Source organism: Pantoea sp. SM3640 (genome assembly GCF_015654165.1).
Taxonomy (GTDB): domain Bacteria; phylum Pseudomonadota; class Gammaproteobacteria; order Enterobacterales; family Enterobacteriaceae; genus Pantoea; species Pantoea vagans.
Genome location: NZ_CP064872.1, coordinates 2,704,345 through 2,761,778, shown reverse-complemented (window position 1 = coordinate 2,761,778; position 57,434 = coordinate 2,704,345). Strand labels below are relative to the sequence as shown.

Sequence of the window (57,434 nt, the reverse complement as noted above, 5' to 3'; positions counted from 1 at the left end):
GGAAAGCGGTACTGATTGACCGCAAAGCGTGCCACCTGAACTTCATTCAGACCGGTTTTAACCGGAATGGAGGTAAAGCGACGCGAGCGTTTGCGCTCTTTCTGGAAGTTTTCGAGGTCTTCGTCCGTCAGCTCAAGAACAGGGCGTAAGTTTTCCAGCGTCTGCTGCAGGTGATCAACTTTCTCCGGCACCAGTTCTGCCTGATAGATGGTGCGGTTCAGTGCCAGCGGCGTACCGGTGCGATCGTAGATAATGCCGCGGCTGGGGGCGACAGGCACCAGTTTAATGCGGTTCTGGTTGGAGCGGGTGCTGTAATCATCAAAGCGAAGGATCTGCAGATGGTAAAGATTAACTACCAGTACTGAAGAGAGCAGTAAGATACCGACGAAGGCGATGAACGCCCGACGGACAAAGAGTTTCTGTTCGGCGCTGTAATCGCGAAAGGCGTTGCTTTGTAATTTCATCCGCTACTTGTCATGTCTGATGTGGGCTGATCGGTCATTCACGATGATAAGGATGATTAGTCGTTATACTCCAGGCCCGGTACAGACTTTCGGCCACCAGCACGCGCACCAGCGGATGAGGTAACGTCAATGCTGACAGTGACCAGCTCTGCTCTGCCGCCGCTTTACAGGCGGGAGCCAGGCCTTCAGGCCCGCCAATCAGCAGGCTGACATCGCGACCATCCAGCTTCCAGCGTTCAAGCTGCTGCGCCAGCTGCGGGGTTTCCCACGGTTGGCCAGGAATATCCAGCGTGACAATGCGATTGCCTTTGCCGACCGCCGCCAACATCGCTTCCCCCTCTTTTTCAAGGATGCGTTTGATATCAGCATTTTTGCCGCGTTTACCTGCGGTTACTTCGGTCAGCTCAAACGGCATATCTTTCGGGAAGCGGCGCAGATATTCCATGAAACCGGTCTGCACCCAGTCGGGCATTTTTGTGCCGACGGCAACAAGTTGCAGTTTCACCGATTAGCCCCAGAGTTTTTCCAGCTCATACAGCTGGCGACTCTCTTCCTGCATCACATGTACGATGACATCACCCAGATCAACCACAACCCAGTCTGCCGCGCCTTTGCCTTCAATGCCTAATGGCATCAGGCCCGCTAAACGGGATTCCTGCTCAACGTGTTCTGCGATCGAAGTCACATGACGCGTGGAGGTGCCGGTGCAGATGATCATGAAATCGGTGATGCTGGATTTGCCCTGAACGTCGATGGTGACAATGTCCTGGCCTTTGAGATCATCAATCTTATCAATAACGAACTCTTGGAGTGCTTTACCTTGCAAAAGGTTCCCCTTGGAATCTGGTGGTATCGGGCTGGCTGTAAGCCCGGAGAGTGCAGCCAAAATTTAAGCGGCGCAGTATAGCATGCCCGGATCAGTCGCGATATAAGCCTTCGCGGTCGATATAGTCGATAACTGCCGCAGGCAACAGGTCGTCGCAGGGCTGGTTCTGATGGCGACGACGACGGATTTCAGTCGCCGAAATGTCATAGAGCGGGGTTTCCGCCAGCCAGATATGGCCTGCGGGCTGCTGATGCAGTTGCCGGATATCCTGAGCAAGGTTTTGTTCGAGCCACTGCTGCATCTCCGGCGCGTCAAACCGGGTCGGATAGCCGGGGCGCTGGCACACCAGCAGATGGCAGAGTGACAGCAGATCCTGCCAGCGATGCCATTTCGCTAAGCTCAGCAGGGAATCCTGACCAATAATAAAGCCCAGCGGCTGTTCTGCACCGCGTTCGGCGCGCCAGGCTTCCAGGGTAGTTACGGTCCAGGAGGGGGTGTCGCGCTCCAGCTCACGGGTATCAATCTCAAACAGCGGTAAGCCGCGGATCGCACAACGCAGCATTGCCACCCGCTGGGCAGCACTGGCTTCCGGTTGCGGGCGATGCGGTGGCACATTGTTTGGCAGCAGCGTCACATGCTGCAGGCCGGTCTGTTGAGCCAGCGCTTCGACCGGACGCAGATGACCAAAATGAATCGGGTCGAAGGTGCCACCAAACAGCGCGTGTAACTCAGACATGGGCAAAACTCGTCGGAAAAGCACGACTGCTGAGCAGCAGCGTCAGGGTCTGTAACTGTGGCCACACCGGCTGCCCATAGTCCTGTTTCAGGGTGATCTCAATCTGGCTCAGCAGATGAATGGCGCGTTGCAGACGCGTGGCGTCCAGGCGTTGCAGTGCGTCGGTGAACAGCGCGCGGCGGTTCTGCCAGATCCGCTGCTGATCCATCAGCGTACGCAGCGGCTGCTGCGACTGGTGGCGCTGCAGATGCAGCAGTGTCAGCAAATCGCGCTGCAGCGTACGCAGCAGAATCACGACCTCGCTCTCTTCTTTCTCCAGCTGATGCAGGATATGCAGCGCGCGACGGCTCTTACCCGCCAGCAGAGCATCCACCCAGTGGAAGGGGGTAAAGTGTGCGGCATCACTGACTGCCTCTTCAACACGGGGTAGGGTCAGCTTGCCGTCAGGCCACTGCAGCGAGAGACGCTCCAGCGCCTGGGCCAGCGCCAGCAGATTACCTTCATAGCAGTAACACAACAGCTGCACAGCTGCGTCATCGACCGAGAGTTTCAGCGCCTTAGCGCGATTCACGACCCAGCGCGGCAGTTGCGCCTGTTCAGGCGTCTGGCAGGGCACTAAAACTGCAGAGGCGGACAACGCTTTAAACCAGGCGCTGTTTTCCTGCGCTTTGGTCAGCTTTGGCATCCGGCAGATCAGCAGAATATCGGCGTGCAGCAGCTGCGACAGCTTAACCAGCTGCTCGGCTATTGCGGCGTTGGGAGCATTCTCGGGGAATTGCAGCGTCATGGTCTGACGCTGCGCAAACAGACTCAGTGACTGACAGCTGACAAACAGGCTCTCCCAGTCGGTCTGGGCGTCCAGCGTAAAACTAAAATGTTCTTCAAATCCCTGTGCGGTTGCGGCGGTACGGATGGCATCCGCACTCTCCTGCAACAGCAGCGGTTCGTTTCCGGCTAACAAATAACAGGCGCGCAGCCCCTCACGGAGCTGCGCGCTGAGTTGCTCAGGGTAAATCCTGATCATTGCAGGCTGGTAGCAGAGGAAGACGGTGCTTCCTGTGAACCCTGACCCGGAACCGGAATCACTGACGCCGGTAAGGTCTCTTTGTTGTTGATCTGTGCAGCATGCACGGTCAGCAGTTTACGTACCAGCTGTTCGGCAGCACGCTGACGCATCTCCTGCGTAATCAGATCCTGCTCAGCATCTTTCGCCAGCGCAGCATTCGGGTTATCGAAGAATGAACGATAAACCGTGGTGCTGATTGGGTAGATTCCTTTGCCCGGCAACAGGACCTGCGCCGTAAGGGTCATGACCAGCTGATACTCAGCAGAGGTGCCGCTGATAAAGACCGATGCGGTGTTACGTCCCGATACCTCAGGACCCAGACGCAGCGTCGGAATATCGGTGCGGTTCTGTTTGTTGTCTTCAACGATGGTGACATCGTTGATACGCAGTTGCTGACGCACGGTACGCGCCAGCGGTCCATACGGATCGCCGGTTGAAACAATCAGGGTTTTCAGTTCGCTGGGCACCTGCGTGGTGCCGCGCGGATGAAAACCACAGCCAGCGGTGATCACCACCGCCAGCATGACAAACAGCCTGATAATCGGATGTCGCACAGTTCCTCCTGAACTTAACCTACGACCAGGTTAAGCAGTTTGCCCGGTACATAAATGACTTTACGGATAGTCACGCCGTCCAGATACTTCGCCACCAGATGCTCCTGCGCAGCGCGTGCCTGAACCTGTTCCTGTGTTGCATCGGCGGGTACGGTAATTTTGCCACGCACTTTACCGTTCACCTGCACCACGACCAGCAGTGAATCTTCAACCATAGCGGCTTCATCAGCCACCGGCCAGCTCGCTTCGTCGATGGTACCTTCGCCACCCAGCGTCTGCCACAGAACATAGCAGGCGTGCGGGGTAAACGGATAGAGCAGACGGACGATAGCCAGCAGCGCTTCCTGCATCAGAGCGCGATCCTGCTCGCTTTCCTGCGGCGCACGCGCCAGTTTGTTCATCAGCTCCATAATCGCTGCAATGGCGGTGTTGAAGGTCTGACGACGGCCAATATCATCCGCCACTTTGGCGATGGTTTTGTGCAGGTCGCGACGCAGCGATTTCTGCTCGTCATTCAGGCTTTGCACATCCAGCGCCACGGTCGCACCCTGTGAGGTGTGCTCGTAGACCAGCTTCCAGACACGCTTCAGGAAGCGGTTAGCCCCTTCAACGCCCGACTCCTGCCACTCCAGCGTCATATCTGCCGGTGAAGCAAACATCATGAACAGACGCACGGTATCCGCGCCGTAACGCTCAACCATCAGCTGTGGGTCGATGCCGTTGTTTTTCGACTTCGACATTTTACTCATGCCGGCGTAGATCACTTCGCGGCCTTGCGTATCCACCGCTTTCACTATGCGGCCTTTCTCATCACGCTCAACCTCAACGTCAACCGGTGAAACCCAGTTACGCTCGCCGTTGTTACCGAGGTAGTAGAAGGCGTCAGCCAGCACCATGCCCTGGCACAGCAGACGTTTGGCTGGTTCATCAGAATTCACCAGGCCCGCGTCACGCAGCAGCTTGTGGAAGAAGCGGAAATACATCAGGTGCATGATGGCGTGTTCAATACCACCCACATACTGATCGACCGGCAGCCAGTAGTTTGCCGCGGCCGGATCCAGCATGCCTTCTTTGTAGCTGGCGCAGGTATAGCGCGCGTAGTACCAGGAGGACTCCATGAAGGTGTCAAAGGTGTCGGTTTCACGCAGAGCAGGCTGGCCGTTCACCGTGGTTTTCGCCCACTCCGGATCGGCTTTGATCGGGCTGGTAATGCCATCCATCACCACATCTTCTGGCAGAATCACCGGCAGCTGGTCTTCAGGTGTCGGCATTACGGTGCCATCTTCCAGCGTGACCATTGGGATTGGTGCGCCCCAGTAGCGCTGACGGGAAACACCCCAGTCGCGCAGACGGTAGTTCACTTTACGCACGCCCACGCCTTTTGCCGCCAGAGAATCCGCAATGGCGGTAAACCCTGCGGCGTGATCCAGACCGTTGAACTCACCTGAGTTAAACAGCGCGCCTTTGTCGGTCATTGCCGCGGCGCTGACGTCAGGAATAGAGCCATCCAGATTGAGTACCACTGGCTTGATCGCCAGATCGTATTTAGTGGCAAACTCCCAGTCGCGCTGGTCATGCGCCGGGACCGCCATGACAGCGCCGGTGCCATATTCCATCAGCACGAAGTTAGCGACCCAGACCGGGAGAAGCTCACCAGTGAGCGGATGAATAACAGACAGGCCGGTCGCCATGCCTTTCTTCTCCATGGTCGCCATATCGGCTTCGGCCACTTTGGTATTGCGGCATTCAGCGATAAAGTCAGCCAGTGCCGGATTGTTCACCGACGCCTGGGTTGCCAGCGGATGACCCGCCGCAACGGCAACATAGGTTGCGCCGATAAAGGTATCCGGGCGGGTGGTGTAGACGGTGACTTTCTCTTCGCTGTCAGCAACGTCGAACGTGATTTCGACGCCTTCAGAACGGCCAATCCAGTTACGCTGCATGGTTTTGACCTGCTCAGGCCACTCTTCCAGTGTATCCAGGTCGTTCAGCAGCTCTTCCGCATAATCGGTGATTTTGATAAACCACTGCGGGATCTCTTTGCGCTCAACTTTGGTGTCGCAGCGCCAGCAGCAGCCATCGATCACCTGCTCGTTCGCCAGCACCGTCTGATCGTTCGGGCACCAGTTCACGGCGGAAGTTTTTTTATAGACCAGGCCTTTTTCATACAGTTTAGTGAAGAACCACTGTTCCCAGCGATAGTACTCCGGCTGGCAGGTCGCCAGTTCACGACTCCAGTCATAGCCAAAGCCCAGCAGTTTAAGCTGGTTTTTCATGTAGGCGATATTGTCGTATGTCCAGGGAGCCGGGGCGGTATTGTTTTTAACCGCAGCGCCTTCCGCAGGCAGGCCGAAAGCATCCCAGCCAATCGGCTGTAGTACGTTTTTGCCGAGCATACGCTGATAACGCGCGATTACGTCGCCGATGGTGTAGTTACGAACGTGGCCCATATGCAGGCGGCCAGAAGGATAGGGCAACATGGAGAGGCAATAGTATTTCTCTTTACCTTCCTGCTCAGTCACTTTAAACGTTTCGTTTTCATCCCAGTGTTGCTGCACACGGGATTCAATCTCTTCCGGGCGGTATTGCTCTTGCATGGCTGCCTGTGGTCCTTTATGAATAACATTTTTCGGGCTCTGTGATCCGCATAGCATACCCATAAGGCCGCGTATCAACAACACTTCCCACTTTTGCTGGCACGATTTCTGCTGAAAGCGTCAGCCTCTTCACCCTTTTGTAATTCACTGTACAGACGACACGGCAAAAGCCGCATTGCGACTAAACTTAATTCAGCGAGGGTCTGCATAAAGGAGAATAAAATGAATAAAGTAGCTCAGGAATATCGCGAGTCGTTAGCCGTACTGACCGAACGTCTCCGTCAGGGCGATCGTAACCTTGATGAGCTGATTGCCGGTCGACGCAGCCAGTTACGGGTGCGCGATGACATGACGGAAGAAGAGATTGATCAGGCGCTGAGCTCGGTGCGCCGTGATTTGGGCGAGTTTGCACGCAGTTATACCGATGTGGAAGAGCCGCTGGCGGATTCACTGTTTATGCGCATTATTCGTGAGAGCGTCTGGAAAGAGCTGGCGGATATCACCGATAAAAGTCAGCTGGAGTGGCGCGAAGTCTTCCAGGATCTGCATCATCACGGTGTGTATCAGAGCGGTGAAGTGGTGGGGCTGGGCAATCTGGTGTGTGAGAAGTGTCAGTTTACCCGGGCGATCTATACGCCGGAAACCCTGTCGCGCTGTCCGGAATGCGGCAACGACCAGTTTCAGCGTCAGCCTTTTGAACCCTGATAACAACAACGATGCGGGCCACTCAGGTGACCCGCATCGGTTATTTAGTGCAGAATTTTAGCGAGGAAATCTTTCGCACGGTCAGACTGTGGGTTATTAAAGAAGTCATCTTTATTGGTGTCTTCGATAATTTTTCCTTCATCCATGAAGATCACGCGATTGGCCACTTTACGGGCGAAGCCCATCTCATGTGTTACCACCATCATCGTCATTCCTTCCTGCGCCAGCTCAACCATCACATCCAGCACTTCGTTGATCATTTCCGGATCCAGCGCGGAGGTCGGTTCATCAAACAGCATCGCGATAGGATCCATGCAGAGCGCACGTGCAATCGCCACGCGCTGCTGCTGACCGCCGGAGAGCTGGCCAGGAAACTTCTCGGCATGCGCTGACAGTCCCACACGCTTCAGCAGTTTTAGCCCTTTATCTCGGGCCGCTGCTTTGTCACGCTTCAGCACTTTTACCTGCGCCAGCACCAGATTGTTGATAATGCTCAGATGCGGGAACAGCTCGAAGTGCTGAAACACCATACCGACCTGACTGCGAAGCTGTGCAAGGTTGGTTTTTTTGTTGTTCACCTCGGTGCCGTTGACCGCAATCACGCCCTGCTGAACCGGCTCAAGTCCGTTCACCGTTTTGATCAGCGTCGATTTACCGGAGCCGGACGGCCCGCAGACCACCACTACCTCACCGGTCTTAACCTCGGTTGAGCAGTCGGTCAGCACCTGAAAGTGACCATACCACTTAGAAACATTTTTCAGGCTAATCATTTAAACCGTCCTTTTTCTTTTCAGATAGCTGACCAACAGCGATGCGCTCAGGCTGATAACGAAGTAGACCAGACCTGCAAACAGAACCATTTCAACCTGGGTGCCATCGCGCTCACCAATGGTGGACGCGGTACGGAAGAAGTCCGCCAGGCTTAAGACATAGACCAGTGAGGTATCCTGGAACAGCACGATACCCTGCGTTAGTAACAGCGGAACCATGGCGCGGAACGCCTGCGGCAGGATGATCAGTCGCATTGCCTGCCACTGTGTCATACCCAGCGCCAGCGCGGCGTTGCCCTGTCCACGTGAAATACTGATGATGCCGGCACGAATGATTTCTGAGTAGTAGGCCGCTTCAAACAGCGAAAAGGCGACCATGGCGGAAATCAGCCGGATATCGGTTTTCGGCGACAGGCCCAGCACCTGCTGCAGGAAACTCGGCACCACCAGATAGAACCACAGCAGCACCATCACCAGCGGCACCGAGCGGAACAGGTTGACGTAGATTTTGGCGAACCAGCTGACGGGCTTAAAGCTCGACAGACGCATCACCGCCAGCAGGGTGCCCCACAGAATGCCGAAGACCACGGCGGTAATGGTGATCTTGAAGGTAATCACTAAGCCGTTAAGCAGATAGGGCAGGCTGGGTGTAATCGAACTCCAGTCAAAATCGTACATTACTTGCCTCCCGCATTGCCTGGCAGCCGAACTTTGCGCTCGACCAGACTCATCAACAACATAATCACCAGGTTAATCGCGACGTAGGCCAGCGTAATGGCGGTAAAGGATTCATAGGCGTGAGCAGAATAGTCGAGCAGTTTGCCCGCCTGTGCCGCCATATCGACCAGACCAATGGTGGAGGCGATAGCGGAGTTCTTCACCAGGTTCAGCATTTCCGAGGTCATCGGCGGCACAATCACGCGATACGCATTCGGCAGCAGGACATAGCGATAGGTCTGCGGCAGCGTTAATCCCATCGCCAGACCGGCATTTTTCTGTCCTGCCGGCAGTGACTGAATGGCTGCGCGCACCTGCTCGCAGACGCGGGCGGCGGTAAACAGGCCAAGACAGATCATTGAAGAGAGGAAGAACTGAATGTTGGGGTCCAGCTCAGACTTAAACCACATGCCAAGCTTTTCGCCCACCAGTTCGGGCGCGACCAGATACCAGAAGAAGAACTGGACGATCAGCGGGATATTACGAAACAGTTCCACATAGCAGGTGCCAATGGTCGACAGCAGGCGATTCGGCACGGTGCGCAGAATGCCGAAAAACGAACCCACGCAGAAGGCGATAATCCAGGCGCAGCAGGAGACGGCGATCGTCACCTGAAAACCGGACCACAGCCAGCCGAGGTAGGTCGTGTTACCGAACGGGGCCTGTTCGAGGAATATGCCCCAGTTCCAATCGATACCCATAACGAGCTCCGGAAAAAAAGGGTAGCTAAGCTACCCTGAAGATTGATGAACGGCGTTTTATTGCCTGACTCAGGGGAACGACCCGGGTCAGTCAGTCTGTCCATGCCGCGGTTTCAGCAATCGAGAGGGCAGCCAGGCCGCCCTTGTTATACCCGCCGTCTTTCAGGCTGCATTTTTGCTGGCGATGTTCACGCATCCAAATGCCTTACCTGAGTAAGGTCACCGGGATGCATTCTCCTGCCGACTCAATGCAACCTGAGATCCATTGGGTATTTTTTTGTTAATTCAGTGCTTTGTCATTTGGCGTTTTGAACAGGGCTTTCATGTCATCAGAGAGTTCAAAATTCATGTTCAGATTCTTTGGTGGAATCGGCTGTTTGAACCAGGTATCGAACCATTTTTCTGCCTGACCTGAGGTCTGGGCTTTAGCAATGGTTTCATCGACCAGCGCTTTAAACTGCGGATCATCTTTACGCAGCATGCAGCCATAGGCCTCTTTTGACTGTGGCGTACCTAAGATTTCCCAGTTATCCGGCTTTTTGGCTTTGGCGCGTTCGCCGGCCAGCAGAGCATCATCCATCATGAAAGCCACGGCACGGCCGGTTTCCAGCGTACGGAAAGAGTCGCCGTGATCTTTGGCGCTGATGATGCGCATATCCAGTTTCTGTTCGTCGTTGAGTTTATGCAGCAGCACTTCAGAGGTGGTTCCTGAAGTCACGACCACGGTTTTGCCTTTCAGATCGGCGAAATCTTTGATCGGGCCATCTTTTTTAACCAGCAGACGGGTGCCGATGACAAAAATGGTGTCAGAGAATGCGGCCTGTTTCTGGCGCTCAAGGTTGTTGGTAGTGGAGCCACACTCATAATCGTAAGTGCCGTTTTGCAGCAGCGGAATACGGTTTTGTGAGGTGATCGGGATCATTTTGACCTGCAGGTCCGGCTTGTTCAGCTTCGCTTTAATGGCTTCCACGATGGCGTTTGAGTAAGCCTGTGAATAGCCGACGACTTTTTGCTGGTTGTCATAGTAAGAAAAGGGAACTGATGATTCGCGATGCCCGACCACAATGACGCCGTTGTCATTGATCTTCTTCAGGGTGCCGCTGAGATCTTCCGCCTGGGCCGCTCCCGCCGCTGCGCTGATCAGCAGAAGAGATAATGCCACTTTGCGTAGTTGCATGTTCCAACTCCTTCGTATGAAAAAGGCCCAGGCTATTACCTGTGCTGATTATGATGTTGTGTCTGTTATTTGCTGCGTTTCTGCTCATTCTGCAGATTAAATGGGCGCAGAAGAGTCACTAACATAGCGGATTGTTAACGCAATGAAACAAAAAAGTTTCTTTTTTGCGAGGCGATCCGCACCAAAAAAAGGCAAATATCTTACTCTGCGCGTTAGCGGTGCAGCAGAGGCGACTGTTTTGGTGCAACCTGCCAGGCGTCGGCGCCTGCAATCCGCCTGTCGGCGAAAAACAGTGAAACATTCTGCAATCATCGTGCCAGAAAGCGGTGCAGCGCGAGAAAGCCAGCAGAGTATGTGGTCAGGGGAGTGAGATATACCGGGGAGGCAGTAAAGAAAAAAGGCGAAGCCTGCGCTTCGCCTTTAAGGATCGGATAGGTTACCGGCGTCGACGCAGCAGAGCTATCAACGCCGCCAGCAGCGTCAGTGACCAGACTGGCCAGATGCCCGCCCGCGCATACGGGGTTTCACCCTGCGTCGGCGTGACCTTGCTGGTCAGCACATCGCGGGTAAACTGCGGCAGCATCGCCTCCACATCACCACTGGCATTGACCACCGCCGTCACGCCGTTGTTGGTGCTGCGCAACAGCGGACGTCCCAGCTCCAGCGCCCGCATTCTCGCCATCTGGAAGTGCTGCCATGGGCCGATTGAGTGACCAAACCAGGCATCGTTCGAAACGGTCAGCAGGAAATTAGTGTCGGGATGGAAGTTAGCCCGCACCTGTTCACCGAGCACAATCTCATAACAGATTGCGCTCGTCAGGTTATAGCCCGCCACCCTGAGTTGCGGCTGGAGATAGTTGCCACGGCTGAAGGCTGACATCGGCAGATCGAAGAACGGGGCCAGCGGACGCAGCAGATCGGCCAGCGGCACAAATTCGCCAAACGGCACCAGATGATTCTTCTGGTAACGATTGCCGCTGAAGTAGTTGTACGGCGTTTTGCCGCCAAGCACGATCACGGTGTTGTAGTCGTGATAACGATTCTGCTCCAGCCGGGAGTCAACGATGCCGGTGACCAGCGAACTGCCGCGTTCACGCAGTTCATCATCCAGCGAACGCAGGAACGGCTGCTGATTGCTTTCCAGATCGGTAATTGCCGACTCTGGCCAGATAATAATCGGCGCCTTACCCATCAGCGGCTGACTCAGACCGTTATAGATGCGCAGGGTCGTGAGCAGTTGCTGAGGATCCCACTTCATCGACTGCGGGATATTTCCCTGCACCAGCGCCACTTCTACGGCACGCTCCGGCATTGGCTGAACCCACTGGATGTAGCGCAGCGGCCACGGCAGGGCCAGCAGCAGCAACGCCGCCACCAGACTTCTGACGTTGCGCTGCTGCAGGGCATAAGCCAGCAGGCCAGCAATGACCATCAGCAGGAAGGTCAGGGTCTCTACACCCGCCAGCGGGGCCAGGCCTTTTAACGGACCGTCGATCTGGCTGTAACCAAACTGCAGCCACGGGAAGCCGGTCAGCACCCAGCCGCGCAGAAACTCGTTCATCTGCCACAATGCCGGTGCAGCCAGTGCCAGCCGCCACAGCGTCGTGCGCGGCCAGAGGCGATTCAGTACACCGGCAAACAACGCCGGGTAGATCGACAGATACGCCGCCAGCAGCGCCACAATAAAGACATTAACCGGGCCAGGCATACCGCCAAAGGTGGCGACACTGACGTAAACCCAGTTGATACCGCTGCCGAACAGACCTAAACCCCAGACAAAGCCGATCGCGGTGGCCTGTGGGCTGGAGCGGTTCAGGGTCAGCAGTTGTAAGCCGCACAGCGACAGCAGTGCGGCGGGCCAGAAATCGTAAGGAGAAAAGGCGAGGGTGCCAACCGCACCCGTTATTAAAGCCAGCAGCAGGCGAACCCGCTGGCGCGGGTAGAGTGAGGCTAAAGCCATAGACTTATTCGTCTTCCAGTTGGGGTTGTGGCGAATTTTCCGGAATAGTCACGTGAACCTGGATGATGCGGCGGCTGTCAGCCATCGCCACCTTGAACTGGTAACCCTCAATCTCAATGCTTTCACCGCGTGCGGGCAGATGGCCGAAGCCCTGCATGACCAGACCACCAATGGTGTCGACTTCATCATCACTGAACTGTGTGCCAAATACCTCATTGAAATCTTCAATGGCGGTCAGTGCGCGCACCGTGAAGGTGTGACGGTTGAGCTGACGGATATCACGATCTTCTTCATCGTCATACTCATCTTCAATCTCACCCACGATCAGCTCAAGAATATCTTCAATGGTCACCAGACCGGAGACACCACCAAACTCATCAATAACAATCGCCATGTGGTAACGCTGTGAGCGGAACTCTTTCAGCATCCGGTCAACACGCTTACTTTCAGGCACCACCACCGCAGGACGCAGCACTTTCTCAATGCTGAACGGCTCTGACTCACTGCTCATAAACGGCAGCAGATCTTTCGCCATCAGAATCCCTTCCACATGATCTTTGTCTTCGCTGATCACCGGGAAGCGGGAATGCGCGGAGTCGATAATGACATCCAGACACTCTTCGAGGCTCTGATTACGTTTCAGGGTGATCATTTGCGAACGCGGGATCATGATGTCACGCACGCGCTGCTCCGCAATATCCAGTACCCCTTCGAGCATGTCGCGGGTGTCCTGGTCAATCAGCTCTTTGTTATTCGAGTCGCGGATCAGCTCCAGGAGCTCATCACGGTTTTTTGGTTCACCGTGAAAGAGTTGGTTGATCAACAGGGAGAAAAATCCCTTTTTACTACTGGGTGCATCGCTGTTTTGAGAATGGTCGTCGCTCATGGCGGTTTTTAAAGATCTCTCTGGTGAGGAATAGGTGCTGTCAGCAAACCGTGCTGACAGCCGGATTGCCTGAATTCAGGATTCAGGCGTCTTCTTTCTCCGAAATGTACGGATCAGGATACCCAAGAGCAAGCATTATCTCGGTCTCCAGTCCTTCCATCTCGCCAGCTTCGTCGTCTTCAATATGGTCGTAACCCAGCAGGTGGAGCGTACCGTGTACCACCATGTGTGCCCAGTGGGCTTCAACGCTTTTTCCCTGTTCTGCGGCTTCCTGCTCAACCACCTGACGGCAGATGATCAGATCGCCCAGCAGCGGCAGCTCAATGCCCGGCGGCGCTTCAAACGGGAAGGAGAGGACGTTGGTTGGCTTGTCTTTGCCACGATAAGTCAGATTAAGCTCATGACTTTCCGCTTCATCAACCAGACGTACTGTGACTTCGCTTTCGGGCTGGAAAGGGGTCACAGCCGCTGAAAGCCAGCGGTGAAACTGGCCTTCATCAGGCAGATCAGCGGTGTTATCACAGGCGACCTGCAGGTCGAGAATCACCTCGCTCATTTGCTCTCCTGCGTGGCGCTCTGTGCTGCCAGCGCTTCACGTTTACGCTCTTCTGCCTGCTGGTCACGGCGGGTCTGATCGGCGGCTTCCCAGGCTTCATAAGCGGTGACAATGCGGGCAACGACCGGATGGCGCACTACATCTTCGCTGTGGAAGAAGTTAAAGCTGATCTCTTCCACGTCTGCCAGCACCTCGATAGCATGACGCAGGCCCGACTTGACGTGACGGGGCAGGTCGATCTGGGTGACGTCGCCGGTTATGACCGCTTTGGAGTTGAAGCCGATGCGCGTCAGAAACATCTTCATCTGCTCGATGGTGGTGTTCTGACTCTCATCAAGAATGATGAACGCATCGTTCAGGGTACGACCGCGCATGTAAGCCAGCGGGGCAACTTCAATAACGTTACGCTCCATCAGCTTTTCAACGCGCTCGAAGCCGAGCATTTCAAACAATGCATCGTAGAGCGGACGCAGATAAGGGTCGACTTTCTGGCTCAGGTCGCCTGGCAGGAAGCCGAGCTTTTCACCCGCTTCGACGGCAGGGCGGGTCAGCATGATGCGGCGAATCTCCTGACGTTCCAGCGCATCCACGGCCGCAGCCACCGCCAGATAGGTTTTACCGGTACCGGCCGGGCCGACACCAAAGGTAATGTCGTGGTCGAGCACATTCGCGATGTACTGGGCCTGATTTGGCGTGCGCGGTTTGATCACACCACGCTTGGTCTTAATGTTGACCGCTTTACCGTACTCCGGCACGCTTTCAGCGGTTTGCTCCAGTACCCGGCTCTCTTTGATCGCCAGGTGAATCTGGTCAGGCTCGATATCCGGGATCTCACCACGCATTGGCGCGGTATCGACATACAGGGTCTTCAGAATATCTGCGGCGGCATTGACGCAAAGTGGACGTCCAACCAGCTTAAAGACGTTGTCGCGACGATTGATCTCAATGCCCAGACGACGCTCAAGCTGTTTCACATTATCGTCGAAAGGCCCGCACAGGCTCATCAGACGACGGTTATCAGCCGGTTCAAGGGCGATTTCACGAGTTTCGATATTCAAACGAATCCTTTGGGTCACTCAGGGCCAGTTATGGGATGTGTCTGACGCACCGTTGGGCTTAACCGGATGCACCATAACGAAATTATTTATGCCGTAACGCCTGGGCGCAAGCTTAAGGAGAGATATTTGGGCGACACTTTCAGAAACCAAGTGTCGCGGCGTGAAATTGGCGGCAACGCAATGCGCGCTGCCGCTCAATATAGCAGGTATCACGGCTGGAACAGACCCACGCCGATTTCGTTTTCTTTGCGGGTACGGGCAATCACGGATGCCGGGCTTTGCGCCATGCGCAGGCCCATCTCCTCTTCAGTACGCACCAGCTTGCCGCGCAGCGAGTTGGTGTAGACATCGACAATTTCAACATCTACAAAGCGGCCAATCATCTCAGGCGTGCCTTCAAAGTTGACCACACGGTTATTTTCGGTGCGGCCAGAGACTTCCATGACGTTCTTGCGGGAGATGCCTTCCACCAGAATACGCTGCACGGTGCCGAGCATGCGGCGACTGATCGCCTGCGCCTGCTGGTTAATGCGGTCCTGCAGGATCCACAGACGCTGCTTTTTCTCCTCTTCGCTGACATCATCCGGCAGGTCAGCGGCGGGTGTGCCGGGACGGGCAGAGTAGATAAAGCTGAAGCTGACGTCGAAATTGATGTCGGCGATGAGCTTCATGGTCTGTTCGAAATCCTGCTGGGTTTCACCGGGGAAGCCAATGATAAAGTCGGAGCTGATCTCAATGTCCGGGCGCGCCGCGCGCAGCTTGCGGATAATCGCCTTATACTCCAGCGCGGTATGCGCGCGCTTCATCAGTGTCAGAATACGGTCTGCGCCACTCTGAACCGGCAGATGCAGGAAACTCACCAGCTCCGGGGTGTCGCGATAGACATCAATGATGTCATCGGTGAACTCAATTGGGTGGCTGGTGGTGAAACGAATGCGGTCGATGCCGTCGATGGCGGCGACCAGGCGCAGCAGCTCAGCGAAGGTACAGATCTCACCATCAAAGGTGGCACCTCGATAAGCGTTGACGTTCTGACCCAGCAGGTTAACTTCACGCACGCCCTGCGCCGCCAGCTGGGCGATCTCCAGCAGTATGTCATCGCTGGGACGGCTCACTTCCTCACCACGGGTGTAAGGCACCACGCAGAAAGTACAATATTTGTTGCAGCCTTCCATAATGGAGACAAAGGCTGTCGGGCCTTCTGCACGCGGTTCCGGCAGGCGGTCAAATTTCTCAATTTCCGGGAAGCTGATGTCGACTACCGGACTTTTAGTGCCGCGCACGGTGTTGATCATCTCCGGCAGGCGGTGCAGTGTCTGCGGACCAAACACAATATCTACGCAGGGCGCACGCTGACGAATATGATCGCCTTCCTGCGACGCCACACAGCCACCGACGCCGATAATCACATCCGGGTTGCGCTCTTTGAGTTTTCTCCAGCGTCCCAGCAGATGAAACACTTTCTCCTGTGCTTTCTCACGAATGGAACAGGTGTTAAGCAGCAGAATATCCGCCTCTTCAGGGACCTCGGTCAGCGTATAGCCGTGCGTACTGTTCAGCAGATCAGACATCTTGGATGAATCATACTCATTCATCTGACATCCCCAGGTTTTGATATGCAGTTTTTTTGTCATCGCGCTAGCCATTGATTCAGTGCAGTGAAGTGAGGGGCGCGTATTGTAATGCTTTGATGCTGTGGTGACCAGCCTGAGGGCTTTTCTGCCAGCCATCGGGTTTTCCGGTACACTTTGCTCTATTCAGACCCGCGATGCGCAGGCTGGCGGGAATAAGAGAGGGAGTTAAGCAATGCAGGGTAATCAGTTTGATGTCGTGATTGTCGGCGGTGGCATGGTCGGTGCTGCGCTGGCCTGTGGACTGACACAGCAACATTTTCGCGTGGCGGTGATTGAGCGTGCTGAACCCGCGCCGTTTGATGCCGACAGCGATCCCGATCTGCGAATTTCAGCGATCGGATCCTCCTCGGTGGCGTTGCTGAAGCAGCTCAACGTCTGGCCGCGGGTCGAAGCGATGCGCAGCGCGCCTTATCGCAGACTGGAAACCTGGGAGTGGCAGACGGCGCTGGTGAGTTTTGATGCGGCCTCGCTGGGCCTGCCTGAACTGGGCTTTATGGTCGAGAATAGCGTGCTTCAGCGGGCGTTATGGGAGGAGATGCAGTCGCTGGGCGTGACCTGCTATTGCCCGGCCACGCTGGAAAATCTGCAGCCAGAAAATGGCGGCTGGCGCGTCGACCTTAACGACGGCGTGGCCTTGCATACCCGGCTGGTGATTGGTGCAGATGGCGCAAACTCGCAGGTGCGGCAGATGGCCGGTATAGGGATTCATGGCTGGAGCTATGCGCAGTCCTGCCTGCTGATCAGCGTGACCTGCGACCATCCGGCAGGGGACGCGACCTGGCAGCACTTTACGCCACAGGGACCACGTGCCTTCCTGCCGCTGTATGGCAACCGGGCCTCGCTGGTCTGGTATGACGCGCCCGCTAGAGTGCGACAGCTTCAGGCGATGCCGATAGCCCAGCTGGAGAAAGAGATTGCCAGCCACTTCCCGGCGCGGCTGGGACGGTTCAAAGCCCATGCGGCGGGCGGCTTTCCGCTGGTGCGACGTCACGCTTCACGCTATGTCCTGCCGGGGCTGGCGCTGGTCGGCGATGCCGCGCATACCATTAATCCGCTGGCCGGGCAGGGCGTGAATCTGGGGTATCGCGATATTGATGCGTTGATTGATGTGCTGGTAAGCGCGCGCGGTGCAGCGGAGGACTGGGCGTCAGAGCGGGTATTACAGCGCTATCACCGTCAGCGTCGCAAAGACAATATGCTGATGCAGGGCGGGATGGATCTCTTTTACTTTGCCTTCAGCAACCAGCTGGCACCGCTGAGGTTTGCGCGAAATCTCGGACTGATTGCCGCTGAACATTCTGGCGTACTGAAGCGGCAGGTATTGCGTTACGCGCTGGGGCTATAGCCGCTTGCGCGTTCAGGCTCGCCGCAGGGCGGGCCAGTAATCAGGATGGTGGAGAAGGGACAAAAACAACAAAGCCCGCAAAAGCGGGCCTGGTTGTGCAATTTGGCTGGGGTGCAGGGATTCGAACCCCGGAATGCTGGTATCAGAAACCAGTGCCTTACCGCTTGGCGACACCCCAATAATGGGTTTTTCAAATTGTCTTTGTATGGCTGGGGTGCAGGGATTCGAACCCCGGAATGCTGGTATCAGAAACCAGTGCCTTACCGCTTGGCGACACCCCAATTATATGGTGGCTACGACGGGAATCGAACCTGTGACCCCAGCATTATGAGTGCTGTGCTCTAACCAGCTGAGCTACGTAGCCAAATTGTACTGCATTTCAATGATGGCTGGGATACCTGGATTCGAACCAGGGAATGCCGGTATCAAAAACCGGTGCCTTACCGCTTGGCGATATCCCATTCGTCCGTTCTCAGCATACAAGAATCATCGAAATTGGCTGGGATACCTGGATTCGAACCAGGGAATGCCGGTATCAAAAACCGGTGCCTTACCGCTTGGCGATATCCCATCCACGCTGCCGAATAATGAAATGGTGCGGGAGGCGAGACTTGAACTCGCACACCTTGCGGCGCCAGAACCTAAATCTGGTGCGTCTACCAATTTCGCCACTCCCGCAAAAAAAGATGGTGGCTACGACGGGAATCGAACCTGTGACCCCAGCATTATGAGTGCTGTGCTCTAACCAGCTGAGCTACGTAGCCATCTTTTTTTCGCGTTACCTTCATCGGCGTTGCGGGGCGCATTATGCGGAGTTGACCAGACAGCGTCAACAAGTTTTTTACCGTTTTTTGCCAGATAATCGCTGTTTGACTGCCTTATAACCAGCCTGGCGGTTTATTCGGCAATTTTTCAGTGAATACAACGCTAATCGTAAAAAAAATGGGCCATAACCGGCCCATTCTGGTGGCTTTCTGTCGGCTTATTTATAGGCTGACTGATGCACACCCACGGCACGTCCGGAAGGATCGTCCATGTTTTTAAACGCTTCATCCCACTCAATCGCTTTAGCTGACGAACAGGCGACCGATGGACCACCAGGCACACACTCTGCCGCACTGGCTAACGGGAACAGCTCTTCGAAGATCTCACGATAGAGATAAGCTTCTTTCGAACCCGGCGTGTTGAACGGGAAGCGGAAATGGGCGGCTGCCAGCTGCTGGTCGCTGATTTGCTTCGCGGCCACTTCCTTGAGTGAGTCGATCCAGCTGTAACCCACACCATCAGAGAACTGCTCTTTCTGACGCCACGCTACGCTCTCTGGCAGGTAAGAGGAGAAGCATTCACGCAGAATGTGTTTCTCCATTTTACCGTTGCTGCCACACATTTTGTCGGCAGGGTTGATACGCATTGCCACATCCAGGAATTTTTTATCCAGGAACGGTACGCGGGCTTCAACGCCCCAGGCAGACATCGCTTTGTTAGCGCGGGCGCAGTCAAACATATGCAGCGCCTGCAGTTTACGCACGTTTTCTTCGTGGAACTCTTTGGCGTTTGGCGCTTTATGGAAGTAGAGATAGCCGCCAAACACTTCATCTGCACCTTCGCCAGACAGCACCATCTTAATACCCATCGCTTTGATTTTACGCGACATTAAGTACATCGGCGTAGAGGCGCGAATGGTGGTGACGTCATAGGTTTCAATGTGATAAATCACATCGCGGATGGCATCCAGACCTTCCTGCACGGTGAAATGAATTTCGTGATGCACGGTGCCCAGATGTTCCGCGACAGATTTTGCTGCTTTTAAATCAGGTGAACCTTCCAGTCCGACCGCGAAAGAGTGCAGCTGCGGCCACCATGCATCACTTTTATCCTGATCTTCAACCCGTTTTGCCGCAAAACGCTTGGTCACAGCTGAAATGATAGAGGAGTCCAGACCGCCTGACAGCAGCACGCCATAAGGGACATCTGACATCAGGTGGCTTTTCACGGACTCTTCCAGCGCATGTTTCAGGCCAGCCGCATCTGTGGCGTTGTGTTCAACGTTCTTGTATTCCATCCAGTCACGCTGCCAGTAACGACGGATTTCACCATCGGTGCTGGAGAGGTAGCTTCCCGGCGGGAACTCTTTGATCGAACGGCAGGCCGGTACCAGCGCTTTCATTTCTGACGCAACAAACAGGTTGCCGTGCTCATCGTTACCCATGTAAAGCGGGATGATGCCGATATGGTCGCGGCCAATCAGATACGATTTCTTAACGCTGTCATAGAGGATAAAGGCGAACATGCCTTCCAGCTCATCAAGGAAGTCGACACCTTTCTCCTGATAGAGCGCCAGAATCACTTCACAGTCAGAACCGGTCTGAAATTCGTAGCGATCGCTGAGTTCAGCGCGCAGTGCCTGATGGTTGTAAATTTCGCCGTTAACGGCCAGTACGTGGGTGTGATCGGCGTTGTACAGTGGCTGTGCGCCGTTGTTAACGTCAACAATTGAGAGGCGTTCATGCGCCAGAATAGCCTTGTCATCTGCATATACACCTGACCAGTCCGGTCCGCGATGACGCATTAAACGTGAACATTCCAGCGCTTTTTTGCGCAGCTCAACAGGATCGGTTTTCAGATCCAGCACACCAAAAATTGAACACATAACTGACTCCTGATCTCACCTTACGGCGATGTTATCTTTTGCGTTTGTCCGGCAGCCTGACGCTGCGTGATAGATAAGAAAATGCGCTATTTGGTGCATTCAATGCAAGAGGAATCGTGATTTATTGATAAAAATATTGCTCACATGGCTATAAAATTGAATAAACGACAATTTAAATGCTGTTTTGTTGTTGGATCGGCAATGAAAAGGCATTTGTGAGTAAAAAACAGGCAGTGAAAGTAGGCTGGAGCATGAAAAAAAGGGGGGACGCATCACAGATTAAACGGATGCGTCATAAGAAAAATGAATCAGAACAGGTCAATATCGGCAACAGAAGGGTAGATCCAGTCCGGACGGAACGGCATGGCATCGATATCGCTCAGCGTCGAGACACCTGACAGCACCAAAACCGTTTCCAGACCTGCCTGAAAACCGGCGAGAATATCGGTTCGCAGGTTATCACCCACAATGACCGTCTCTTCTGAGTGGGCCTGCATTTTATTCAGCGCTGCGCGCATGATGTAAGGGCTGGGTTTGCCCACAACAAACGGGCTACGTCCTGAGATCTTCTCAATCCCGGCGCAGAGCGCGCCACAGGCGGGTATAAAGCCGCGCGCGTGCGTATCGGGGTTAGTGGCGATAAAGCGCGCGCCGTTAGCGACGAAGAAGGCCGCTTTGTGCATCATGTCCCAGTTGAACGAACGCGTCTCCCCGACAATGACAAAATCGGGATTCACATCCGTAATGGTAAAACCCGCTTTATAGAGCTCATGAATCAGCGCGCCTTCACCAATGACATAGGCCTTTTTACCCTCCTGACGACGCAGGAAGTCGGCGGTAGCCATGGCAGAGGTATAGAAAACGGATTCAGGAACCTCGACACCAGCCGAAGCAAAGCGGTTAGCCAGATCCTGCTCTGTCTGCGAGGGATAGTTTGTCAGCACCACCAGCGGCATCTCTTTGGCCAGAATGCGCTGTAAAAATTCCTGCGCGCCAGGAACGGCCGTGTTGTCGTGCATCAGCACGCCATCGATATCACAAATTACGCTTTTAATGGTCATAGTCAGATCCGATGTGGCCCGCCACAACAGCGGGTTAGCTTAGAGCCTGTCCCATTAGGCTATTTTATTTGTCATTCTAAACCTGGGCAGTGCTCACAATCCTCACGTACTACGTGTACGCTCCGGTTGTTCCGCGCTGTCCGTGTCCAGACTGCCTGCACCAATTACGCCTACTGGGATAGGCTCTTAGTCTTCCAGAAGATGTTGCAGCAGAATGCCGTTAAGCATGGCACGTTTAGCCAGCGCAAACGCACCAATCGCAGAACGGTGATCCAGGGTAGAACGCACCACCGGCAGATTTTTACGAAAGGCTTCTAATGCCTGGGTGTTGATGCAGCCTTCAATCGCGGGCAGCAGCACTTTCTCTGCTTCCGTAATCTCGCCCGCCAGCACCACTTTTTGTGGATTAAACAGGTTAATCGCGATGGCAATCGCTTTGCCGAGATACCGGCCCACCTGTTCAACCACTTCGCAGGCCAGCGCATCACCCTGATTAGCCGCTTTGCAGATGTGGGACATCTGGCACGCCTCCAGCGTCAGTACACTGGGGTAGCCCTGATTCAGCAGATGCCGCACACGATTCTCAATGGCGCCGTTAGCGGCAATGGTTTCAAGGCAGCCAAAGTTACCGCAGTGACAGCGCTCGCCAAGCGGGTCAACCTGGATATGGCCGATTTCGCCGACGTTGCCGTTGCTGCCGAGGAAAATATGGCCGTTAGCAATAATGCCGGCACCGGTGCCGCGGTGTAAGCGCACCAGGATTGAGTCAGCACAGTCTCGGCTTGCACCGAAATAGTGCTCGGCCAGCGCCAGACTGCGAATGTCGTGCCCCACAAAGCTGGTGACGTTGAACCGTTTTTTCAGACTGGCGACCAGCGGCCAGTGGCTGACAGAGATGTGCGGCATATAACGGATCACGCCGTTAATCGGGTCAACCAGGCCTGGCAGGATGACGGAAATCGCGATCAGCTCGCGTATTTTACGCTGGTGCTGCTCGATGAAGCCGCTGATGGCGTTAAACAGCGCATGTTCCAGCGTCTCCTGGGTGCGTTCCGGCAGCGCATAATCCTCCTGCGCCAGCGATTTACCGCTGAGGTCGAACAGGGTCAGAGTCGCATCGTTGCGGCCGAGGCGAACCCCGATAGTATGAAAGTGGCGGGTTTCAGTGATAATCGAGATAGCGCGGCGACCACCGGTAGACGCCTGCTGGTCTACCTCTTTGATCAGGCCGCGCTCAATCAACTGGCGGGTAATTTTGGTGACGCTGGCGGGGGCGAGCTGGCTGAGTTCGGCAATCTGAATGCGCGATATCGGCCCCTGTTGATCAATCAGCCGGTAAACCGCTGCGCTATTAAGTTGCTTAACAAGATCGACATTTCCTATTTGTGACTGGCCGCCAGTGGTCATTCAGTGCTTACTCGCTCAGGACGTCGTCTCCGTTGACTAACGTCTTAATGATTTTAAAGTCGCGCGTAAACACAGTCAGGTTCGCGATTTTTCCTGCTTCGATCGAGCCCAACTGTTTTTCCACGCCCATCGCCCGTGCCGGGTAGAGTGATGCCATGCGTAACGCTTCGTCCAGTGCGATACCGACATGTTCGACGCTGTTTTGTACTGCTTCTATCATCGTCAGGGCCGAACCACTAAGTGTGCCGTTTTCGTCAACACAGAGGCCGTCACGATAATAGATTGTTTTGCCTGCAAAAATAAACTCGCTGATGTCAGCGCCAGCCGGTGCGGTGGCATCGGTTACCAGCACCAGTTTGTCGCCTTTAATGCGTTTTGCATTGCGCACGTTAGCGTAATGTACATGTAAACCATCCGCAATAATGCCGCAGTATACATCAGGCGAATCAAACAGCGCACCGATAAGCCCGGGTTCACGTCCGGCAAACGCCGGCATAGCATTGTAGAGGTGGGTTGCGAAACTCACGCCAGCAGAAAAACCTGCTTTTGCCTCTTCATAGGTCGCATTCGAGTGACCCGCTGAGACAATGATTCCGGCGTCGGTCAACTGACGAATCACGTCGCTGCCGGCGTTTTCTGGTGCCAGGGTGACTTTGGTGATGACGTCGGCGTTGTCGCAAAGATACTGCACCATCGCCGCATCCGGCAGGCGAATCAGTGCCGGATCGTGGGTGCCTTTTTTCGCCTTACTCAGCCACGGGCCTTCCAGATGCAGACCCAGCGCCTGATGCTCATGCTTCTGCAGGTAAGCGCGCATGGTTTCAATTGCCCGCTTCATCAGCGCGTCGCTGCTGGTGATCAGCGTCGGTAAAAAGCTGGTGCAGCCAGACTTTTCATTGGCGCGCTGCATCGTTTCCAGCGTCTCAATGCTGAGCGCATCAAGGCTGTCATTGAACTGAACGCCACCGCAGCCATTGAGCTGGAGATCGATAAAGCCTGGCGCAATAATCGCACCCGCCATATCCTGCTGCTCAATATCAGCCGGAAGCGATTCACGTGGGCAGACGCGCGCAATAAGCCCGTCAGCCACCACGACGGCGTGATTATCCAGAATCTCATGGCCGCTGTAGATTCGACCGTTTACTAATGCGTACATCTTTCTTCTCCCGTCCTGGCCTGCTGTCACTCAGCGTAACAGCAGGGCAAGAGACTATTCTGTTACACGCCTTTCATATTTTCCGCTTCCATTTCGCGGAAATATTTCACGGTTTTCACTTTCAGTTCCATGGTGGCTGGCTCATCACAGACCACAACCGATTTCGCATGCAGCTGCAGGCAGCTGATGGTCCACATATGATTCACGTTGCCCTCAACCGCTGCCTGCAGTGCGTGCGCTTTGACATGGCCGGTAACCAGAATCATCACTTCTTCTGCATCCAGCAGCGTGCCGACGCCGACCGTCAGCGCATACTTAGGCACCTGATCCACGTCACCGTTAAAGAAGCGCGAGTTCGCCACGCGGGTATCATGGGTCAGGGTTTTAATGCGGGTACGGGAAGCCAGTGAAGACGCCGGTTCGTTAAAGGCGATATGACCGTCGTTGCCGACACCGCCCATAAACAGGTGAATTTTACCCAGTGCGCGAATTTTCTCTTCGTACTGACGACATTCTGCGTCAATATCGGGCGCATTACCATTCAGCAGGTTGATATTTTCCGGTTCAATATCAACGTGATCGAAGAAGTTGCGATACATAAAGCTGTGATAGCTTTCAGGATGCTCTTTTGGCAGACCGACATATTCATCCATATTGAAGGTCACGACATGTTTAAAACTGACCTGGCCCGCTTTGTGCATATCAATCAGGTGTTTGTACGCCTCCAGTGGCGTGCCGCCGGTTGGCAGACCCAGAACAAAAGGTCTGTCCGCCGTCGGGTTAAACGCATTGATGCGGTTAACGATATGTCGGGCGGCCCATTTACCCACCTGGGTTGGCGTCGCTAAAGGAATCAGTCTCATTTTTCACCTCATTAGAAAATAGAAAGGGGATCGCTAAACCGTTGCGTTAGTCATCAGCCTGAGCAGATTGTCTATTCTCGCTACGGGCGGAGCGTAATTCAATATTTCGGATCATAAAATAAGTTTGTGGTGATAGCCAGATGTTGCCGTGTGACATGATGTTTTTTAGTGATAAAAATCACATTTACCAGGGTTTTAATTTGCGAGGCGAATTAATTTATCATTACACTTCGCAGCGTGATATGAAGTGTATTAACGATCTTTGCAGCTGACATAACAACATTAAGCGGCGCAAAGCGACAAGTCAGGCTCATAGGGGGAAGGGGATATGTTAGGTTATTTACAGAAGGTGGGGCGCGCACTGATGGTGCCGGTAGCAACCCTGCCAGCAGCAGCAATATTAATGGGGGTGGGTTACTGGATCGATCCGGACAGCTGGGGTGCAGGTAATGCGCTCGCTGCGTTGCTGATCAAATCCGGTGCCGCCATCATCGAAAACATGTCAGTGCTGTTTGCGATTGGTGTCGCATATGGCATGTCAAAAGATAAAGATGGTGCCGCTGCCCTGACTGGCTTTGTCGGCTTCCTGGTTGTTACCACGCTCTGCTCACCGGCCGCGGTGGCGATGATACAGAAGATGCCGGTTGACCAGGTGCCTGTGGCGTTTGGCAAAATCAACAACCAGTTTGTCGGTATTCTGGTCGGTATTCTGTCGGCAGAGGTCTATAACCGCTTCAGCCATGTCGAGCTGCCTAAAGCGCTTTCCTTCTTCAGCGGACGCCGGCTGGTGCCGATTCTCGTCTCGTTCCTGATGATCTTCGTCGCTTTCATTCTGATGTATATCTGGCCGGTTATTTTTAATGGCCTGGTGGGCTTTGGTGAGCATATCCAAAAGCTCGGCTCTGCCGGTGCCGGTATCTACGCCTTCTTCAACCGCCTGCTGATTCCTGTCGGTCTGCATCATGCACTGAACTCCGTGTTCTGGTTTGATGTTGCTGGCATTAATGACATTCCTAAATTCCTGGGCGGTGCGCAGTCACTGGCTGATGGATCGGCAACCGTGGGCATCACAGGCCGTTATCAGGCGGGCTTCTTCCCGATTATGATGTTTGGTCTGCCGGGTGCTGCGCTGGCTATCTACCACTGCGCGCGTCCAGAGAACCGTGTCAAAGTCGGTAGTATCATGCTGGCTGCGGCATTTGCTGCTTTCTTTACCGGTATCACCGAACCGCTGGAATTTTCCTTCATGTTCGTGGCACCAGTGCTCTATCTCATCCACGCCGTCCTGACCGGCATCTCGGTCTTCATCGCTGCCAGCATGCACTGGATTGCCGGATTTGGTTTCAGTGCCGGGCTGGTGGATATGGTGCTGTCGACCCGTAACCCGCTGGCAACACACTGGTACATGCTGATTCCGCAGGGCCTGGTCTTCTTCGTTATCTACTACGTGGTTTTCCGCTTCACCATCAAAAAATTCAACCTGATGACGCCGGGCCGCGAGCTGGCGGTTGCCGGTGATGAAAGTGATGGTTATGACGTTAACGTCGATAAAACTGACAATGGTGAAACGGCCACTGAATCGCTGGCGCGCCGTTATATTGGTGCCGTGGGTGGCTCATCCAACTTAACCAGCATCGATGCCTGTATTACCCGCCTGCGTCTTAACGTGAATGATTCGGCTCAGGTCAATGAGGGCGTTGCGAAGCGTCTGGGTGCATCCGGGGTGATCCGCCTTAATAAGCAGAGCGTGCAGATCATCGTAGGTACTCAGGCCGAAAGTATTGCCTCGGCGATGAAAAAAGTGCTGACCAAAGGCCCGGTCGCAGCCGCTGCTACCAGCAGTGCGCCAGTGGAACCTGACATTAAACCGCAGGCCGTGTTGAACAGTGAGAAGCGTGTTATTGCGACATTGCTGGCACCGGTAACGGGCGAAGTGGTCGCGCTGGATGATGTGCCGGATGAAGCCTTTGCCAGCAAAGCGGTAGGCGATGGTCTGGCGATCAAACCGAGCGACAAATGGGTCGTGGCTCCAATTGACGGTACGCTGGTGAAAATCTTCAACACCAATCACGCCTTCTGTCTGGAAACGGACAATGGTGTAGAGATTGTAGTGCACATGGGACTGGATACCGTGGCGCTGGAAGGTAAAGGCTTTACCCGTCTCGCTGAAGAAGGGGCCACGGTGGTCGCCGGTCAGCCTGTGCTGGAAATGGACCTTGAATTCCTGAACGCCAATGCCCGCTCAATGGTGAGTCCGGTGGTTGTCAGCAACAGCGATGATTTCGCCGGTCTGACATTACTGGCCCGCGGTCAGGTGGTGGCAGGTGAAACTCCGCTGTATGAAGTGAAAGGCTAATCCCCGCAACAGAACCCCACAGGCAGGAAGCGATTCCTGCCTTTTTTTGTTTTAAAGGCTTAACAAACGGTTGTTTCCCTCAGACGCTTTGTGGATCATACTCCGTTACTTCGTGGTACAAATCACCCGTTATTCGTATTGAGGATTTTTGAGATGAGTGAGGCTGAAGCCCGCCCAACTAACTTTATTCGTCAGATCATTGACGAAGATTTGGCGAGCGGTAAGCACAGCAGCGTGCATACCCGTTTTCCGCCAGAGCCCAATGGCTATCTGCATATTGGTCATGCGAAATCGATCTGTCTGAATTTTGGCATCGCCCAGGATTATCAGGGGCAATGCAACCTGCGTTTCGACGATACCAATCCGGTTAAAGAGGATGTGGAATTTGTTGAATCCATCAAGCGTGACGTCCAGTGGCTGGGTTTTGAGTGGAGCGGTGAGGTCTGTTACTCATCAAACTATTTTGATCAGCTTTATGACTATGCCATCGAGCTGATTTCTAAAGGTCTCGCCTACGTAGATGAGCTGAGTCCGGATCAGATTCGCGAATATCGCGGCACCCTGAAAGAGCCGGGCAAAAACAGCCCTTATCGCGACCGCAGCGTGGAAGAGAACCTGGCGCTGTTTGAGAAGATGCGTAACGGTGAGTTTGCCGAGGGCACGGCCTGTCTGCGCGCTAAAATCGACATGGCCTCTAATTTCATCGTGATGCGCGATCCGGTGCTTTACCGCATCAAGTTCGCGGAACACCACCAGACCGGCAACAAGTGGTGCATCTACCCGATGTATGACTTTACCCACTGCATCTCTGATGCGCTGGAAGGCATTACGCACTCGCTGTGTACGCTGGAGTTCCAGGACAACCGTCGACTTTATGACTGGGTGCTGGATAACATCACCATACCGGTTCATCCGCGTCAGTATGAGTTTTCGCGCCTGAATCTGGAGTATGCGGTGATGTCGAAACGCAAACTCACTCAGCTGGTGACTGAGAAGCACGTAGAAGGCTGGGACGATCCGCGCATGCTGACCGTTTCAGGTCTGCGTCGTCGCGGATATACCGCCGCCTCTATCCGCGAATTCTGCCGTCGTATTGGCGTGACCAAGCAGGATAACATCGTGGAGATGGCCTCGCTGGAATCCTGTATTCGCGACGACCTGAACGAGAACGCGCCACGTGCCATGGCCGTGCTGGACCCGCTGAAAGTGGTGATTGAAAATCTGCCAGCAGGCCATAACGAAATCATCACTATGCCAAATCATCCGGGTAAACCGGAGATGGGCACGCGTGAAGTGCCGTTCAGCCGTGAGATCTGGATCGACCGTGCCGATTTCCGCGAAGAGGCGAACAAGCAATATAAGCGTCTGGTGCTGGGCAAAGAAGTCCGCCTGCGTAATGCCTATGTGATTCGTGCTGAGCGCGTCGCTAAAGATGAAGCGGGCAACATCACCTGCATCTACTGCACCAGCGACACAGATACGCTGAGCAAAGATCCTGCCGATGGCCGTAAGGTCAAAGGGGTGATTCACTGGGTGTCTGCGGATCACGCGCAGCCAGCAGAGTTCCGTCTGTATGATCGTCTGTTCAGTGTGCCAAATCCGGGCGCGGCAGAGGACTTCCTGGCGGTAATCAATCCTGAGTCACTGGCGATCAAACAGGGCTTTGTGGAACCGGGCCTGCGCGATGCAGAACCGACCACTCCATTCCAGTTTGAACGTGAAGGTTATTTCTGTGCCGACAGCGTTTACTCTAAACCGTCGCAGCTGGTGTTTAACCGCACCGTCGGTCTTCGTGATACCTGGGCGAAAACCGGCGAATAAATTTTTTTGAGGCTGACCTCATAAAATGACAAAAGGGCGATTTATCGCCCTTTTTTGTTGCCCCGATTTTAATCATTGCCGACGATTATTCTGACCTAACCGCAACCGATTAAATGCCGCATTGTGAGAGAAATCTGAGTTTAAAAAAATTAATCAATTTCCGGATGTGAATTATCCGCTTTCAGGTAGGCTATGCGCTCTCAGAGGTTGCAAAGCGGGTTACAGAAGGAAAAAAAATGACAGTTCTCGCCCAGGAAGCCAGAAACAGTGTGGTCGTTTTACATCAGCTCATTGAACGTATTTTTAACCAGCCTGCCGGATCTGATGACAGTTTTGAGCTGCTGATGTCCTATTTCCATCCTGAATTCCGCATGGTCACTCCAAAGGGCAGAGAGTGCAATCTGAACGAGGTCGAGGAACTCTTCAGGCAGTTGCAGGGACAGCGCGAAGGGATGCGTATTGCCACCTGCGAGCACGTCATCCTTTCTCATCATGAGAAAGAGATCACCGTGCAGTATCGCGAAATGCAGATGATGAATGGCAATAATCAGAGCCGTATTTCGCTGGCGATACTGGACTGCAGCAGCTCCATTCCACGCTGGCGCTATCTGCAGGAGACGCTGGTCGCCTGATATCACAGCCCAGGACAGACGAAAAAAAACCGGTGAATTCACCGGTTTTTTTATTTCAGTTCGCGTTACTGGTCGTGCAGGGTTTCATCTTCCCGGCAATCGCCCAGCGTACAGTGTCCATAGAGATAGAGGCTGTGGTTGGTCAGCTTGATGCCATGACGGGTGGCGATTTCGCGCTGACGCGTTTCGATCGACTCATCGCTGAACTCAATAACTTTGCCGCAATCCAGGCAGATCAGATGATCGTGGTGATGCTGCTGCGTCAGTTCAAAGACAGATTTGCCGCCTTCAAAGTTATGACGGGTCACGATACCAGCGTCATCAAACTGGTTCAGAACACGGTAAACGGTAGCCAGGCCAATCTCTTCGCCGATGTCGATCAGGCGTTTGTACAAATCTTCCGCACTGACGTGATGGCACTCAGGTTCCTGAAGCACTTCCAGAATTTTCAGTCTGGGCAGCGTCACTTTCAGGCCAGCCTTCTTTAATGCGGTGTTGTTGTCAGTCATGCGGATTTTGTCCTGTCACTATATTCACTTTTGTGGCTTGTCGCCTTGAATGTCGATCTGCGCTCATTCTCATTTGCGTCTCATTATAGAACTGAAGCGATGAAATGAAAACCAGAGGGCGTGCCTGAATCATCACGGGCTGTGGGGGATAGGTCACCGGGCCGGGGAGGATTCTGGCAGATGTCTGTTGGTACATCGCTTAGTCTTGCCGCCTGAGAAATAAGCGGAAGATCGATGCGGGTATTCTACAGATTAAACGGAGAAAGTTAAAAAAATGTGGCTATTATTTCTATAGGAATTTCCATTGCCTCAATGTGAGCTGGCGCTCACATTGAGTCGGGCAGGATCAGGCTTCGAGGATATCTTTCAGCTGCAGTTCATCAGAAATCTGCTTAACCCACTGCTCTACGCGCTGGTTAGTCAGTTCAGGCTGGCGATCTTCATCAATGGCCAGACCCAGGAAGTGGGTATCATCGGCCAGACCTTTTGAGGCTTCGAAGTGGTAACCTTCGGTTGGCCAGTGTCCGACAATCACGGCACCGTGCGGCTCAATGATGTCACGGATTGTGCCCATCGCATCACAGAAGTACTCCGCGTAATCTTCCTGATCGCCGCAGCCAAACAGCGCAACCAGCTTGCCGTTGAAATCGATCTCTTCCAGCGTCGGGAAAAAGTCATCCCAGTCGCACTGCGCTTCACCGTAGTACCAGGTCGGAATGCCCAGCAGCAGGATATCAAACGCTTCCAGATCTTCTTTTGTGCTTTTCGCGATGTCATGCACTTCTGCAACGTCTGTACCCAGCTGTTTCTGGATCATTTTTGCAATGTTTTCGGTATTGCCGGTATCGCTGCCAAAGAAGATGCCTACAAGTGCCATGAGTAAAATAACCTCTTAAATCCTGATAATGAGATGTGTGCCGCAGCACATTTCAGCGAATAATAGCAGACGAGAGAAAACCGGTGAACGGTTAAAGCCCCGACATTTGCTCCTGCGTGCGATTTGCCCGCATTAATCCAGTTTGAGCTGTGCCAGCAGCATCTGTTCAATCAGCTCGCTGCGGCTGAGATTGCGCTGCTCTGCCAGCGTGTTGAGCGCATCGACGGCTTCACTGTTCATTTTCAGTTCGACACGACGAAGTCCGCGTCCTTTGTCACGTTTGAGTTGATTGCGCTTGTTGATGCGCAGCTGTTCATCACGCGAAAGCGGACTGGTTTTGGGGCGACCAGGGCGGCGCTCATCAGCAAAGAGATCGAGCGTCGTGCGGTCAGTCTGTTCTTTTGCCATGGCTTAGTAAAACTGAATGGGGGCGGGCGCCAGTCACTCACCGCGCAGATTATAAATTATTGGCTATTGCCGCAGCAAAACGGACGCGCGGCAAAATTTTAGCGCGCCATCATACTTCACGCTTACTCCGGACGCCAATCCTAAACCTTTGCCGCCATCTATTTGCTTTTAAAGCGCAAAAAAGCGACGGACACTGCGCAAAACGGCATCGGGTTTCTCTGCATGAACCCAGTGTCCCGCGCCTCCAATGACATGTGCCTGCGCGGCCGGGAACTGCTGCAACAGCGCATCGCGGTAGCGGTTGTCCAGATAGCTGGAGTCGCCTCCGCGAATAAACAGTGCCGGATGATCCCATGCCGGAACGGGCTGCCAGCCCGAAATCGTGGTGTAGTTATCCCACAGCACCGGGACGTTGAAGCGCCACTCGCCCGCCTGAAATGACTTCAGCAGGAACTGAATCACCCCTTCTTCATCGATAAGCGTACGCATAATCTTCGCCGCCTCACTGCGTGACGAGACGCCTGCGTCGGTTACAGCACGAATACCGGCAAAAATCTCATCATGGCGGCGGGTCTGGTAGTCGACCGGAGCGATGTCAATCATCACCAGCCGCTCGATGCGGTCCGGCACCAGCGCGCTCATGGTCATGGCGATCTTCCCGCCCATTGAGTGACCGATCACCGCGACGCGTTCAATGCCGTGCGCATCCAGCGTATCGACCATGTCCTGCGCCATTACAGCGTAGTTCATCTCGTCAGATCGTGGTGAGAGTCCGTGGTTGCGGACATCAACCTGCAGCAGAGGCCCGGCATCTTTGAGCCCACGCGCCAGCACGCCAAGGTTATCCAGACTGCCAAACAGGCCGTGGATAAGCACGACAGGTAAGGAATCAGCAGGGGATTGTTCAGTTTGCAAACGGGCGTTCAAAATCATAGCAAAGTTCTTAAGTTTGAGACCTGTGCTTAGGTTATCATGGTTTCACCTTTTCAGGCGCGCCGGTTCCGGCGGCATTAGGACATATTCTGACTTTTGCCCGTAAACCGTTTGATTGCTAACAACCCGCCTGAATTTAACTTTATAATCCTGATGTTAGAACCCGCACATCCTTTGAATTGCCTGACTATACTCAGAGCTTTTCAGGAAACAGGTGGTTCTGTCATGAGAAAGAACCGTACGGAATAAGATGAAAACGATCGAAGTTGACGAAGAGCTCTACCGTTATATTGCCAGCCACACGCAACACATTGGTGAAAGCGCATCCGACATTCTGCGTCGTATGCTGAAGTTCACTGCCGGTCAGACTGCACCCGCTTCGCCTGCTCAGCCAGCCTCAAAAGAGGCAGCGAAAGAGTCTCAGCCTGCGTCCGTGGGTTCGCGCCCGCAGGATCGTGTCCGCGCGGTGCGTGAGCTGCTGCTTTCCGATGAATATGCGGAGCAGAAGCGGGCGGTGAACCGCTTTATGCTTATCTTGTCAACGCTCTATCGTCTTGATACTGCAGCTTTTGCTGAAGCTACTGCATCTCTGCAGGGCCGCACCCGCGTCTATTTTGCTGGTGATGAGCATACGCTGTTACAGAATGGCACCCATACTAAGCCGAAGCATGTGCCCGGCACACCGTACTGGGTGATCACCAACACCAATACTGGTCGTAAATGCAGCATGGTCGAACACATCATGCTCTCGATGCAGTTCCCGGCGGAACTGACCGAGAAAGTTTGCGGCACCATTTAAAACTTAAGCGTCAGGGAGCAGCGCCAATGGCCAATCACCCACGTGCCGGGCAACCCGCCCAGCAGAGCGATTTGATTAACGTTGCACAATTAACGTCACAATATTATGTCCTGCAGCCCGATGTGGCGAACCCGGAACATGCGGTGAAATTTGGCACCTCTGGCCATCGCGGCAGTGCAGGGCGTCAGAGCTTCAACGAGATGCACATTCTGGCTATCGCGCAGGCGATTGCCGAAGAGCGTAAAAAGAACGGCATCACCGGGCCGTGCTACGTCGGTAAAGACACCCATGCGCTGTCAGAACCGGCGATCCTGTCGGTACTGGAAGTGCTGGCGGCGAACGGCGTTGATGTGATTGTGCAGCAGGACAATGGCTATACGCCGACCCCTGCGATCTCGAACGCTATTCTTGAGCACAACAAAGCGGGCGGCCCGCTGGCTGACGGCATCGTTATCACGCCTTCGCACAACCCACCGGAAGATGGCGGCATCAAGTACAACCCACCTAACGGCGGACCGGCTGATACCAACGTCACCAAAGTAGTGGAAGATCGCGCTAATCAGCTGATCAAAGATGGGCTGAAAGAGGTGAAACGTCTGCCGCTGGAACAGGCGATGGCGAGTGGCCATGTGGTCGAGAAAGATTTGATCCAGCCGTACGTTGAAGGTCTGGCCGAGATTATCGACTTCCCGGCGATCCAGAAAGCGGGCCTGAAGCTGGGTGTTGATCCACTGGGCGGTTCCGGTATTGCTTACTGGCAGCGTATTGCTGAGCACTACAAGCTGGATTTGACGCTGGTGAATGACGCGGTCGATCAGACCTTCCGCTTTATGCATCTGGATAAAGATGGTGTCGTGCGCATGGACTGCTCGTCTGAAAGCGCAATGGCAGGCCTGCTGGCCTACCGTGACAAGTTCGATCTGGCATTCGGTAACGATCCTGATTATGACCGCCACGGCATTGTGACTCCGGCCGGTCTGATGAATCCGAACCACTATCTGGCGGTCGCGATCAACTATCTGTTCCAGCATCGTCCACAGTGGGGCCAGGATGTCGCCGTGGGTAAAACCCTGGTGTCCAGCGCCATGATCGACCGTGTCGTCAACGACATTGGCCGCAAGCTGGTGGAAGTGCCGGTTGGCTTCAAATGGTTTGTTGATGGTCTGTATGACGGCAGCTTTGGTTTCGGCGGTGAAGAGAGCGCGGGCGCGTCATTCCTGCGTTTCGACGGCACGCCATGGTCAACGGACAAAGATGGCATCATCATGTGTCTGCTGGCGGCTGAAATCACCGCTGTGACCGGTAAAAACCCGCAGCAGCATTATGACGAGCTGGCCGCGCGCTTTGGCGCACCAAGCTACAACCGTCTGCAGGCATCCGCCACTTCAGCGCAGAAAGCTGCACTGTCGAAGCTGTCACCAGAAATGGTAAGCGCGGATACGCTGGCGGGTGATCCCATCACCGCGCGTCTGACTGCGGCACCAGGTAACGGTGCGTCTATCGGCGGTCTGAAAGTGATGACGGAGAATGGCTGGTTTGCTGCTCGTCCGTCAGGCACCGAAGACGCCTACAAAATCTACTGTGAAAGCTTCCTGGGCGCAGAACACCGCGCGCAGATTGAGAAAGAAGCGGTAGAGATTGTCAGCGAAGTGCTGAAAAACGCCTGATAGTCGGGTAAAGATAAGGCGCCTCTGGCGCCATTTAGATTGTTGACAAAATCTACTCCAGTTAGCTGCGGGAACGTGCCAGCACAGGAAACAGGGTCAGATCGGAAAGACGCAAAAGCCGTCATCCATGACACGCTCGTCCCACGCCATCCATGGCGTGGGACGCTTTCCTCCTCTGACCCAGTTCCCTGCGCCTCAGGTTTATTCGTTGCGGTCAGATTCACTCTGATTTGAGTTTGTTTGCAGTTATGAAAGGCGCCTCTGGCGCCTTTTTTTATGGCATAAAGCGATAGCCGATCCCGGTTTCGGTCAGCAGATGGGCCGGTTGGGTCGGATTCTCTTCCAGCTTCTGGCGCAGATGCCCCATATAAATACGCAGATAGTGGCTGTGCTCCACCGCATTGGGTCCCCAGACCTGACTCAGCAGCTGCCGCTGCGTCAGCACCTTTCCTGCATTATTCAGCAGAATGCTCAACAGACGAAACTCAATCGGCGTGAGGTGAATCTCACTGCCGCCGCGCTGTACCCGCCGTGCGGCAAAATCGACGCTGATGTCGGCAAACTGAATTCTGGCTTCGGGCTGCTGGCCACCATGACGGCGCAGTGCAACACGGACACGCGCCAGCAGTTCGCCAACACCGAATGGTTTGGTCAGATAGTCATCCGCGCCGGCATCCAGTGCGGCGATCTTATCCTGCTCATCACTGCGCGCCGACAGCACTATCACCGGTATGGCGCTCCACTGGCGCAGATCACGGATAAAATCGGTGCCATCCCCATCCGGCAGGCCAAGATCAAGGATCACTAAATCAGGTTTACGGGTTGCCGCTTCAATCAGCCCGCGCTGCAGCGTATCGGCGTCAAACACCTTCAGATCTTCATTTTCCAGCGCCAGCCGGACAAAGCGGCGGATCTCTTTTTCATCTTCAACGATCAAAACCGTGGTCACGCAATACCTGCCTTGAGTGAGAGCCGAAGCGCTACTTTATCAATATTTTATGCTGCCGTCCGCGCGCGTCATCTTTCGGGCATTCAAACCCTCTCGTAACCTGGCGGTAACTTATCTGTAACTAAATTACAGGTTAATTCTTAAACAGCAAAAATAGCGACAAATAAGTGGTCAGATGAGTAGTAAAATTACACAACCTGGCGTAAAGTTGAACACAGATCACATTCGCACACTTTAACTTACCGGGAGGAGAAACCATGTATCAGGCTTATCCACGTTATAAAATACTCGCGCGTCGTACGCTGGTGGTTCTTCTCGGCGTTCTGGCACTGCCTGTCATGCTGTTTCGACAGGATCGGGCACGCTTCTACAGTTACCTGCATCGCGTCTGGTGCAAGACCAGCGCAAAGCCGGTCTGGCTGGCGCAGTCTGAAGCCGGTGGTGGCGCATTCTGGTAATGACCCCTCCCGCAGAACAGGCCTGGTCATCTGACCGGGCTTTTTTTTGCGTTTTTTCTGAGAATAAGCGGTCCGGAACCGCGTTTTCCCCCTTTATTCCTGACCATTTTGCGCTACACTTAAACCTCTACAAGATTTCGGAGGTTGTACAAGTATGAGCAAAAAAATCCCCGTTGGAATCAGTGCATGCCTGCTCGGCGATAGCGTGAGGTTTGATGGTGGCCATAAGCGTCTTACTTTTGCAACTGAGGATCTTACGCCATTTGTCCGCTTTGAGCCGATCTGTCCTGAAATGGCGATTGGGCTGCCTACGCCGCGTCCGGCATTGCGTCTGGTAAAGCAGGGTGATGATGAGGTGCATCTTTGCTTCAGCAAAGACGGCGGCGAAGAAGTCACCGCTCAGATGCGTGACTGGTCTGCGGAGCGGGTAAAATCGCTGCATCATCTCTCCGGTTATATCCTGTGCGCCAAGTCGCCCAGCTGCGGGATGGAGCGCGTACGGGTCTACGAACCCGACAACAACAATAACCGCAAAGTGGGCACCGGCATTTTTGCTGAATTCCTGCAGCGCGAGATGCCCTGGCTGCCGCTGGAAGAGGATGGTCGTCTGCACGATCCCGCTCTGCGAGAGAACTTTATCGGCCGTATCTGCGCACTGCATGAATTTAATCAGATGTGGGAAAGCGGCCTGACCCGTCACGGGCTGATCGCCTTTCACAGCCGCTACAAACTGATGATGCTGGCGCATTCGCAGGAGAAATATCGCGAGCTGGGACCCTTTGTTGCTTCGATGAGCCAGTGGGACTCGCTGGATGCCTTTGCCTTTGAGTACCGCAATCGCATGATGGAACTGATGTCACGTCCCGCCTCACGTCGTAATCACACCAATGTGCTGATGCACGTGCAGGGCTACTTCCGCCGCCAGCTAAGCTCACCGCAGCGTCAGGAGCTGGCAACGCTGATTGACCGCTATCGTCAGGGTACACAACCGCTGCTGGTGCCCATTACCATTCTCAAGCACTACATGGCTGAGTTTCCGCATCCGTGGCTGGCACAGCAGCGCTATTTCGATCCCTATCCCGAAGCCTTGTGCTTACGCTACGGACAGTAATTCAGGAGGCGTATGACCACTCATCTGGTCTGGCTGCGTAATGATTTACGCATCAACGATAATCTGGCACTTCACGCCGCCTGTCGCGACAGCAAGGCAAAAGTGATTGCGCTCTTCCTTGCTACGCCGGAACAGTGGCAGCAGCATGACATGTCACCCAGGCAGGCGGCGTTTATTCACGCCAGTCTGGTGGAAGTACAGAACGCGCTGGCTGAGCGGGGCATTGCGCTGCACTATCAGGCGTGTCACGCCTTCAGCGACAGTATCGATGCGCTGGCCGAATTCTGTGACAAGCACCAGGTCGACCAGCTCTTCTATAACTATCAGTATGAAGTGAATGAGCGTCAGCGCGATGCCGAGGCGGAAAAGCGTCTCGATGACGCGGGCGTGATCTGCCAGGGCTTTGATGACAGCCTGCTGCTGCCACCTGGCAGTGTGCAGAGTGGCGATCGCTCAATGTATAAAGTCTTTACGCCGTTCAGCAAAGCCTTTGTCCGCCGTTTGCAGCAGAGTCTTCCGGAGTGCGTGCCTGCACCTAAGCCGCGCGACGGTGCGCCGCTGAAAACCACCCCAATCCCTGCGTTTGACTGTCCGACCGAAGCCTTTGATGAGGATTTGTTTCCGGCAGGCGAAGCGGCTGCCCTGAAGCGGTTGCGCCATTTCGCCACTCAACCCATTATCGATTATCCCGCGAAGCGCGACCTTCCTGCGCTGGACGCTACCAGTCGCCTGTCGGTCTATCTGTCGACCGGCGTGCTGTCGCCTCGTCAGTGCCTGCATCGCGTTCTGCATGAACATCCCGATGCGCTGGACAACAGTCGCGCATTTACCTGGCTGAACGAGCTGATCTGGCGTGAGTTCTATCGTCATCTGCTGGTTGCCTATCCGGCACTGTGCCGGCACAAGCCATTTATTGACTGGACGCGTAACGTGGAATGGCAGCGTGAAGACGCGCATTTCGATGCCTGGAAAGCGGGAAAAACAGGCTATCCGATCGTCGATGCTGCAATGCGTCAGATGAAGGCGCTGGGCTGGATGCACAACCGTTTACGGATGATCACCGCCAGTTTCCTGGTTAAAGATCTGCTGATCGACTGGCGCGAAGGCGAACGCTATTTCATGCAGCAGCTGATTGATGGCGACCTGGCCGCAAACAATGGTGGCTGGCAGTGGGCGGCTTCCACCGGTACAGATTCAGCACCCTATTTCCGCATTTTTAACCCGACCACACAGGGCGAGCGCTTCGATGAGCAGGGCGAGTTTATCCGTCACTATCTGCCGGAGCTGGCGGACGTCCCTGACAGCCATATTCACCAGCCCCACGTCTGGGCGGAAAAGAACAACAGGAAACTCGATTATCCGGCACCAATCGTGGATCATAAGGCAGCCCGTAAAAAGACATTAGACGCCTTTGAGCGCGCCAAAAGCGCCGCCTGAGGCCTCGAAGGAGCCTGAATGAACCATTACGAATTAGAGACGCTGATCAATCAGCAACTCGACAGCCACAGCTTCAGCGACTATGCCCCCAACGGGTTACAGGTTGAGGGGCGCAGCGAAGTTAAAACGATTATCACCGGCGTAACAGCCTGTCAGGCCTTGCTGGATGAGGCGGTCGCACGTCAGGCCGATGCAATAATCGTCCATCATGGCTACTTCTGGAAAAGTGAACCGGCCGCGATTAAAGGCATGAAGCGCCGCCGTCTGCGGACGTTGCTGGCTAACGATATTAATCTCTATGGCTGGCACCTGCCGCTTGATGCGCATTCAGAACTGGGTAACAACGCCCAGCTGGCGAAACTGCTGGATATCGACGTACGTGGCGAAGTCATGCCGCTGGTGTTCTGGGGTGAGCTGGCTGAGCCGATCTCCGGTGAACAGCTGGCCCGCCGAATTGGCGATAAGCTGGGACGCGAACCGCTGCATTGCGGTGATAACGCGCCAGCACTGATACGTCGCATCGCCTGGTGCAGCGGTGGCGGACAGGGCTTTATCGACCAGGCCGCCGCTGCGGGCGTTGATGCCTACATTACCGGTGAAGTCTCTGAACAGACCATTCACAGCGCACGCGAGCAGGGGCTGCATTTCTTTGCCGCAGGTCATCACGCCACCGAGCGTGGCGGCGTAAAAGCGCTGGGCGAGTGGCTGGCACAACACCACAATCTTGATGTGACCTTCATCGATATTCCTAATCCTGCCTGATCTCTCCCTTGTCCTGCGTGCCTGCGCAGGACCTAAATCTGTTGACACATCCCTGCCACTTTCGCATAACTATTTGCTTTAAGTAGATAAGCCATCGGCTGATCCGGGCATCCGGTCAGGTCGGCCAGGCACGATCTCAATCAGGCGGGAGGTAGCTGTTGCAACGAGCACGGTGTTATTTATTGGGTGAACGCGCTGTCGTGCTGGAGCTGGAGCCGCCGGTCTCACTGGAGAGTCAGCAGCGTATCTGGGGACTGAACCAGCGACTGCAGTCGGATGCGGGCGTGCTGGAGGTCATTCTTGGCATGAACAATATCACCCTGATTCTGCGCGATCCCCAGCAGAGTGCGCTGGATGCGATAGAGCGGCTTCAGCGCTGGTGGGAAGAGAGTGAAGCGCAGTTGCCAGAATCGCGTCTGGTGGAGATCCCGGTGATCTATGGCGGCGAACATGGCCCCGATCTGGTGGTGGTGGCGGAACATGCCGCGCTGACGGCCGGTCAGGTGGTTGAGCTGCACAGCAGCAGCGACTATGTGGTGTTTTTTGTCGGCTTTCAGCCGGGCTTTCCCTATCTGGGCGGACTGGATCCGCGCCTGCACATACCACGCCGTGCGGAGCCGAGAGTTGCGGTACCGGCCGGATCGGTTGGCATCGGTGGCAGCCAGACGGGCGTCTATCCGCTGGCTTCGCCCGGCGGCTGGCAGTTAATCGGCCAGACCCGCACCGCGCTGTTTGATCCCCTGCAACAACCGCCCACACTGCTCCGTCCCGGTGACAGGGTTCGCTTTGTGCCGCAACAGGAGGGCGTATGTTAAATATTCTTCGCGCCGGGCTGGCCGCCACCCTTCAGGATGCGGGCCGCTACGGCTGGCGTCAGTATGGCCTCAGCCCCGGCGGCGTGCTGGATCATCCCGCGATGTTCACCGCCAATGTGCTGGTGGGCAATGCGCCTGACAGCGCGGTGCTGGAGCTGGTGCTCGGCCAGTTCAAAGCGGAGTTTACCCGCGACGGCTGGTTCGCACTGACTGGCGCAGGCTGCCATGCGGAGCTGGACGGTCAGCCGGTCTGGACGGGCTGGCGCACCCCGGTGAAACGCGGCCAGGTCCTGTCGCTGGCGATGCCGCAGCGCGGCATGCGCAGCTATCTGGCAGTGCAGGGTGGTTTTGACATCCCTGCGGTGCTCGGCTCAGCCAGCACCGATCTGAAAGCAAAATTTGGCGGATTTCACGGTCGCGCCTTACGGGATGGCGATCAGATCCCGCTGGGCAAACCGACGCGTCAGTTCGACCGCAAAGTCGGGGTACGGCAGCTGCTATGGGGCAATCGCATCCGCGCACTGCCTGGTCCGGAATATCACGAGTTCAGCCCCGACGCGCAGCAGGCGTTCTGGCGTACCGCATGGAAACTCAGCCCGCAAAGCAACCGGATGGGATACCGGCTTGAGGGACGTGAGCTTAAACGTGAAAGTCCGCGTGAGCTGCTGTCACACGGCGTGATGCCGGGTGTGATTCAGGTACCGCCGAACGGACAGCCTATCGTGCTGATGGCGGACGCCCAGACCACAGGCGGCTATCCGCGGATCGCCTCCGTCATCGAAGCCGATCTCTATCATCTGGCGCAAATCCGCCTCGGTGAGCCGATTCACTTTATTCACTGCACGCTGCCGGAAGCGATGCTGGCACGTCAGCATCAGCAACGCGCGCTGGACCAGATGAAATGGGGACTTCATGAACATTGATTTAAACGCCGACCTGGGCGAAGGCTGTGCCAGCGATCGGGCGCTGCTTGAACTGGTGAGTTCCGCCAACATCGCCTGTGGCTTTCACGCAGGAGATGCGCAGACCATGCTGCAGTCGGTGCGCTGGGCACAGGCATCCGGCGTCGCCATCGGCGCGCATCCTGCTTTCCCCGATCGGGAGAACTTTGGCCGCAGTGCCATGCAGCTGCCACCGGAAACGGTCTATGCCCAGATGATCTACCAGATTGGCGCGCTGAAAAGCCTGGCGGAAAGCGAAGGTGCGCGGCTGGTTCACGTTAAGCCGCACGGCATGCTCTATAACCAGGCCGCGGCTGATCCGGTGCTGGCAGACGCCATTGCCCGCGCCATCCGTGCCGTCGACAGCCAGCTGATTGTGGTGGGACTGGCGAACAGCGAATCGATACGTGCCGCATCGCACTACGGTTTACGCACGCGGGAAGAGGTCTTTGCCGATCGTGGCTATCTCAGCAGCGGTGCGCTGGTGCCGCGCAGCGAGCCGGGCGCGCTGATTGACGATGAGCAGCAGGCTATCGATCAGACGCTGACGATGGTGCAGCAGGGCAAGGTAAAAAGTATCACGGGAGAATGGGTGGCAGTGAATGCGCAGACCGTCTGCTTACATGGCGACGGCGCGCACGCCCTGCAGTTTGCACAGCGGTTGTGTGATGCGTTTGCCGGACAGCAGATCCGCGTCACCAGCATCTGAAAACACTACTTAGCCCGGCTTATGTCGGGTTTTTTAACTCTGGGGGAAATCCATGGAAAGTGCAGTGAATCTCTGGCCTTTACTGGGCATTGCCGCGATCGTCGTCGGCTTCGTATTACGTTTTAATCCGGTGCTGGTGGTGATTGTCGCCGGCTTTGTGACCGGTCTGGCGGCGATGATGCCGCTGGCGGACATTCTGGAAAAGCTCGGCGCGGGTTTTCTGAATACCCGTAACCTGCCACTGATTCTGCTGCTGCCGCTGGCGGTCATTGGGCTGCTGGAGCGTCACGGGCTGAAGGAGCGGGCGCAGGCGTGGATTGCTCAGATCAAAACCGCCACCGCCGGACGTCTGCTGATCGTCTACCTGTTTGTACGTGAAATCACTGCGGCGCTAGGGTTAACCAGTCTAGGCGGGCATCCACAGATGGTGCGTCCGTTGCTGGCCCCGATGGCAGAGGGCGCAACGGAAAACCGCTACGGCGAAATCACACCTGAACTGCGTCATAAGCTGCGTGCCATGTCAGCAGCCACCGACAACGTCGGCCTCTTCTTTGGTGAAGATATCTTCGTGGCATTTGGCGCGATTATCTTTATGCACAACTTCATGCAGGAGTCGGCCGGGATTCAGACCGAACCGCTGCACATTGCGTTATGGGGCATTCCGACTGCTATAGCCGCCTTCCTGATCCACTCGGCACGTCTGGTGCGACTCGATCGTCAGCTGGCGCGTGAGCTGCAGCTGCTGAACAACCAGGCGCTGAAAGCCAAAGGAGGTCAGTAATGTTCCAGCAACAATATCTGATGTGGCTGGCGGGCATTATCCTGCTGGTGGTGGCTATCCTCTCGTGGCGTGACAGTGCGAACCCACGCCGCTTTACTACCGGACTGTTCTGGGCCTTGTATGGCCTGGTGTTTCTGGTGGGTGACTGGACGACGCAGATGATGAGCAGTCTGATGGGCTCGGACGCGATGGGCACCCGAATGCTGCACATCACCATCGGTGTCATTGTGGTGGTAATGGCGCTGATTGCCGGTCTGGGTGGTGTCCGGCTGGGTCGTTATCATCAGCGCAGTGATGAAGAGAAGCAGGCCAGTGCGCTGCGTCTGCGCAACAAACTGTTTCTGCCTGCGCTGGCGATTCCGGTCGTGACCGTGGTCGGTGTGCTGGCGTTTAACCATATTCCCGGTCTGCAGGAAGCGGTGTTCGGTCCCGGCAATCACGCCACGCTGGTGACACTTTTTTCAATGATGGTCGGCTGTGTCATTGGCTGGCTGGTGGCGTTGAAGCTGACCCATGAAAAACCGGTGCAGTCGATGCAGGAGACCCGTCGCCTGCTGGATTCGATTGGCTGGGCCTTTATCCTGCCACAAATCCTCGCCACTCTCGGACTGCTGTTTACCAGCGCGGGCGTGGGCAGTGCCATTTCGCATCTGACCGAAACCTGGCTGGCGGTGGATAACCGGTTTATTGCGGTAACGGTCTATGCCGTCGGGATGGCGCTGTTAACCATGATCATGGGTAACGCCTTTGCGGCATTTCCGATTATCACTGCAGGCGTCGGCATTCCGATTCTGGTGTTGCAGCACGGCGGAAATCCGGCAGTAATGGCGGCGATTGGTATGTTCTCCGGCTACTGCGGCACGCTGATGACGCCGATGGCGGCCAACTTCAATATTGTTCCGGCGGCGCTGCTGGAGCTGCCCGATCGTAACGCTGTCATCAAAGCTCAGATTCCGACTGGTGTGCTACTGTTAATCGTTAACATTTTCCTGCTCTATTTCCTGATGTTCCTGTGAGGCTGCATGAAAACTGTCCTGATGACCGCTTTTGAACCTTTTGGCGGTGAAACGATTAATCCCTCCTGGGAAGCGGTACGCGCGCTGGAAGGCAAACAGATTGGCGGGGCGACGATAGTCATCCGCCAGCTGCCGGTGGTGTTCAGTGAGGTGCTGAACGTGCTGAACCGGGCACTGGATGAGGTGAAACCGGATGCAGTGCTGTCGGTAGGGCAGGCGGGCGGCCGCAGCGACATTACCGTAGAACGTATCGGTATTAATGTTGATGACGCCCGCATCCCGGACAACGCGGGAAACCAGCCGGTGGATGAACGGATTGTCGCGGGCGGCCCGGCAGCCTATTTTTCCCGGCTGCCCATCAAAGCGATTGTGGCCGCAGTGCGTGAAGCGGGGATCCCCGCATCGGTCTCACAAACCGCTGGCACCTTCACCTGTAACCGGGTGATGTATGGCCTGCTGCACTGGCTGGAGCAGCAGAAAAGCCCGGCGCGCGGTGGCTTTATTCATATTCCCTATCTGCCTGAACAGGCTGCGCAGCATCCGGGGGCACCCAGCATGGCGGTGGCGACCATCATTCAGGCGCTGGAGATTGCGGTAAAAGTGACGCTGGAGACCGGCGACGATATCAAACAGGCTGGCGGCGCCACCCATTAAGAGGAAGAACGATGCCTGAAGGACCGGAAATTCGCCGCGTGGCGGATAAGCTTGAAGCCGCGATTGTGGGGCAGCCGTTAACGGAGGCGTGGTTCGCGTTTCCTCAGCTCAAGACTTACGAACCCTCGCTGATTGGTGAGCAGGTGCAGGCGATTGAGACGCGGGGCAAAGCGCTGCTGACACATTTCAGCAATGGCCTGACGCTCTACAGCCATAACCAGCTTTATGGTGTCTGGCGCATCGTGAAACCCGATACTGAACTGAATACCACACGTCAGTTGCGGGTGCGGCTGGCGACGGCAGGCAAAGCGATTCTGCTTTACAGCGCCTCGGATATTGAACTGCTCAACGCAGATACGCTGGCGGCGCATCCGTTTCTGACCCGCATCGGACCGGATGTGCTGAACAGCCAGCTTAACGTTGAAGAGGTGAAAGAGCGGCTGCTGTCGCCCCGGTTCCGGCGGCGACAGTTTAGTGGTCTGCTGCTGGATCAGGCTTTTCTGGCCGGGCTGGGGAATTACCTGCGCGCCGAGATTCTCTGGCTGGCGCAACTGCTGCCCAATCATCGGGCGCAGGATCTCAGTGACGATCAGCTGACGGCTTTCAGCGAGGCACTGCTTTCAGTACCACGTCATGCCTATCGGATGCGTGGAACCATGAAGAAATATCATGAGGAAGCGGCGTTTCAGTTTGAAGTATTTCATCGGCAGGGCAAAAAATGCCGGCGTTGTGGCACGGTGATTGAGAAAGGCACGCTTTCATCACGGCCTTTTTACTGGTGTCCGGGTTGTCAGGGATAGAAAGGGCATGAAGTTAAACGCGGGTGAGGGTAGAAACAAGCTGCTGTAAGACCGAGCCTGCTCAGGAAACACGGTCAGATCGGAAAGACGCAAAAGCCGTCATCCATGACATGCTCGGCCCGCGCGATTACGCACCTCATCCCTGAGATGCGCCCGTTGCCGGGCCAACGCTTTGCGTTGTTCAAAAACGCTCCCGGCGTTTTTGTCCCTGGCGCGGGACGCTTTCCTCTTCTGACCGTGTTTCCTGCGCGTTGAACTTATTCGTTGCGGCCAGATTCACCCATATGCAGGCTTATCAACTGGCTGAGCGGAGATCCCTCTCCGCCATCCATCAAATCTTACTTCTTCAGCTGTGAGCTGAACTCGCGCTCGGTATAACCGGTGTAGAGCTGACGCGGACGGGCAATCTTCATGCCTTCGTCGTGCATCTCTTTCCAGTGGGCAATCCAGCCAACCGTACGGGCCATCGCGAAGATCACCGTAAACATGGACGAAGGAATACCCATCGCTTTCAGAATGATACCGGAGTAGAAGTCCACGTTTGGATAGAGTTTACGCTCGATAAAGTACGGGTCGTTCAGCGCAATGTGTTCCAGCTCCATCGCCACTTCCAGCAGATCATCCTTCATACCCAGCTCATTCAATACTTCATGGCAGGTATCGCGCATCACGGTTGCACGTGGGTCATAGTTTTTATAAACGCGGTGACCAAAGCCCATCAGACGGAAGGAGTCATTCTTGTCTTTGGCGCGTTTAACAAATTCCGGGATGTGCTCAACGGTGCTGATCTCTTCCAGCATACGCAGGGTCGCTTCGTTGGCACCGCCGTGCGCCGGTCCCCACAGAGAGGCGATCCCTGCGGCGATACAGGCAAACGGGTTCGCGCCGCTTGAACCGGCGGTACGTACGGTAGAGGTTGAGGCGTTCTGCTCATGGTCAGCATGCAAAATCAGGATACGGTCCATGGCGCGTTCCAGCACCGGGTTCACTTTGTACTCTTCGCACGGCGTGGCGAACATCATGTGCAGGAAGTTACCGGCGTAAGAGAGGTCATTGCGCGGATAAACAAACGGCTGGCCGATTGAATATTTGTAACACATCGCTGCCATGGTCGGCATCTTAGAGAGCAGACGGAATGCCGCGATTTCGCGGTGGCGCTCAATGTTTACATCCAGTGAATCGTGGTAAAACGCAGCCAGTGCACCGGTCACACCGCACATTACCGCCATCGGATGTGAGTCACGACGGAAGCCATGGAACAGGCGGGTAATCTGCTCATGAATCATGGTGTGACGGGTAACGGTGGTACGGAACTCATCAAACTGTTTCTGATCTGGCGCTTCACCGTTCAGCAGGATATAGCAGACTTCCAGATAGTTAGAGTGGGTCGCCAGCTGAGAAATCGGGAAACCACGGTGCAGCAGGATGCCTTCATCACCATCAATAAAGGTGATGGCAGATTCGCAGGACGCCGTAGATGTAAAACCGGGATCGAAGGTGAACAGGCCACTTGAACCCAGAGCGCGGACATCAACCACATCCTGGCCCAGCGTACCTTTCAGTACGTCCAGTTCAATAGATGTTCCATCTTGCAGGGTTAGCGTTACTTTTTTATCTGTCATTTTCGTCTCCATAGCGCCTTATGTAGGTAAGGATCTTTAGACACCTGAAACGCGTTCATGTTGCGGTTGGCAAAACTACACAGTATCACTCTGCGGGTATAAAGCGGGTGCAGGGTACAGAGTGAGCGGCGCGTTCCCAGCGGGAACCGGTGAGCCATGGACATGCTGCATATCGCGGTTGTTAAAGATCCGGTCAGGACATAACTTCTTGGTAACCAATAACCTGATGCTTTTTAAAGCTCATATTCGCAATGTTACATAACTTGCGCTTAGGGGAAAGTGTATCCCCATAACTTTTGTGCATCATAGGAATTTACAGGCTTAGTTTGTAACTGAATTGTTGAACTATTGTCAAATCAGATAATTAAAATTGTATCAATTGTGAAAATCGTGAGTAGGATCACTGTTCCACCTAAAATATACCAAAGAGTTTGTAGGGGAATTGTAATCAGAATGTGATCCTCCTATACTCCTGGCAGGTCTCCGGAACACCCTGACACCAGGAGCCACCCAGCGTTTACTACCGCGTCAATTAACACTGGATGTTGCTTTTTTGGTGACGGTTAAGTCTGCCACACGTTGTGATTAGACTCCGCCTCAGGTCCGGAGGAAGCAAAATAAAAAAGAGCTGTGTGGGCAAAACCGTGAAAAAACAAAGACCTGTCAACTTGGATCTCTCGACGATCCGGTTTCCCGTTACTGCAATATCGTCCATTCTTCACCGCGTCTCCGGCGTAATCACCCTGGTTGCCATTGGCATCCTGCTGTGGCTGCTCGGTCTCTCTCTCTCTTCTCCTGAAGGTTTCCAGCACGCTGCATCCATCATGGATGGCTTCTTCGCGAAGTTCATTATGTGGGGCATCTTAACCGCGCTGGCCTATCACGCGGTGAGCGGGATTCGTCATATGTTGATGGATTTTGGTTATCTGGCTGAAACGCTGGAAGTGGGCAAGCGTTCTGCTCATATGACTTTTGTGATCACTGTCGTGCTGGCAATTCTGGCGGGAGTTCTCGTATGGTAAGCAATGCATCCGCATTGGGTCGCAACGGCATTCAGGACTGGCTGCTGCTGCGGGCAACTGCAATTCTCATTACGCTCTACATCGTCTACATCCTCGGTTTCGTTGTGATGACAGACACGCTGACTTATGACCTGTGGCGTGGCTTCTTCGCTTCGGCATTCACTAAAGTGTTCACGCTGCTGACGCTGTTCTCCATTCTGATTCACGGCTGGATCGGCATGTGGCAGGTGTTAACAGACTACGTTAAATCACTGCCTGCGCGCCTGTTGTTGCAGTTTGTGATTGTCGTGGCGCTGCTGTGGTATGCGATTTATGGATTTGTTGTGGTGTGGGGTGTGTAAATGAGTTTGCCAATCAGAGAGTTTGATGCCGTGGTGATCGGCGCAGGTGGCGCAGGAATGCGGGCCGCACTGCAAATCTCCCAGGCCGGCCAGAGCTGTGCCCTGTTGTCGAAAGTTTTCCCGACCCGTTCCCACACCGTATCTGCGCAGGGCGGTATTACCGTTGCGCTGGGTAATACCCATGAAGATAACTGGGAATGGCATATGTACGACACCGTCAAAGGTTCCGACTACATCGGTGACCAGGACGCGATTGAATATATGTGTAAAACCGGCCCGGAAGCGATTCTGGAACTGGAGCACATGGGCCTGCCGTTCTCGCGTCTGGAAGATGGTCGTGTCTATCAGCGTCCGTTTGGTGGTCAGTCGAAGAACTTCGGCGGCGAGCAGGCGGCACGTACCGCTGCTGCTGCAGACCGTACAGGCCACGCCCTGTTGCATACCCTTTATCAGCAGAACCTGAAAAACAAAACCACCATCTTCTCTGAGTGGTATGCATTGGATCTGGTGAAAAACGCCGATGGCGCGGTAGTCGGTTGTACCGCTATCTGCATCGAAACCGGCGAAACTGTTTATTTCAAAGCGAAAGCGACCATTCTGGCCACCGGCGGCGCGGGCCGTATCTATCAGTCCACCACCAATGCACATATCAACACCGGCGACGGCGTGGGTATGGCACTGCGTGCGGGCGTGCCGGTGCAGGATATGGAGATGTGGCAGTTCCACCCAACCGGTATCGCCGGTGCGGGCGTGCTGGTCACCGAGGGCTGCCGTGGTGAAGGCGGCTATCTGCTGAACAAACATGGCGAACGCTTCATGGAGCGTTATGCGCCAAACGCTAAAGATCTGGCGGGCCGCGACGTGGTTGCGCGCTCAATGATGATTGAAATCCGTGAAGGTCGCGGCTGTGATGGTCCATGGGGTCCACATCTTAAGCTGAAACTGGATCACCTGGGTAAAGAGGTGCTTGAGTCACGTCTGCCTGGCATTCTCGAGCTGTCACGCACCTTTGCTCACGCCGATCCGATCAAAGAACCTATCCCGGTCATTCCGACCTGCCACTATATGATGGGCGGTATTCCGACCAAAGTGACCGGTCAGGCACTGCGTGTGAATGAGCAGGGTGAAGATGTAGTGATTCCTGGCCTGTTCGCTGTCGGCGAAATTGCCTGCGTATCGGTACACGGCGCCAACCGTCTGGGCGGCAACTCACTGCTCGACCTGGTGGTCTTTGGCCGCGCTGCGGGCCTGCACCTGCTGGAGAGCATTCAGGAGCAGGGCGAACTGCGTGACGCCACGGAAGATGAAATTGCCGTGGCGATGGCGCGCTTCAACCGCTGGGAAAACAACACCACCGGTGAAGATCCGGTTGAGATTCGTAAAGCGTTGCAACGCTGCATGCAGAACAACTTCTCTGTATTCCGCGAAGGCGACGCGATGGCGCAGGGTCTGGAAGAGCTGAAAGAGATTCGCCAGCGTCTGAAATCAGCGCGTCTGGATGACCGCTCACCGGATTTCAACACCCAGCGTATTGAGTGTCTGGAGCTGGATAACCTGATGGAGACGGCCTTTGCCACGGCGGTAGCGGCTAACTATCGCACCGAGAGCCGCGGTGCGCACAGTCGCTTCGACTTCCCGGATCGTGATGATGAAAACTGGCTGTGCCACAGTCTTTATGTCCCGGAAACCGAAAGCATGACGCGCCGTGAGGTGAACATGCAGCCGAAACTGCGCGCGGCGTTCCCGCCGAAAGTGCGTACCTACTAATTTCGGAGACGATCATGAGACTCGAGTTTTCAATTTATCGCTACAATCCGGACGTCGATGACAAGCCGCGCATGCAGGATTACACCCTGGAATCGGAAGATGGTCGCGACATGATGCTGCTGGACGCGCTGATTCGCCTGAAAGAGAAAGATCCGACGCTGGCGTTTCGTCGCTCCTGTCGTGAAGGCGTCTGCGGCTCTGATGGCCTCAACATGAACGGTAAAAACGGACTGGCCTGCATTACGCCGGTCTCGGCCCTGGGCAACGGCAAACAGAAAATCGTTATCCGTCCATTGCCAGGTTTACCGGTTGTGCGTGACCTGGTCGTAGACATGAGCCAGTTTTATGCGCAGTATGAGAAAATTAAGCCTTTCCTGTTGAATAATGGGGAAAATCCGCCAGCACGTGAGCATCTGCAGTCACCGGATGAGCGCGAGCACCTGGATGGCCTGTACGAGTGTATTCTCTGTGCCTGCTGCTCAACCTCATGCCCATCATTCTGGTGGAATCCTGAGAAGTTCATCGGTCCTGCCGGCCTGCTTGCGGCATACCGTTTCCTGATTGACAGCCGCGACACTGAAACGGATGCGCGTCTCGACAATCTGAATGACGCTTTCAGCGTATTCCGCTGCCATAGCATCATGAACTGTGTGAGTGTCTGTCCGAAAGGGCTGAACCCGACGCGCGCCATCGGCCATATCAAGTCGATGCTGCTGCAGCGCGGCGCATAAGTCGTTTCTGCCGGGAACCTCAGGTTCCCGGTGTTTTAACGGAAGCCTCTGTAAGCGCGGTGATGACCACGTTTACAAAGGTTCCCTTACGGGCCACGCGCGCTGCGCAAAGTGCTCGTATCGCTGAACTCACTACGGCAAACCGCGAAAGCGGCAACAAATGAAACCTCAAAAAAGCATAGCAATGCTTAAGGGATCACAATGCAGAACAGCGCGATGAAGCCCTGGCTGGACTCTTCCTGGCTGGCCGGCGCGAATCAGTCTTACATAGAGCAGCTCTATGAGGATTTCCTGACCGATCCTGACTCTGTCGATGCAGTGTGGCGCTCGATGTTCCAACAGTTACCGGGCACCGGAATGAAACCTGAGCAGTTTCACTCCACCACACGTGAGTACTTCCGTCGCCTGGCGAAAGACGCATCTCGTTACACCTCATCTGTCTCCGATCCGGAAACCAACTCCAAGCAAGTGAAAGTGCTGCAGCTGATCAACGCGTTTCGTTTTCGCGGTCATCAGCACGCCAATCTCGATCCGCTTGGCCTGTGGAAACAGGATCGGGTCGCCGATCTTGATCCCGCTTTTCATGACCTGACCGAGGCCGATTTTCAGGAAAGCTTTAACGTAGGCTCTTTTGCCATCGGTAAAGAGACCATGAAGCTGGCCGATCTCTTCGACGCGCTGACGCAGACGTACTGTGGCTCAATCGGTGCGGAATATATGCACATCAACAACACGGATGAGAAGCGCTGGATCCAGCAGCGTCTTGAGTCTGTGGCGGGCCGTGCAGCGTTCAGCAACGAAGAGAAAAAAGGTTTCCTGAAAGAGCTGACCGCGGCAGAAGGACTGGAAAAATATCTCGGGGCGAAATTCCCGGGTGCCAAACGCTTCTCGCTGGAAGGCGGCGATGCGCTGGTGCCCATGCTGCGCGAAATGATCCGTCACGCCGGCAAGAGCGGCACCCGTGAAGTCGTGCTGGGCATGGCGCACCGTGGTCGTCTCAATGTGCTGATCAACGTGCTGGGTAAAAAGCCACAGGATCTGTTCGACGAGTTCGCCGGTAAGCATAAAGAGCATCTTGGCACCGGTGACGTGAAGTACCACATGGGCTTCTCTTCTGACGTAGAAACCGAAGGCGGCCTGGTTCACCTGGCGCTGGCGTTTAACCCGTCACACCTGGAGATCGTCAGCCCGGTCGTTATGGGTTCCGTACGTGCCCGTCTGGATCGTCTGGATGAGCCTGCGAGCAACAAAGTCCTGCCGATCACCATTCATGGTGACGCGGCGGTGATTGGCCAGGGCGTGGTTCAGGAAACCCTGAACATGTCACAGGCACGCGGTTATGAAGTGGGCGGTACTGTTCGCATCGTCATCAACAACCAGGTTGGTTTTACGACGTCCAACCCGAAAGATGCGCGTTCAACCCCTTACTGCACCGATATCGGCAAAATGGTGCTGGCACCGATTTTCCACGTCAACGCGGATGACCCGGAAGCAGTCGCTTTTGTGACCCGTCTGGCGCTCGACTATCGCAACACCTTTAAGCGTGATGTGTTTATCGATCTGGTCTGCTATCGCCGTCATGGTCACAACGAGGCCGATGAGCCAAGTGCGACTCAGCCGCTGATGTACCAGAAAATCAAAAAGCACCCGACGCCGCGTAAAATTTACGCCGACCGTCTGGAAGGTGAAGCCGTTGCCACGCAGGAAGATGCGACCGAAATGGTCAATCTTTACCGTGATGCGCTGGATGCGGGCGAGTGCGTAGTACCAGAATGGCGTCCGATGAGCCTGCACTCCTTTACCTGGTCACCTTACCTGAACCATGAGTGGGATGAGCCTTATCCGGCCCAGGTCGACATGAAACGTCTGAAGGAACTGGCGCTGCGTATCAGCCAGGTACCTGAAGAGGTTGAGGTGCAGTCGCGTGTTGCCAAGATTTATAACGACCGTCGTCTGATGGCTGAAGGCGAGAAAGCCTTTGACTGGGGCGGCGCGGAAAACCTGGCCTACGCCACGCTGGTTGATGAAGGCATTCCGGTTCGCCTGTCGGGTGAAGATACCGGTCGCGGCACCTTCTTCCATCGTCACGCGGTGGTTCATAACCAGGCAAACGGCTCAACCTACACCCCTCTGCACCATGTGCACAGCGGCCAGGGCCAGTTCAAAGTCTGGGACTCCGTGCTATCAGAAGAGGCGGTACTGGCCTTTGAATATGGCTACGCCACTGCTGAGCCACGCATCCTGACCATCTGGGAAGCGCAGTTTGGTGACTTCGCCAACGGTGCACAGGTTGTTATCGACCAGTTCATCAGCTCCGGTGAGCAGAAATGGGGCCGTATGTGTGGCCTGGTCATGCTGCTGCCGCACGGCTATGAAGGTCAGGGGCCAGAGCACTCGTCTGCGCGTCTGGAGCGTTATCTGCAACTCTGCGCTGAGCAGAACATGCAGGTCTGCGTACCGTCAACGCCTGCGCAGGTTTACCATATGCTGCGTCGTCAGGCGCTGCGCGGTATGCGCCGTCCGCTGATTGTGATGTCGCCGAAATCGCTGCTGCGTCATCCGCTGGCGATCTCCACGCTGGATGAACTGGCTAACGGCAGCTTCCAGCCGGCGATTGGCGAAGTGGATAATCTGGATGCGCAGGGCGTGAAACGCGTCGTGCTGTGCTCTGGTAAAGTCTATTACGACCTGCTTGAGCAGCGTCGTAAAAATGAGCAGACCGATGTAGCCATTGTCCGTATCGAGCAGCTCTATCCGTTCCCGCATCATGCGGTTCAGGAAGCATTACAAGCGTATTCTCACGTACAGGATTTTGTCTGGTGTCAGGAAGAGCCGCTGAATCAGGGCGCCTGGTACTGCAGCCAGCATCATTTCCGTGAAGTTGTGCCGTTTGGTGCGACCTTACGTTATGCAGGCCGCCCGGCCTCCGCCTCACCGGCCGTGGGTTACATGTCCGTACACCAACAACAGCAGCAAGACCTGGTTAATGACGCGCTGAACGTTAATTAATTAAAAGGAAAGATAATGAGTAGCGTAGATATTCTCGTTCCCGACCTGCCTGAATCGGTTGCCGATGCCTCCGTGGCAACCTGGCACAAAAAACCAGGCGATGCAGTGACTCGCGATGAAGTGCTGGTTGAAATCGAAACCGACAAAGTGGTGCTGGAAGTGCCAGCCTCTGCTGACGGTATTCTGGAAGCGGTTCTGGAAGAAGAGGGCGCCACCGTCACTTCACGCCAGATTCTGGGTCGTCTGAAAGAGGGCAACAGCGCCGGTAAAGAGACCAGCGCGAAGTCTGAAAGCAAAGAGTCTACCCCGGCTCAGCGTCAGACTGCGTCACTGGAAGAAGAGAGCAACGATGCGCTCAGCCCGGCCATCCGCCGTCTGATTGCCGAGCACAACCTTGATGCTTCGCAGATCAAAGGCAGCGGTGTGGGCGGACGTCTGACCCGTGAAGATGTTGAAAAACATCTGGCCAACAAACCACAGGCCGCTAAAGCCGCCGCACCTGCGTCAGAAACTGCAGCCGTGCAGCAGCCTGTGGCGAATCGCAGCGAAAAACGCGTGCCGATGACCCGTCTGCGTAAGCGTGTTGCCGAGCGTCTGCTGGAAGCGAAAAACAGCACTGCGATGCTGACCACCTTCAACGAAATCAACATGAAGCCCATCATGGATCTGCGCAAGCAGTATGGTGAGGCCTTCGAGAAGCGTCACGGTGTCCGTCTGGGCTTTATGTCCTTCTACATCAAAGCGGTTGTTGAAGCACTGAAACGTTACCCGGAAGTGAATGCCTCCATCGATGGCGAAGATGTGGTTTACCACAACTACTTCGACGTCAGCATCGCGGTCTCTACGCCACGCGGTCTGGTGACACCGGTTCTGCGTGACGTTGATGCGCTGAGCATGGCGGACATTGAGAAGAAAATCAAAGAGCTGGCAGTGAAAGGCCGTGACGGCAAGCTGACAGTAGACGATCTGACCGGCGGTAACTTCACCATTACCAATGGCGGCGTCTTTGGTTCCCTGATGTCCACCCCGATCATCAACCCACCGCAGAGCGCCATCCTGGGCATGCACGCTATCAAAGATCGCCCGATGGCGGTCAATGGTCAGGTTGTGGTGCTGCCAATGATGTACCTGGCGCTCTCCTACGACCACCGTCTGATCGATGGCCGTGAATCAGTGGGTTATCTGGTTGCAGTGAAAGAGATGCTGGAAGATCCGGCGCGTCTGCTGCTGGATGTCTGATTTTCACCGGGCGCGCCTCGCGCGCCCAACCTCAATACTCTTTTCAGACCTGAATGGATAGAACATCATGAACTTACACGAATACCAGGCGAAACAACTGTTTGCACGGTATGGCATGCCGGCACCAACGGGTTACGCCTGTACTACACCACGTGAAGCGGAAGAAGCAGCCTCTAAAATTGGCGCAGGCCCGTGGGTAGTTAAATGTCAGGTTCATGCCGGTGGCCGCGGTAAAGCGGGCGGTGTGAAAGTGGTTAACAGCAAAGAAGAGATCCGCGCATTTGCTGAAAACTGGCTGGGCAAACGTCTGGTGACCTATCAGACAGACGCAAACGGCCAGCCGGTAAACCAGATTCTGGTTGAAGCGGCAACCGACATCGATCAGGAGCTCTACCTGGGCGCTGTGGTCGATCGCGCAACGCGTCGCGTGATTTTCATGGCCTCAACCGAAGGCGGCGTGGAAATCGAAAAAGTGGCGGAAGAGACCCCGCACCTGATCCACAAAATGGCGCTGGATCCACTGACCGGTCCGCAGCCTTATCAGGGCCGCGAGCTGGCATTCAAACTGGGCCTGACCGGTAAGCTGGTTGGTCAGTTCACCAAGATCTTCATGGGTCTGGCAACGCTGTTCCTGGAGCGCGATCTGGCGATGGTTGAGATCAACCCGCTGGTCATCACTAAGCAGGGCGATCTGATCTGCCTGGATGGCAAACTGGGCGCCGATGGCAATGCCCTGTTCCGCCAGCCAGAGCTGCGCGAAATGCGCGATCCAAGCCAGGAAGACCCACGTGAAGCGCATGCGACACAGTGGGAACTGAACTATGTTGCGCTGGAAGGCAACATCGGTTGTATGGTTAACGGCGCAGGTCTGGCGATGGGCACCATGGACATCGTTAAGCACCATGGCGGTCAGCCAGCCAACTTCCTTGATGTCGGCGGCGGCGCAACTAAAGAGCGCGTGACCGAAGCCTTCAAAATCATCCTGTCTGACGATGCGGTTAAAGCCGTCTTCGTTAACATCTTCGGCGGTATCGTACGCTGTGACCTGATTGCCGACGGCATCATCGGCGCAGTCGCTGAAGTGGGTGTTAACGTGCCAGTGGTGGTACGTCTGGAAGGTAACAACGCCGAGCTGGGCGCACAGAAACTGGCGGACAGCGGTCTGAACATCATTGCAGCAACCAGCCTGACAGACGCCGCACAGCGTGTTGTTGCTGCCGCGGAGGGTAAATAATGTCCATTCTGATCGACAAAAACACCAAAGTCATTTGCCAGGGTTTCACCGGTGGCCAGGGGACTTTCCATTCTGAGCAGGCGCTGGCTTACGGTACTCAGCTGGTTGGCGGCGTGACGCCAGGCAAAGGCGGCACGACGCATCTCGGCCTGCCGGTGTTCAACACCGTACGCGAAGCGGTAGAAGCGACCGGCGCAACTGCCACCGTGATCTACGTTCCGGCACCTTTCTGTAAAGATGGCATCCTGGAAGCGATCGAAGCGGGCATCAAGCTGATCATCACCATCACCGAAGGTATCCCGACGCTGGATATGCTGACTGTGAAAGTGAAGCTGGATGAAGCGGGCGTGCGGATGATCGGTCCAAACTGTCCGGGCGTAATCACCCCAGGTGAATGTAAGATCGGCATCATGCCAGGCCACATTCACCAGCCGGGCCGTGTCGGTATCGTATCCCGTTCAGGCACCCTGACCTATGAAGCAGTTAAGCAGACCACTGACATCGGCTACGGCCAGTCAACCTGCGTCGGCATCGGTGGTGACCCGATCCCTGGCTCTAACTTCATCGACATCCTGAAAATGTTCCAGGATGATCCACAGACTGAAGCGATCGTGATGATCGGTGAAATCGGTGGCAGCGCAGAAGAAGAAGCCGCAGCCTTCATCAAAGAGCACGTGACCAAGCCGGTTGTAGGCTACATTGCTGGCGTCACCGCGCCGAAAGGCAAGCGCATGGGCCATGCGGGCGCCATCATTGCCGGTGGTAAAGGTACAGCAGATGAGAAATTTGCTGCACTGGAAGCCGCAGGCGTGAAAACCGTTCGCAGCCTGGCTGACATCGGTGACGCAGTTAAAGCCGTATTACCGGCAAAATAAGTCGTCGTCATCTGAGACTAAGCCACCTCCGGGTGGCTTTTTTTATGCCGGTAACACACAGACATCACCCAGACATCTAAAGAAAAGAGGGCGTGGTCAGATAACCACGCAGGTATTAGTTACGTTAATAAAAAGTGGCAAAGGTAAACTATTTTTCCACGCCTTATTTCATTAATGACATCTCATTAACAAGAAACCCACCTGGCTCTATCTGGAAACTTATTGCGTTAATCCAGATCAATTAATCGCGATTTATATCCAACTATATCG

53 protein-coding genes and 7 tRNA genes (1 of these 60 running past the window's edge) are annotated in these 57,434 nt (G+C 55.0%); 26 read left to right on the top strand and 34 right to left on the bottom strand.

The genetic code is table 11. The features are described 5' to 3' along the window. The 7 genes from mrdA to leuS all read right to left on the bottom strand — a co-directional run. A protein-coding gene (gene mrdA, locus IV493_RS12890) for a peptidoglycan DD-transpeptidase MrdA (protein ID WP_195857248.1) crosses the window boundary here: on the bottom strand, window positions 1-464 show its beginning. It extends 1,441 nt beyond the left edge of the window; 464 of the gene's 1,905 nt are visible here — the first part of the coding sequence; it begins with the start codon at window positions 462-464; its stop codon lies beyond the left edge, outside the window. A gap of 34 nt (window positions 465-498) precedes the next feature. After that, a complete protein-coding gene (gene rlmH, locus IV493_RS12885) occupies window positions 499-969 on the bottom strand; it encodes a 23S rRNA (pseudouridine(1915)-N(3))-methyltransferase RlmH (RefSeq protein ID WP_013357098.1) in 471 nt (156 codons plus the stop codon). 3 nt (window positions 970-972) lie between these two features. Beyond that, window positions 973-1,290, bottom strand: coding sequence for a ribosome silencing factor (gene rsfS / locus IV493_RS12880; protein WP_013357099.1), 318 nt, complete (start codon window positions 1,288-1,290; stop codon window positions 973-975). A gap of 91 nt (window positions 1,291-1,381) precedes the next feature. Further along, the gene (nadD, locus tag IV493_RS12875) at window positions 1,382-2,026 is read right to left on the bottom strand and encodes a nicotinate-nucleotide adenylyltransferase (protein WP_061061898.1); all 645 of its coding nucleotides are present in this window, start codon (window positions 2,024-2,026) and stop codon (window positions 1,382-1,384) included. Continuing rightward, window positions 2,019-3,050: a DNA polymerase III subunit delta gene (gene holA / locus IV493_RS12870; RefSeq protein ID WP_195857247.1), complete on the bottom strand. Its 1,032-nt coding sequence runs from the start codon at window positions 3,048-3,050 to the stop codon at window positions 2,019-2,021. The genes nadD and holA overlap by 8 nt, the downstream gene beginning before the upstream one ends. Continuing rightward, window positions 3,047-3,646: an LPS assembly lipoprotein LptE gene (lptE, locus tag IV493_RS12865; protein WP_013357102.1), complete on the bottom strand. Its 600-nt coding sequence runs from the start codon at window positions 3,644-3,646 to the stop codon at window positions 3,047-3,049. Before lptE ends, holA begins: the two co-directional genes overlap by 4 nt. A gap of 14 nt (window positions 3,647-3,660) precedes the next feature. Next, window positions 3,661-6,243, bottom strand: a complete 2,583-nt coding sequence (leuS, locus tag IV493_RS12860; RefSeq protein WP_195857246.1) for a leucine--tRNA ligase — start codon at window positions 6,241-6,243, stop codon at window positions 3,661-3,663. A 222-nt stretch (window positions 6,244-6,465) separates the two neighbouring features. Here leuS and IV493_RS12855 point away from each other — a divergent pair, with 222 nt between their 5' ends. Next, window positions 6,466-6,948, top strand: coding sequence for a zinc ribbon-containing protein (locus tag IV493_RS12855; protein ID WP_033731844.1), 483 nt, complete (start codon window positions 6,466-6,468; stop codon window positions 6,946-6,948). 44 nt (window positions 6,949-6,992) lie between these two features. Here IV493_RS12855 and IV493_RS12850 read toward each other — a convergent pair whose 3' ends face one another. The 9 genes from IV493_RS12850 to miaB all read right to left on the bottom strand — a co-directional run bounded on the left by IV493_RS12850 (window position 6,993) and on the right by miaB (window position 16,407). Beyond that, window positions 6,993-7,718, bottom strand: a complete 726-nt coding sequence (locus IV493_RS12850; protein ID WP_013357105.1) for an amino acid ABC transporter ATP-binding protein — start codon at window positions 7,716-7,718, stop codon at window positions 6,993-6,995. After that, window positions 7,719-8,396, bottom strand: a complete 678-nt coding sequence (gltK, locus tag IV493_RS12845) for a glutamate/aspartate ABC transporter permease GltK (protein WP_013357106.1) — start codon at window positions 8,394-8,396, stop codon at window positions 7,719-7,721. Then, window positions 8,396-9,136: an amino acid ABC transporter permease gene (locus IV493_RS12840; RefSeq protein ID WP_013357107.1), complete on the bottom strand. Its 741-nt coding sequence runs from the start codon at window positions 9,134-9,136 to the stop codon at window positions 8,396-8,398. The genes gltK and IV493_RS12840 overlap by 1 nt, the downstream gene beginning before the upstream one ends. Before the next feature lie 280 nt (window positions 9,137-9,416). Then, the gene (locus IV493_RS12835; protein WP_013357108.1) at window positions 9,417-10,313 is read right to left on the bottom strand and encodes an amino acid ABC transporter substrate-binding protein; all 897 of its coding nucleotides are present in this window, start codon (window positions 10,311-10,313) and stop codon (window positions 9,417-9,419) included. A 436-nt stretch (window positions 10,314-10,749) separates the two neighbouring features. Next, window positions 10,750-12,273, bottom strand: coding sequence for an apolipoprotein N-acyltransferase (gene lnt / locus IV493_RS12830; protein ID WP_195857245.1), 1,524 nt, complete (start codon window positions 12,271-12,273; stop codon window positions 10,750-10,752). A gap of 4 nt (window positions 12,274-12,277) precedes the next feature. Next, entirely contained in the window at window positions 12,278-13,159 is an 882-nt protein-coding gene (gene corC, locus IV493_RS12825; RefSeq protein WP_013357111.1) for a CNNM family magnesium/cobalt transport protein CorC, read from the bottom strand. Window positions 13,160-13,241: 82 nt separating this feature from the next. Continuing rightward, window positions 13,242-13,715 carry an rRNA maturation RNase YbeY gene (ybeY, locus tag IV493_RS12820; RefSeq protein WP_195857244.1) on the bottom strand — a complete coding sequence of 158 codons (474 nt, stop codon included), beginning with the start codon at window positions 13,713-13,715 and terminating at the stop codon, window positions 13,242-13,244. After that, window positions 13,712-14,773, bottom strand: coding sequence for a PhoH family protein (locus IV493_RS12815; protein ID WP_013357113.1), 1,062 nt, complete (start codon window positions 14,771-14,773; stop codon window positions 13,712-13,714). The genes ybeY and IV493_RS12815 overlap by 4 nt, the downstream gene beginning before the upstream one ends. A gap of 209 nt (window positions 14,774-14,982) precedes the next feature. Continuing rightward, complete coding sequence (miaB, locus tag IV493_RS12810) at window positions 14,983-16,407, bottom strand: tRNA (N6-isopentenyl adenosine(37)-C2)-methylthiotransferase MiaB (protein WP_033731849.1); 1,425 nt, start codon at window positions 16,405-16,407, stop codon at window positions 14,983-14,985. A gap of 172 nt (window positions 16,408-16,579) precedes the next feature. Between miaB and ubiF the strand changes: the two genes are divergently transcribed. Next, entirely contained in the window at window positions 16,580-17,752 is a 1,173-nt protein-coding gene (gene ubiF, locus IV493_RS12805; RefSeq protein WP_195857243.1) for a 3-demethoxyubiquinol 3-hydroxylase, read from the top strand. Between the two features lie 103 nt (window positions 17,753-17,855). On the opposite strand, the gene IV493_RS12800 is transcribed toward ubiF, so the two are convergent. The 12 genes from IV493_RS12800 to nagB all read right to left on the bottom strand — a co-directional run bounded on the left by IV493_RS12800 (window position 17,856) and on the right by nagB (window position 24,889). Continuing rightward, window positions 17,856-17,930: transfer RNA gene (locus IV493_RS12800), tRNA-Gln, on the bottom strand. A 28-nt stretch (window positions 17,931-17,958) separates the two neighbouring features. Next, window positions 17,959-18,033: transfer RNA gene (locus IV493_RS12795), tRNA-Gln, on the bottom strand. A gap of 6 nt (window positions 18,034-18,039) precedes the next feature. Next, window positions 18,040-18,116 (bottom strand) — tRNA-Met (locus IV493_RS12790). Between the two features lie 22 nt (window positions 18,117-18,138). Further along, a tRNA-Gln gene (locus tag IV493_RS12785) sits at window positions 18,139-18,213 on the bottom strand. Window positions 18,214-18,248: 35 nt separating this feature from the next. After that, window positions 18,249-18,323, bottom strand: a tRNA-Gln gene (locus IV493_RS12780). 22 nt (window positions 18,324-18,345) lie between these two features. Then, a tRNA-Leu gene (locus IV493_RS12775) sits at window positions 18,346-18,430 on the bottom strand. Window positions 18,431-18,439: 9 nt separating this feature from the next. Then, a tRNA-Met gene (locus IV493_RS12770) sits at window positions 18,440-18,516 on the bottom strand. Window positions 18,517-18,734: 218 nt separating this feature from the next. Continuing rightward, window positions 18,735-20,402, bottom strand: coding sequence for an asparagine synthase B (gene asnB / locus IV493_RS12765; RefSeq protein WP_195857242.1), 1,668 nt, complete (start codon window positions 20,400-20,402; stop codon window positions 18,735-18,737). Between the two features lie 308 nt (window positions 20,403-20,710). After that, complete coding sequence (locus tag IV493_RS12760; RefSeq protein WP_013357117.1) at window positions 20,711-21,463, bottom strand: HAD-IIA family hydrolase; 753 nt, start codon at window positions 21,461-21,463, stop codon at window positions 20,711-20,713. Between the two features lie 186 nt (window positions 21,464-21,649). Continuing rightward, window positions 21,650-22,870: an N-acetylglucosamine repressor gene (locus IV493_RS12755; RefSeq protein WP_033731851.1), complete on the bottom strand. Its 1,221-nt coding sequence runs from the start codon at window positions 22,868-22,870 to the stop codon at window positions 21,650-21,652. Between the two features lie 7 nt (window positions 22,871-22,877). Next, on the bottom strand, window positions 22,878-24,026 hold the full coding sequence (gene nagA, locus IV493_RS12750) for an N-acetylglucosamine-6-phosphate deacetylase (RefSeq protein ID WP_095707559.1): 1,149 nt from the start codon (window positions 24,024-24,026) through the stop codon (window positions 22,878-22,880). A 62-nt stretch (window positions 24,027-24,088) separates the two neighbouring features. Beyond that, a complete protein-coding gene (gene nagB / locus IV493_RS12745; RefSeq protein WP_195857241.1) occupies window positions 24,089-24,889 on the bottom strand; it encodes a glucosamine-6-phosphate deaminase in 801 nt (266 codons plus the stop codon). Window positions 24,890-25,217: 328 nt separating this feature from the next. Between nagB and nagE the strand changes: the two genes are divergently transcribed. The 3 genes from nagE to IV493_RS12730 all read left to right on the top strand — a co-directional run bounded on the left by nagE (window position 25,218) and on the right by IV493_RS12730 (window position 29,698). Next, on the top strand, window positions 25,218-27,245 hold the full coding sequence (nagE, locus tag IV493_RS12740; RefSeq protein WP_033782329.1) for an N-acetylglucosamine-specific PTS transporter subunit IIBC: 2,028 nt from the start codon (window positions 25,218-25,220) through the stop codon (window positions 27,243-27,245). A gap of 153 nt (window positions 27,246-27,398) precedes the next feature. Then, window positions 27,399-29,066 carry a glutamine--tRNA ligase gene (gene glnS / locus IV493_RS12735; protein WP_013357122.1) on the top strand — a complete coding sequence of 556 codons (1,668 nt, stop codon included), beginning with the start codon at window positions 27,399-27,401 and terminating at the stop codon, window positions 29,064-29,066. Window positions 29,067-29,302: 236 nt separating this feature from the next. Continuing rightward, window positions 29,303-29,698, top strand: a complete 396-nt coding sequence (locus tag IV493_RS12730) for a hypothetical protein (RefSeq protein WP_013357123.1) — start codon at window positions 29,303-29,305, stop codon at window positions 29,696-29,698. A gap of 65 nt (window positions 29,699-29,763) precedes the next feature. Here IV493_RS12730 and fur read toward each other — a convergent pair whose 3' ends face one another. From fur to ybfF, 4 genes are all read right to left on the bottom strand, one after another. Further along, window positions 29,764-30,207: a ferric iron uptake transcriptional regulator gene (gene fur / locus IV493_RS12725; protein WP_009091454.1), complete on the bottom strand. Its 444-nt coding sequence runs from the start codon at window positions 30,205-30,207 to the stop codon at window positions 29,764-29,766. Window positions 30,208-30,553: 346 nt separating this feature from the next. Beyond that, on the bottom strand, window positions 30,554-31,084 hold the full coding sequence (fldA, locus tag IV493_RS12720) for a flavodoxin FldA (protein WP_013357124.1): 531 nt from the start codon (window positions 31,082-31,084) through the stop codon (window positions 30,554-30,556). Between the two features lie 132 nt (window positions 31,085-31,216). Further along, entirely contained in the window at window positions 31,217-31,492 is a 276-nt protein-coding gene (gene ybfE / locus IV493_RS12715) for a LexA regulated protein (RefSeq protein ID WP_003852811.1), read from the bottom strand. Between the two features lie 168 nt (window positions 31,493-31,660). Continuing rightward, window positions 31,661-32,425 (bottom strand): esterase, encoded by a 765-nt coding sequence (ybfF, locus tag IV493_RS12710; RefSeq protein WP_195857240.1) that lies wholly within the window; start codon window positions 32,423-32,425, stop codon window positions 31,661-31,663. 250 nt (window positions 32,426-32,675) lie between these two features. Here ybfF and seqA point away from each other — a divergent pair, with 250 nt between their 5' ends. Together seqA and pgm are read left to right on the top strand one after the other, a co-directional pair. Beyond that, the gene (gene seqA / locus IV493_RS12705; RefSeq protein WP_013357126.1) at window positions 32,676-33,224 is read left to right on the top strand and encodes a replication initiation negative regulator SeqA; all 549 of its coding nucleotides are present in this window, start codon (window positions 32,676-32,678) and stop codon (window positions 33,222-33,224) included. 26 nt (window positions 33,225-33,250) lie between these two features. Further along, window positions 33,251-34,891: a phosphoglucomutase (alpha-D-glucose-1,6-bisphosphate-dependent) gene (pgm, locus tag IV493_RS12700; protein WP_033731859.1), complete on the top strand. Its 1,641-nt coding sequence runs from the start codon at window positions 33,251-33,253 to the stop codon at window positions 34,889-34,891. Between the two features lie 274 nt (window positions 34,892-35,165). Here pgm and kdpE read toward each other — a convergent pair whose 3' ends face one another. Beyond that, window positions 35,166-35,840: a two-component system response regulator KdpE gene (gene kdpE, locus IV493_RS12695; RefSeq protein ID WP_195857239.1), complete on the bottom strand. Its 675-nt coding sequence runs from the start codon at window positions 35,838-35,840 to the stop codon at window positions 35,166-35,168. 257 nt (window positions 35,841-36,097) lie between these two features. Between kdpE and IV493_RS12690 the strand changes: the two genes are divergently transcribed. The 11 genes from IV493_RS12690 to nei all read left to right on the top strand — a co-directional run bounded on the left by IV493_RS12690 (window position 36,098) and on the right by nei (window position 45,324). After that, window positions 36,098-36,298 (top strand): DUF2517 family protein, encoded by a 201-nt coding sequence (locus IV493_RS12690; RefSeq protein WP_013357130.1) that lies wholly within the window; start codon window positions 36,098-36,100, stop codon window positions 36,296-36,298. A 154-nt stretch (window positions 36,299-36,452) separates the two neighbouring features. Beyond that, a complete protein-coding gene (locus tag IV493_RS12685; protein ID WP_013357131.1) occupies window positions 36,453-37,409 on the top strand; it encodes a 2-thiouracil desulfurase family protein in 957 nt (318 codons plus the stop codon). 12 nt (window positions 37,410-37,421) lie between these two features. Continuing rightward, a complete protein-coding gene (phrB, locus tag IV493_RS12680) occupies window positions 37,422-38,846 on the top strand; it encodes a deoxyribodipyrimidine photo-lyase (protein ID WP_195857238.1) in 1,425 nt (474 codons plus the stop codon). 18 nt (window positions 38,847-38,864) lie between these two features. Continuing rightward, window positions 38,865-39,608 (top strand): type 2 GTP cyclohydrolase I, encoded by a 744-nt coding sequence (locus IV493_RS12675; protein ID WP_013357133.1) that lies wholly within the window; start codon window positions 38,865-38,867, stop codon window positions 39,606-39,608. Between the two features lie 158 nt (window positions 39,609-39,766). Continuing rightward, window positions 39,767-40,423, top strand: coding sequence for a 5-oxoprolinase subunit PxpB (pxpB, locus tag IV493_RS12670; RefSeq protein WP_195857237.1), 657 nt, complete (start codon window positions 39,767-39,769; stop codon window positions 40,421-40,423). Beyond that, complete coding sequence (gene pxpC / locus IV493_RS12665; RefSeq protein WP_195857236.1) at window positions 40,417-41,346, top strand: 5-oxoprolinase subunit PxpC; 930 nt, start codon at window positions 40,417-40,419, stop codon at window positions 41,344-41,346. Before pxpB ends, pxpC begins: the two co-directional genes overlap by 7 nt. After that, a complete protein-coding gene (gene pxpA, locus IV493_RS12660; protein WP_195857235.1) occupies window positions 41,336-42,073 on the top strand; it encodes a 5-oxoprolinase subunit PxpA in 738 nt (245 codons plus the stop codon). The genes pxpC and pxpA overlap by 11 nt, the downstream gene beginning before the upstream one ends. 52 nt (window positions 42,074-42,125) lie before the next feature. Further along, a complete protein-coding gene (locus IV493_RS12655; protein ID WP_033731868.1) occupies window positions 42,126-42,854 on the top strand; it encodes a DUF969 domain-containing protein in 729 nt (242 codons plus the stop codon). Then, window positions 42,854-43,870 carry a DUF979 domain-containing protein gene (locus tag IV493_RS12650; RefSeq protein ID WP_147788522.1) on the top strand — a complete coding sequence of 339 codons (1,017 nt, stop codon included), beginning with the start codon at window positions 42,854-42,856 and terminating at the stop codon, window positions 43,868-43,870. The genes IV493_RS12655 and IV493_RS12650 overlap by 1 nt, the downstream gene beginning before the upstream one ends. Before the next feature lie 6 nt (window positions 43,871-43,876). Beyond that, on the top strand, window positions 43,877-44,524 hold the full coding sequence (gene pcp, locus IV493_RS12645; RefSeq protein WP_033782339.1) for a pyroglutamyl-peptidase I: 648 nt from the start codon (window positions 43,877-43,879) through the stop codon (window positions 44,522-44,524). Window positions 44,525-44,535: 11 nt separating this feature from the next. Continuing rightward, window positions 44,536-45,324, top strand: coding sequence for an endonuclease VIII (gene nei / locus IV493_RS12640; RefSeq protein WP_013357140.1), 789 nt, complete (start codon window positions 44,536-44,538; stop codon window positions 45,322-45,324). 338 nt (window positions 45,325-45,662) lie between these two features. Here the strand turns inward: nei and IV493_RS12635 are convergent, their stop codons facing one another. After that, entirely contained in the window at window positions 45,663-46,946 is a 1,284-nt protein-coding gene (locus tag IV493_RS12635; protein WP_033731874.1) for a citrate synthase, read from the bottom strand. A gap of 632 nt (window positions 46,947-47,578) precedes the next feature. On the opposite strand from IV493_RS12635, the gene sdhC reads away from it, so the two are divergent. The 8 genes from sdhC (at window position 47,579) to sucD (ending at window position 57,164) form a co-directional block, all read left to right on the top strand. Further along, window positions 47,579-47,968, top strand: a complete 390-nt coding sequence (gene sdhC, locus IV493_RS12630; RefSeq protein ID WP_033782341.1) for a succinate dehydrogenase cytochrome b556 subunit — start codon at window positions 47,579-47,581, stop codon at window positions 47,966-47,968. Beyond that, entirely contained in the window at window positions 47,962-48,309 is a 348-nt protein-coding gene (gene sdhD / locus IV493_RS12625) for a succinate dehydrogenase membrane anchor subunit (RefSeq protein WP_095707549.1), read from the top strand. Before sdhC ends, sdhD begins: the two co-directional genes overlap by 7 nt. Continuing rightward, on the top strand, window positions 48,310-50,076 hold the full coding sequence (sdhA, locus tag IV493_RS12620; protein ID WP_095707548.1) for a succinate dehydrogenase flavoprotein subunit: 1,767 nt from the start codon (window positions 48,310-48,312) through the stop codon (window positions 50,074-50,076). A 14-nt stretch (window positions 50,077-50,090) separates the two neighbouring features. Continuing rightward, window positions 50,091-50,807: a succinate dehydrogenase iron-sulfur subunit gene (locus IV493_RS12615; protein ID WP_013357144.1), complete on the top strand. Its 717-nt coding sequence runs from the start codon at window positions 50,091-50,093 to the stop codon at window positions 50,805-50,807. A gap of 201 nt (window positions 50,808-51,008) precedes the next feature. Beyond that, window positions 51,009-53,816, top strand: coding sequence for a 2-oxoglutarate dehydrogenase E1 component (sucA, locus tag IV493_RS12610; protein ID WP_013357145.1), 2,808 nt, complete (start codon window positions 51,009-51,011; stop codon window positions 53,814-53,816). Between the two features lie 15 nt (window positions 53,817-53,831). Continuing rightward, window positions 53,832-55,055, top strand: coding sequence for a 2-oxoglutarate dehydrogenase complex dihydrolipoyllysine-residue succinyltransferase (gene odhB / locus IV493_RS12605; RefSeq protein WP_195857234.1), 1,224 nt, complete (start codon window positions 53,832-53,834; stop codon window positions 55,053-55,055). A 67-nt stretch (window positions 55,056-55,122) separates the two neighbouring features. Then, window positions 55,123-56,289: an ADP-forming succinate--CoA ligase subunit beta gene (gene sucC, locus IV493_RS12600; protein WP_003853151.1), complete on the top strand. Its 1,167-nt coding sequence runs from the start codon at window positions 55,123-55,125 to the stop codon at window positions 56,287-56,289. Continuing rightward, entirely contained in the window at window positions 56,289-57,164 is an 876-nt protein-coding gene (gene sucD, locus IV493_RS12595; RefSeq protein WP_013357147.1) for a succinate--CoA ligase subunit alpha, read from the top strand. Before sucC ends, sucD begins: the two co-directional genes overlap by 1 nt. Window positions 57,165-57,434: the final 270 nt, after the last annotated feature.

What these genes read in the sequence shown, in the direction of transcription:
- nadD (WP_061061898.1), bottom strand. Translation starts at nt 2,026, where the DNA reads ATGTCTGAGTTACACGCGCTGTTTGGTGGCACCTTCGACCCGATTCAT.
- holA (WP_195857247.1), bottom strand. Translation starts at nt 3,050, where the DNA reads ATGATCAGGATTTACCCTGAGCAACTCAGCGCGCAGCTCCGTGAGGGG.
- leuS (WP_195857246.1), bottom strand. Translation starts at nt 6,243, where the DNA reads ATGCAAGAGCAATACCGCCCGGAAGAGATTGAATCCCGTGTGCAGCAA.
- IV493_RS12855 (WP_033731844.1), top strand. Translation starts at nt 6,466, where the DNA reads ATGAATAAAGTAGCTCAGGAATATCGCGAGTCGTTAGCCGTACTGACC.
- IV493_RS12850 (WP_013357105.1), bottom strand. Translation starts at nt 7,718, where the DNA reads ATGATTAGCCTGAAAAATGTTTCTAAGTGGTATGGTCACTTTCAGGTG.
- gltK (WP_013357106.1), bottom strand. Translation starts at nt 8,396, where the DNA reads ATGTACGATTTTGACTGGAGTTCGATTACACCCAGCCTGCCCTATCTG.
- IV493_RS12840 (WP_013357107.1), bottom strand. Translation starts at nt 9,136, where the DNA reads ATGGGTATCGATTGGAACTGGGGCATATTCCTCGAACAGGCCCCGTTC.
- IV493_RS12835 (WP_013357108.1), bottom strand. Translation starts at nt 10,313, where the DNA reads ATGCAACTACGCAAAGTGGCATTATCTCTTCTGCTGATCAGCGCAGCG.
- lnt (WP_195857245.1), bottom strand. Translation starts at nt 12,273, where the DNA reads ATGGCTTTAGCCTCACTCTACCCGCGCCAGCGGGTTCGCCTGCTGCTG.
- corC (WP_013357111.1), bottom strand. Translation starts at nt 13,159, where the DNA reads ATGAGCGACGACCATTCTCAAAACAGCGATGCACCCAGTAGTAAAAAG.
- ybeY (WP_195857244.1), bottom strand. Translation starts at nt 13,715, where the DNA reads ATGAGCGAGGTGATTCTCGACCTGCAGGTCGCCTGTGATAACACCGCT.
- miaB (WP_033731849.1), bottom strand. Translation starts at nt 16,407, where the DNA reads ATGACAAAAAAACTGCATATCAAAACCTGGGGATGTCAGATGAATGAG.
- ubiF (WP_195857243.1), top strand. Translation starts at nt 16,580, where the DNA reads ATGCAGGGTAATCAGTTTGATGTCGTGATTGTCGGCGGTGGCATGGTC.
- asnB (WP_195857242.1), bottom strand. Translation starts at nt 20,402, where the DNA reads ATGTGTTCAATTTTTGGTGTGCTGGATCTGAAAACCGATCCTGTTGAG.
- IV493_RS12760 (WP_013357117.1), bottom strand. Translation starts at nt 21,463, where the DNA reads ATGACCATTAAAAGCGTAATTTGTGATATCGATGGCGTGCTGATGCAC.
- IV493_RS12755 (WP_033731851.1), bottom strand. Translation starts at nt 22,870, where the DNA reads ATGACCACTGGCGGCCAGTCACAAATAGGAAATGTCGATCTTGTTAAG.
- nagA (WP_095707559.1), bottom strand. Translation starts at nt 24,026, where the DNA reads ATGTACGCATTAGTAAACGGTCGAATCTACAGCGGCCATGAGATTCTG.
- nagB (WP_195857241.1), bottom strand. Translation starts at nt 24,889, where the DNA reads ATGAGACTGATTCCTTTAGCGACGCCAACCCAGGTGGGTAAATGGGCC.
- nagE (WP_033782329.1), top strand. Translation starts at nt 25,218, where the DNA reads ATGTTAGGTTATTTACAGAAGGTGGGGCGCGCACTGATGGTGCCGGTA.
- glnS (WP_013357122.1), top strand. Translation starts at nt 27,399, where the DNA reads ATGAGTGAGGCTGAAGCCCGCCCAACTAACTTTATTCGTCAGATCATT.
- IV493_RS12730 (WP_013357123.1), top strand. Translation starts at nt 29,303, where the DNA reads ATGACAGTTCTCGCCCAGGAAGCCAGAAACAGTGTGGTCGTTTTACAT.
- fur (WP_009091454.1), bottom strand. Translation starts at nt 30,207, where the DNA reads ATGACTGACAACAACACCGCATTAAAGAAGGCTGGCCTGAAAGTGACG.
- fldA (WP_013357124.1), bottom strand. Translation starts at nt 31,084, where the DNA reads ATGGCACTTGTAGGCATCTTCTTTGGCAGCGATACCGGCAATACCGAA.
- ybfE (WP_003852811.1), bottom strand. Translation starts at nt 31,492, where the DNA reads ATGGCAAAAGAACAGACTGACCGCACGACGCTCGATCTCTTTGCTGAT.
- ybfF (WP_195857240.1), bottom strand. Translation starts at nt 32,425, where the DNA reads ATGATTTTGAACGCCCGTTTGCAAACTGAACAATCCCCTGCTGATTCC.
- seqA (WP_013357126.1), top strand. Translation starts at nt 32,676, where the DNA reads ATGAAAACGATCGAAGTTGACGAAGAGCTCTACCGTTATATTGCCAGC.
- pgm (WP_033731859.1), top strand. Translation starts at nt 33,251, where the DNA reads ATGGCCAATCACCCACGTGCCGGGCAACCCGCCCAGCAGAGCGATTTG.
- IV493_RS12690 (WP_013357130.1), top strand. Translation starts at nt 36,098, where the DNA reads ATGTATCAGGCTTATCCACGTTATAAAATACTCGCGCGTCGTACGCTG.
- IV493_RS12685 (WP_013357131.1), top strand. Translation starts at nt 36,453, where the DNA reads ATGAGCAAAAAAATCCCCGTTGGAATCAGTGCATGCCTGCTCGGCGAT.
- phrB (WP_195857238.1), top strand. Translation starts at nt 37,422, where the DNA reads ATGACCACTCATCTGGTCTGGCTGCGTAATGATTTACGCATCAACGAT.
- IV493_RS12675 (WP_013357133.1), top strand. Translation starts at nt 38,865, where the DNA reads ATGAACCATTACGAATTAGAGACGCTGATCAATCAGCAACTCGACAGC.
- pxpC (WP_195857236.1), top strand. Translation starts at nt 40,417, where the DNA reads ATGTTAAATATTCTTCGCGCCGGGCTGGCCGCCACCCTTCAGGATGCG.
- pxpA (WP_195857235.1), top strand. Translation starts at nt 41,336, where the DNA reads ATGAACATTGATTTAAACGCCGACCTGGGCGAAGGCTGTGCCAGCGAT.
- IV493_RS12655 (WP_033731868.1), top strand. Translation starts at nt 42,126, where the DNA reads ATGGAAAGTGCAGTGAATCTCTGGCCTTTACTGGGCATTGCCGCGATC.
- IV493_RS12650 (WP_147788522.1), top strand. Translation starts at nt 42,854, where the DNA reads ATGTTCCAGCAACAATATCTGATGTGGCTGGCGGGCATTATCCTGCTG.
- pcp (WP_033782339.1), top strand. Translation starts at nt 43,877, where the DNA reads ATGAAAACTGTCCTGATGACCGCTTTTGAACCTTTTGGCGGTGAAACG.
- nei (WP_013357140.1), top strand. Translation starts at nt 44,536, where the DNA reads ATGCCTGAAGGACCGGAAATTCGCCGCGTGGCGGATAAGCTTGAAGCC.
- IV493_RS12635 (WP_033731874.1), bottom strand. Translation starts at nt 46,946, where the DNA reads ATGACAGATAAAAAAGTAACGCTAACCCTGCAAGATGGAACATCTATT.
- sdhD (WP_095707549.1), top strand. Translation starts at nt 47,962, where the DNA reads ATGGTAAGCAATGCATCCGCATTGGGTCGCAACGGCATTCAGGACTGG.
- sdhA (WP_095707548.1), top strand. Translation starts at nt 48,310, where the DNA reads ATGAGTTTGCCAATCAGAGAGTTTGATGCCGTGGTGATCGGCGCAGGT.
- IV493_RS12615 (WP_013357144.1), top strand. Translation starts at nt 50,091, where the DNA reads ATGAGACTCGAGTTTTCAATTTATCGCTACAATCCGGACGTCGATGAC.
- sucA (WP_013357145.1), top strand. Translation starts at nt 51,009, where the DNA reads ATGCAGAACAGCGCGATGAAGCCCTGGCTGGACTCTTCCTGGCTGGCC.
- odhB (WP_195857234.1), top strand. Translation starts at nt 53,832, where the DNA reads ATGAGTAGCGTAGATATTCTCGTTCCCGACCTGCCTGAATCGGTTGCC.
- sucC (WP_003853151.1), top strand. Translation starts at nt 55,123, where the DNA reads ATGAACTTACACGAATACCAGGCGAAACAACTGTTTGCACGGTATGGC.
- sucD (WP_013357147.1), top strand. Translation starts at nt 56,289, where the DNA reads ATGTCCATTCTGATCGACAAAAACACCAAAGTCATTTGCCAGGGTTTC.